This window comes from Streptomyces sp. NPDC006739 (assembly GCF_042869815.1).
In the GTDB taxonomy this organism is placed as follows: domain Bacteria; phylum Actinomycetota; class Actinomycetes; order Streptomycetales; family Streptomycetaceae; genus Streptomyces.
The window spans coordinates 110683-166940 of the sequence record NZ_JBIAGM010000014.1; the positions used below are offsets into that span (position 1 = coordinate 110683).

At 70.2% G+C, this 56258-nt stretch carries 49 protein-coding genes and 5 pseudogenes (2 of these 54 only partly in view); 28 read left to right on the top strand and 26 right to left on the bottom strand.

Annotation, left to right across the window (positions count from 1 at the left end; all coding sequences use genetic code 11):
• The 3 genes from ACFYMM_RS26685 to ACFYMM_RS26695 all read left to right on the top strand — a co-directional run.
• On the top strand, positions 1-223 hold the 3' portion of the coding sequence (locus ACFYMM_RS26685; RefSeq protein ID WP_388390997.1) for a hypothetical protein. The gene continues 101 nt to the left of window position 1, outside the view; the window shows 223 of its 324 coding nt (coding positions 102-324); its start codon lies off the left edge, out of view; the stop codon is at positions 221-223.
• A 245-nt stretch (positions 224-468) separates the two neighbouring features.
• Positions 469-663, top strand: a complete 195-nt coding sequence (locus ACFYMM_RS26690; protein ID WP_388390742.1) for a hypothetical protein — start codon at positions 469-471, stop codon at positions 661-663.
• A 327-nt stretch (positions 664-990) separates the two neighbouring features.
• On the top strand, positions 991-1119 hold the full coding sequence (locus ACFYMM_RS26695) for a hypothetical protein (RefSeq protein WP_388390744.1): 129 nt from the start codon (positions 991-993) through the stop codon (positions 1117-1119).
• A 185-nt stretch (positions 1120-1304) separates the two neighbouring features.
• Here ACFYMM_RS26695 and ACFYMM_RS26700 read toward each other — a convergent pair whose 3' ends face one another.
• Complete coding sequence (locus ACFYMM_RS26700) at positions 1305-2186, bottom strand: SDR family oxidoreductase (RefSeq protein WP_388390746.1); 882 nt, start codon at positions 2184-2186, stop codon at positions 1305-1307.
• 88 nt (positions 2187-2274) lie between these two features.
• Here ACFYMM_RS26700 and ACFYMM_RS26705 point away from each other — a divergent pair, with 88 nt between their 5' ends.
• The 4 genes from ACFYMM_RS26705 to ACFYMM_RS26720 all read left to right on the top strand — a co-directional run bounded on the left by ACFYMM_RS26705 (position 2275) and on the right by ACFYMM_RS26720 (position 8275).
• Complete coding sequence (locus tag ACFYMM_RS26705) at positions 2275-2853, top strand: TetR/AcrR family transcriptional regulator (RefSeq protein WP_388390999.1); 579 nt, start codon at positions 2275-2277, stop codon at positions 2851-2853.
• Between the two features lie 286 nt (positions 2854-3139).
• Positions 3140-4180, top strand: a complete 1041-nt coding sequence (locus ACFYMM_RS26710; RefSeq protein WP_388390748.1) for a LacI family DNA-binding transcriptional regulator — start codon at positions 3140-3142, stop codon at positions 4178-4180.
• A 236-nt stretch (positions 4181-4416) separates the two neighbouring features.
• Positions 4417-7230: a protein kinase gene (locus ACFYMM_RS26715; protein WP_388390750.1), complete on the top strand. Its 2814-nt coding sequence runs from the start codon at positions 4417-4419 to the stop codon at positions 7228-7230.
• Between the two features lie 292 nt (positions 7231-7522).
• On the top strand, positions 7523-8275 hold the full coding sequence (locus ACFYMM_RS26720) for a hypothetical protein (protein ID WP_388390752.1): 753 nt from the start codon (positions 7523-7525) through the stop codon (positions 8273-8275).
• Between the two features lie 31 nt (positions 8276-8306).
• Here the strand turns inward: ACFYMM_RS26720 and ACFYMM_RS26725 are convergent, their stop codons facing one another.
• Positions 8307-8864 (bottom strand): TetR/AcrR family transcriptional regulator, encoded by a 558-nt coding sequence (locus ACFYMM_RS26725; RefSeq protein WP_388390754.1) that lies wholly within the window; start codon positions 8862-8864, stop codon positions 8307-8309.
• Positions 8865-8936: 72 nt separating this feature from the next.
• Here ACFYMM_RS26725 and ACFYMM_RS26730 point away from each other — a divergent pair, with 72 nt between their 5' ends.
• Together ACFYMM_RS26730 and ACFYMM_RS26735 are read left to right on the top strand one after the other, a co-directional pair.
• On the top strand, positions 8937-10094 hold the full coding sequence (locus ACFYMM_RS26730) for an FAD-dependent monooxygenase (protein ID WP_388390756.1): 1158 nt from the start codon (positions 8937-8939) through the stop codon (positions 10092-10094).
• A gap of 471 nt (positions 10095-10565) precedes the next feature.
• On the top strand, positions 10566-11279 hold the full coding sequence (locus tag ACFYMM_RS26735; RefSeq protein WP_388390758.1) for a hypothetical protein: 714 nt from the start codon (positions 10566-10568) through the stop codon (positions 11277-11279).
• A 7-nt stretch (positions 11280-11286) separates the two neighbouring features.
• Here ACFYMM_RS26735 and ACFYMM_RS26740 read toward each other — a convergent pair whose 3' ends face one another.
• A complete protein-coding gene (locus tag ACFYMM_RS26740; protein ID WP_388390760.1) occupies positions 11287-11877 on the bottom strand; it encodes a TetR/AcrR family transcriptional regulator in 591 nt (196 codons plus the stop codon).
• Between the two features lie 130 nt (positions 11878-12007).
• Between ACFYMM_RS26740 and ACFYMM_RS26745 the strand changes: the two genes are divergently transcribed.
• Both ACFYMM_RS26745 and ACFYMM_RS26750 read left to right on the top strand, forming a co-directional pair.
• The gene (locus tag ACFYMM_RS26745; protein WP_388390762.1) at positions 12008-12853 is read left to right on the top strand and encodes an SDR family NAD(P)-dependent oxidoreductase; all 846 of its coding nucleotides are present in this window, start codon (positions 12008-12010) and stop codon (positions 12851-12853) included.
• A gap of 227 nt (positions 12854-13080) precedes the next feature.
• Positions 13081-14064, top strand: coding sequence for an aldo/keto reductase (locus tag ACFYMM_RS26750; protein WP_388390763.1), 984 nt, complete (start codon positions 13081-13083; stop codon positions 14062-14064).
• Between the two features lie 226 nt (positions 14065-14290).
• Here ACFYMM_RS26750 and ACFYMM_RS26755 read toward each other — a convergent pair whose 3' ends face one another.
• Entirely contained in the window at positions 14291-14983 is a 693-nt protein-coding gene (locus ACFYMM_RS26755; protein WP_388390765.1) for a TetR/AcrR family transcriptional regulator, read from the bottom strand.
• Between the two features lie 53 nt (positions 14984-15036).
• On the opposite strand from ACFYMM_RS26755, the gene ACFYMM_RS26760 reads away from it, so the two are divergent.
• Positions 15037-16152 (top strand): FAD-dependent oxidoreductase, encoded by a 1116-nt coding sequence (locus tag ACFYMM_RS26760; protein WP_388390767.1) that lies wholly within the window; start codon positions 15037-15039, stop codon positions 16150-16152.
• 40 nt (positions 16153-16192) lie between these two features.
• Here the strand turns inward: ACFYMM_RS26760 and ACFYMM_RS26765 are convergent, their stop codons facing one another.
• Complete coding sequence (locus tag ACFYMM_RS26765; protein ID WP_388390769.1) at positions 16193-16558, bottom strand: hypothetical protein; 366 nt, start codon at positions 16556-16558, stop codon at positions 16193-16195.
• A 149-nt stretch (positions 16559-16707) separates the two neighbouring features.
• Positions 16708-18870, bottom strand: coding sequence for a hypothetical protein (locus ACFYMM_RS26770; protein WP_388390771.1), 2163 nt, complete (start codon positions 18868-18870; stop codon positions 16708-16710).
• Positions 18871-19275: 405 nt separating this feature from the next.
• On the opposite strand from ACFYMM_RS26770, the gene ACFYMM_RS26775 reads away from it, so the two are divergent.
• Positions 19276-20451: a cytochrome P450 gene (locus tag ACFYMM_RS26775; protein WP_388390773.1), complete on the top strand. Its 1176-nt coding sequence runs from the start codon at positions 19276-19278 to the stop codon at positions 20449-20451.
• An 88-nt stretch (positions 20452-20539) separates the two neighbouring features.
• Here ACFYMM_RS26775 and ACFYMM_RS26780 read toward each other — a convergent pair whose 3' ends face one another.
• Positions 20540-21055, bottom strand: a complete 516-nt coding sequence (locus tag ACFYMM_RS26780; protein ID WP_388390775.1) for a tautomerase family protein — start codon at positions 21053-21055, stop codon at positions 20540-20542.
• A 49-nt stretch (positions 21056-21104) separates the two neighbouring features.
• On the opposite strand from ACFYMM_RS26780, the gene ACFYMM_RS26785 reads away from it, so the two are divergent.
• Positions 21105-22040, top strand: coding sequence for a LysR family transcriptional regulator (locus ACFYMM_RS26785; RefSeq protein WP_388390777.1), 936 nt, complete (start codon positions 21105-21107; stop codon positions 22038-22040).
• A 39-nt stretch (positions 22041-22079) separates the two neighbouring features.
• On the opposite strand, the gene ACFYMM_RS26790 is transcribed toward ACFYMM_RS26785, so the two are convergent.
• Positions 22080-23276, bottom strand: coding sequence for an SMI1/KNR4 family protein (locus ACFYMM_RS26790; RefSeq protein WP_388390779.1), 1197 nt, complete (start codon positions 23274-23276; stop codon positions 22080-22082).
• A 544-nt stretch (positions 23277-23820) separates the two neighbouring features.
• Here ACFYMM_RS26790 and ACFYMM_RS26795 point away from each other — a divergent pair.
• A complete protein-coding gene (locus ACFYMM_RS26795) occupies positions 23821-24504 on the top strand; it encodes a hypothetical protein (protein WP_388390781.1) in 684 nt (227 codons plus the stop codon).
• 111 nt (positions 24505-24615) lie between these two features.
• A pseudogene (locus tag ACFYMM_RS26800) lies at positions 24616-24720 on the top strand (transposase family protein); the annotation flags it as partial.
• 124 nt (positions 24721-24844) lie between these two features.
• On the opposite strand, the gene ACFYMM_RS26805 reads toward ACFYMM_RS26800, so the two are convergent.
• The 5 genes from ACFYMM_RS26805 to ACFYMM_RS26825 are packed head-to-tail and all read right to left on the bottom strand — an operon-like array spanning position 24845 to position 32143.
• On the bottom strand, positions 24845-27655 hold the full coding sequence (locus tag ACFYMM_RS26805) for an RICIN domain-containing protein (protein ID WP_388390783.1): 2811 nt from the start codon (positions 27653-27655) through the stop codon (positions 24845-24847).
• A gap of 51 nt (positions 27656-27706) precedes the next feature.
• Positions 27707-28411 carry a FadR/GntR family transcriptional regulator gene (locus ACFYMM_RS26810; protein ID WP_388390785.1) on the bottom strand — a complete coding sequence of 235 codons (705 nt, stop codon included), beginning with the start codon at positions 28409-28411 and terminating at the stop codon, positions 27707-27709.
• Between the two features lie 17 nt (positions 28412-28428).
• A complete protein-coding gene (locus tag ACFYMM_RS26815) occupies positions 28429-29472 on the bottom strand; it encodes an ABC transporter permease (RefSeq protein WP_388390787.1) in 1044 nt (347 codons plus the stop codon).
• Positions 29456-31045, bottom strand: a complete 1590-nt coding sequence (locus tag ACFYMM_RS26820; protein ID WP_388390789.1) for a sugar ABC transporter ATP-binding protein — start codon at positions 31043-31045, stop codon at positions 29456-29458. Before ACFYMM_RS26820 ends, ACFYMM_RS26815 begins: the two co-directional genes overlap by 17 nt.
• Before the next feature lie 48 nt (positions 31046-31093).
• A complete protein-coding gene (locus ACFYMM_RS26825; protein WP_388390791.1) occupies positions 31094-32143 on the bottom strand; it encodes a sugar ABC transporter substrate-binding protein in 1050 nt (349 codons plus the stop codon).
• A gap of 334 nt (positions 32144-32477) precedes the next feature.
• Between ACFYMM_RS26825 and ACFYMM_RS26830 the strand changes: the two genes are divergently transcribed.
• From ACFYMM_RS26830 to ACFYMM_RS26850, 5 genes and pseudogenes are all read left to right on the top strand, one after another.
• Positions 32478-33332: a fumarylacetoacetate hydrolase family protein gene (locus tag ACFYMM_RS26830; protein ID WP_388390793.1), complete on the top strand. Its 855-nt coding sequence runs from the start codon at positions 32478-32480 to the stop codon at positions 33330-33332.
• 26 nt (positions 33333-33358) lie between these two features.
• Positions 33359-34720, top strand: a complete 1362-nt coding sequence (locus ACFYMM_RS26835) for an L-fuconate dehydratase (protein WP_388390795.1) — start codon at positions 33359-33361, stop codon at positions 34718-34720.
• Positions 34717-35472 (top strand): SDR family NAD(P)-dependent oxidoreductase, encoded by a 756-nt coding sequence (locus ACFYMM_RS26840; protein ID WP_388390797.1) that lies wholly within the window; start codon positions 34717-34719, stop codon positions 35470-35472. Before ACFYMM_RS26835 ends, ACFYMM_RS26840 begins: the two co-directional genes overlap by 4 nt.
• 13 nt (positions 35473-35485) lie before the next feature.
• Complete coding sequence (locus tag ACFYMM_RS26845; protein ID WP_388390799.1) at positions 35486-36475, top strand: aldo/keto reductase; 990 nt, start codon at positions 35486-35488, stop codon at positions 36473-36475.
• A gap of 117 nt (positions 36476-36592) precedes the next feature.
• Positions 36593-36861 (top strand): annotated as a pseudogene (locus ACFYMM_RS26850) (lactate utilization protein C); the annotation flags it as partial.
• 73 nt (positions 36862-36934) lie between these two features.
• On the opposite strand, the gene ACFYMM_RS26855 reads toward ACFYMM_RS26850, so the two are convergent.
• Complete coding sequence (locus ACFYMM_RS26855) at positions 36935-37600, bottom strand: RICIN domain-containing protein (RefSeq protein WP_388390801.1); 666 nt, start codon at positions 37598-37600, stop codon at positions 36935-36937.
• 240 nt (positions 37601-37840) lie between these two features.
• Between ACFYMM_RS26855 and ACFYMM_RS26860 the strand changes: the two genes are divergently transcribed.
• Positions 37841-38170, top strand: a complete 330-nt coding sequence (locus tag ACFYMM_RS26860; protein WP_388391001.1) for a WhiB family transcriptional regulator — start codon at positions 37841-37843, stop codon at positions 38168-38170.
• 313 nt (positions 38171-38483) lie between these two features.
• Here ACFYMM_RS26860 and ACFYMM_RS26865 read toward each other — a convergent pair whose 3' ends face one another.
• The gene (locus ACFYMM_RS26865; RefSeq protein ID WP_388390803.1) at positions 38484-38855 is read right to left on the bottom strand and encodes a winged helix-turn-helix transcriptional regulator; all 372 of its coding nucleotides are present in this window, start codon (positions 38853-38855) and stop codon (positions 38484-38486) included.
• A gap of 73 nt (positions 38856-38928) precedes the next feature.
• Between ACFYMM_RS26865 and ACFYMM_RS26870 the strand changes: the two genes are divergently transcribed.
• Complete coding sequence (locus ACFYMM_RS26870) at positions 38929-39615, top strand: NADPH-dependent F420 reductase (RefSeq protein ID WP_388390805.1); 687 nt, start codon at positions 38929-38931, stop codon at positions 39613-39615.
• A 278-nt stretch (positions 39616-39893) separates the two neighbouring features.
• Positions 39894-40193: pseudogene (locus tag ACFYMM_RS26875) on the top strand (ADP-ribosylglycohydrolase family protein); the annotation flags it as partial.
• A 125-nt stretch (positions 40194-40318) separates the two neighbouring features.
• Here ACFYMM_RS26875 and rox read toward each other — a convergent pair.
• A complete protein-coding gene (gene rox, locus ACFYMM_RS26880) occupies positions 40319-41839 on the bottom strand; it encodes a rifampin monooxygenase (protein ID WP_388390809.1) in 1521 nt (506 codons plus the stop codon).
• Between the two features lie 577 nt (positions 41840-42416).
• Between rox and ACFYMM_RS26885 the strand changes: the two genes are divergently transcribed.
• The gene (locus tag ACFYMM_RS26885) at positions 42417-45146 is read left to right on the top strand and encodes a SpoIIE family protein phosphatase (protein WP_388390811.1); all 2730 of its coding nucleotides are present in this window, start codon (positions 42417-42419) and stop codon (positions 45144-45146) included.
• Here the strand turns inward: ACFYMM_RS26885 and ACFYMM_RS26890 are convergent.
• Positions 45061-46134 carry a helix-turn-helix domain-containing protein gene (locus tag ACFYMM_RS26890; RefSeq protein WP_388390813.1) on the bottom strand — a complete coding sequence of 358 codons (1074 nt, stop codon included), beginning with the start codon at positions 46132-46134 and terminating at the stop codon, positions 45061-45063. The two genes, ACFYMM_RS26885 and ACFYMM_RS26890, sit on opposite strands and share 86 nt — an antisense overlap.
• A gap of 103 nt (positions 46135-46237) precedes the next feature.
• Between ACFYMM_RS26890 and ACFYMM_RS26895 the strand changes: the two genes are divergently transcribed.
• Positions 46238-47269, top strand: coding sequence for a saccharopine dehydrogenase family protein (locus tag ACFYMM_RS26895; protein WP_388390815.1), 1032 nt, complete (start codon positions 46238-46240; stop codon positions 47267-47269).
• 30 nt (positions 47270-47299) lie between these two features.
• Here the strand turns inward: ACFYMM_RS26895 and ACFYMM_RS26900 are convergent, their stop codons facing one another.
• The 8 genes and pseudogenes from ACFYMM_RS26900 to ACFYMM_RS26935 all read right to left on the bottom strand — a co-directional run bounded on the left by ACFYMM_RS26900 (position 47300) and on the right by ACFYMM_RS26935 (position 53803).
• On the bottom strand, positions 47300-47974 hold the full coding sequence (locus tag ACFYMM_RS26900; RefSeq protein WP_388390817.1) for a hypothetical protein: 675 nt from the start codon (positions 47972-47974) through the stop codon (positions 47300-47302).
• Between the two features lie 141 nt (positions 47975-48115).
• A complete protein-coding gene (locus tag ACFYMM_RS26905; RefSeq protein ID WP_388390819.1) occupies positions 48116-49333 on the bottom strand; it encodes an arylsulfotransferase family protein in 1218 nt (405 codons plus the stop codon).
• 420 nt (positions 49334-49753) lie between these two features.
• Entirely contained in the window at positions 49754-50755 is a 1002-nt protein-coding gene (locus ACFYMM_RS26910; protein WP_388390821.1) for an NAD-dependent epimerase/dehydratase family protein, read from the bottom strand.
• 422 nt (positions 50756-51177) lie between these two features.
• Positions 51178-51777, bottom strand: coding sequence for a cytochrome P450 (locus ACFYMM_RS26915; RefSeq protein WP_388390823.1), 600 nt, complete (start codon positions 51775-51777; stop codon positions 51178-51180).
• Between the two features lie 25 nt (positions 51778-51802).
• Positions 51803-51943: pseudogene (locus tag ACFYMM_RS26920) on the bottom strand (AMP-binding protein); the annotation flags it as partial.
• Positions 51944-51993: 50 nt separating this feature from the next.
• A complete protein-coding gene (locus tag ACFYMM_RS26925; RefSeq protein ID WP_388390824.1) occupies positions 51994-52272 on the bottom strand; it encodes an acyl carrier protein in 279 nt (92 codons plus the stop codon).
• A 26-nt stretch (positions 52273-52298) separates the two neighbouring features.
• Complete coding sequence (locus ACFYMM_RS26930; protein WP_388390826.1) at positions 52299-52943, bottom strand: NADPH-dependent F420 reductase; 645 nt, start codon at positions 52941-52943, stop codon at positions 52299-52301.
• Between the two features lie 47 nt (positions 52944-52990).
• The gene (locus tag ACFYMM_RS26935; RefSeq protein WP_388390828.1) at positions 52991-53803 is read right to left on the bottom strand and encodes an inositol monophosphatase family protein; all 813 of its coding nucleotides are present in this window, start codon (positions 53801-53803) and stop codon (positions 52991-52993) included.
• Between the two features lie 116 nt (positions 53804-53919).
• Between ACFYMM_RS26935 and ACFYMM_RS26940 the strand changes: the two genes are divergently transcribed.
• Positions 53920-54846 (top strand): LysR substrate-binding domain-containing protein, encoded by a 927-nt coding sequence (locus ACFYMM_RS26940; protein ID WP_388390830.1) that lies wholly within the window; start codon positions 53920-53922, stop codon positions 54844-54846.
• 154 nt (positions 54847-55000) lie between these two features.
• Here the strand turns inward: ACFYMM_RS26940 and ACFYMM_RS26945 are convergent, their stop codons facing one another.
• Positions 55001-55675, bottom strand: a complete 675-nt coding sequence (locus ACFYMM_RS26945; RefSeq protein WP_388390832.1) for a hypothetical protein — start codon at positions 55673-55675, stop codon at positions 55001-55003.
• Positions 55676-56128: 453 nt separating this feature from the next.
• On the opposite strand from ACFYMM_RS26945, the pseudogene ACFYMM_RS26950 reads away from it, so the two are divergent.
• Positions 56129-56258 (top strand): annotated as a pseudogene (locus ACFYMM_RS26950) (TetR/AcrR family transcriptional regulator) (its annotated part continues 203 nt past the right edge of the window); the annotation flags it as partial.

Consider the following 56258-nt stretch of genomic DNA (forward strand, 5'->3'; position numbering starts at 1 on the left):
CGTGGCCGGTCTGCTGTCCCTTCCGTTGCCCCTGTGGATCGGTGGTCTCGTCGACCGGCTCGGGCCGAAGCCGATCGTGCTGGTGGCGCAGTTGCTCCAGGCGGCCGGCTTCCTCGGGTACCTCATGGTCCGCAGCAGCGGACGGAACGCGGCAGGGGTCCACCGCCGTCAGCAGGCGGGGTCCACGCCTCGGTTGTCGATGGCGGGCATGGCACGCCGGTAGCGGGTGTCGGTGAGCTGGGAGACGAGGAACGCGGCGATGTCGGCACGGCTCATGGCGGAGCCGACCTTGTCGTGGCCGAGGAAGCCGGAGCGGATGTGTCCGGTGGCGGCCCTCGGGCAGTACCTCGTGCTTCCAGTACGGCTTGTCGCGGGGGTCGGCCAGGGAGGGCGTGGCCAGGCGGATGAAGCGGGAGCAGCGGACACCTCCGTGAGGACTTCGTCCCGGAGGACCTCGTCATCCTGCAGATGGCCAACGCCGGCGTCATCGCCGCCGCCGGCGACTCCGCGCCGGACGCCTGGCGCCGCCTGGTCGGTCACATGATCCGCTCCTATGCCGCCCCCGGCGCACCGATCCCCGCGGTCCCCGAAGCCCCGGCGCCCACCGCCCTCTACCGCGCCATGGTCCGCCTCGCGCGGACAGGCCCGGACTCCGCCCAGTAGGCCCTGCGCAGGTTCCGGGCAGTCGTCCTCCTCGCCGCCGTCTCTTCGGCCTGCTGCTTCTTCCGGGCGCGCCGGCGTCGCTGCCAGCGGTGAGCGCGCCGAGTGCGGTCAGCAAGGCGCCGGGCGTCCCTGGTAAGGCAGCTCCGGGTCCTGTTCGCGCTTGAAGGCGGCGAACATGGCGAGGTCCTCCCGGCGAGCGCCTCCACGTCGCCGGGTCGGTCGTGCGGGCCTCCGACGGCTCCGGCATCGCGGCCTGCGGAACCGCTGCGGCCTCGCGGCCGCCCGCGAAGCCGGAGCAGCACGGGCCTACCACGGTCCGTTGGGCCGGTGTCGCTGCCCAAGAACACGACGCTGCCGGCCCTCGCGCAGATGCTGCACCGGCGTGACTCCAGCCACCAGGTCCCGGCCCGCCGCGCGGTCGAGCGCCACGAGGAAGCCGTCACCAGCTGCGGGTAGGAGACCTGGCCGCAAACGGAGAACACCGGCGGCGGCGCTCGGGGCCCGGCCGTGCTTCGAAGACGAAGCCGACTGCTCGATGACGCCACCCACCCGAACGCGCCCGCGCCAGTCGCGGAAACACATCCGTCATCCGGGTGCCGGGACGCTCCCGGCACCGCTGGACACGACGACCCGGTCGCTGGTCAGGGCTGGAGGTTTTCCAGGTCCTGCAGGAGGCGCGGGTGTTTCGGCTCCCAGCCGAGTGTCTGTCGGGTGTGGCTGCTGGAGGAGGGCTGGTCGGTCGTGAAGATCGGGCCGAGAGGGCCGTACGTCTCGGCCGGCATCGACTTGACCGGCAGGCCCAGGCGTCGGCCGATGACCGCGGCGATGTCGCGCACGCAGTCCCCCTCGTCGTCCACGGCGTGCCAGGAAGTGCCCGCTTCCGCCCGCTCCAGGGCGAGACGGAAGAGGACTGCCGCGTCCAACGCGTGGACGGCCGGCCAGCGTTGCGCCCCGTCGCCTGGATAGCCGGACACTCCGGTCTGGCGGGCGATGCGGGTCAGCAGGCCGGCGAAGCCGCCGTCGCCCTGGTGGTGAACCGTGCGCGGCAGGCGTACGGCCGTGCTCCGGACCCCGTGTGAGGCCAGGCCCAGGATCGCCGTGACCGCGCGGCCGCGACCAGCGACGGGCCCGTCGATCGGTAGCGGGTCGGCTTCGGTGGAGAGGCGGCCGGGCACCCAGGGCGTGCCCGAGACGGTGACGAAGGGGCGGTCCGTGCCGACGAGTTCCTCGCCGAGGGCCGCGAGGGCGGCACTCTCCTCGGCGACCGACTTCGCCAGGGCGTCGGGGCTGGTGAAGTCGTTGCCGAATGCCAGGTGGATCACCCCGTCGGCCTGCGCGACGCCGAGGCGGAGGGCGTCCAGGTCGGCCAGCGCTCCCCGGAGCGGCTCGGCGCCAGCCGCTTCGGCGGCGAGCACGGAGGCCTCGGAGCGGGCGAGCGCGAGGACGGTGTGGCCGTTGTCGAGCAGCTCGGCGACGACGGCGGAACCGATCAGGCCGGTGCCGCCGGTGACAAAGACGTGCATGGAAAACTCCCCCACAGGTGATGGGACTCTTGTCCCATCACTCTAGCGCAGTGATGGGACAAGAGTCCCATCACCTATGATGGTGACCATGGGAAGATGGGAACCAGGCGCACGCGAACGCCTCGTCGTGGCTGCCGTCGACCTGTTCACCGAGCAGGGGTACGACGCCACGACGGTCGCGCAGATCGCCGAGCGCGCCGGAGTCACCAAAAGCACCTTCTTCCGGCATTTCCCCGACAAGCGCGAGCTGTTGGTGGCCGGGCAGGAGACGCTGAGCCGACTGTTGAGCGAGGGGATCGCCGAGGCGCCCGATGACGCCAGCCCGCTCGAGGCGGTCGCCGCCGGTCTCGAGCGCGCCTCGAGCGCGATGGGTCCCCTGAATCGCGAGCTCGCTCCTCGCCTGAAGGCGGCCGTAGCCGCCAGCGCCGAACTCCAGGAACGTGACGCCTTCAAGAGCGTCAGCCTCGCAGCCGCGATGACGACCGCTCTGGTCGCTCGAGGCATACCCGATCCGACCGCGGCGCTAGCGGGCGAACTGGGCGTCCTCGCCTTCAAACGCGGGTTCGCCCGATGGTCCGAGGGTGACCGCGACGGCAAGGACGAGCTCGCCGGGTACGTCCTGACGGCCCTTGACGAACTGCGTACCGCGAGCGCCTCGCTCGGCTGAACCACCGCGACCGGACTTCGGGCGACTCCTTCGAGCCGAAGCCGCTGCTCGTGCGCCGGCCCACGGACCGCCGAGCGGTTTCCACCGGGCAATGGACGCCACGACATTGCGCGAGCGCGGTGACGAAAGTCCCCACGAGGACTCGGCGCACTGCCCGCCGGCCGCCGAGACGGACAGGAGGCGGGACCGGGCGGACCCGCGAGCCGCGTCCGCTACTGTGCGTCGAGGATGTCCCGACCGGGCCACGGCACTGGGCGGTGGGAGAACAGCGAGGTGGGAGACGCGTATGGCGGGCGACGGCGGGCCGGTGACACTGCGCGGGATCGCGGAACGGCTCGGGCTGCACGTCTCGACAGTCTCCCGCGTCCTCAACGGCCCGTCCGGCGAGCAGGGCCGTGCGGCCTCGGGCGAGACGGCGCGACGCATCCGCGAGCTGGCCGACGAACTCGGCTACCGGCCCAACCCGCACGCCACCAGCCTGCGCACCCGGCGCAGCAACCTTGTCGGGGTGCTCTTCCCCCGGCTGTCGGAGATCGTGGTCGCCACCATCTACGAGGGCGTGGAGGAGGAGGCGACCCGACGGGGGCTCTCCACCTTCGTCACCAACACCCACGACGACCCCGCCACCCAGCGCGAGCGGATCGGCATGGTCCTGGGCCGCCGGGTGGACGGCCTCGTCATCGGCGACGCACACCTGGACGGGGCCGCCCTGGACGACCCGGCCCTGAACAGCACGCCCTTCGTGCTCGTCAACCGCCGCACCGCCACCGGCCACCCGGCGGTGACCTGCGACGACCACCTCGGCGGGCGACTCGTGGCGGAGCACTTCCTGGCCCTGGGCCACCGTCGGGTGGCCGTCATCGCCGGTGAACCGTTCGCCAGCACCGGTACCGACCGCACCACCGGCTTCACCGACCGCTACCGCGAGGCAGGCCTGCCCGTGTCGGCCCACTGGGTGCGGCACTGCCGCTTCGACACGACCGGCGGACACCGGGCCGCCGTCGAGCTGCTGAGCAGGCCCGACCGGCCGACCGCGATCTTCGCCGTCAACGACCTCGCGGCGATCGGCACGATCGGCGCCGCCCGCGACCTCGGCCTGCGGCTGGGTGCGGACCTCGCCCTGGCCGGTTTCAACGACACCCCGCTCGCCGCCGAACTGCCCGTCCCGCTCACCAGCGTCCACTCCCCCATGGCCGAGCAGGGCCGACGCGCCGTGCGGCTGCTGCTCCGCCGTATCGCGGGCGAGCCCGTCACATCCGAGGCGCTCACGCCCGAGCTGGTGGTACGGGCTTCCACGGGGCCGCAGGTGGGGCCGAGTCTGCGGTGACCGGCGGGGCGGGCAGGCCCTGAGCCCGCCTGTCGACCTGTCAGTCGTCCCTCACCGGAGCCCGGTGGGCACTGATACCCAAACGATTGGCGCAAACGATTGGGTGGGGCATACTGATTGCTCGGCACGCGTCCGGCTACGGCAATGGGGGTGGCTTGGTGAGGTTGTTCGGCAGGCGGCGCGAGGCGACATCGGAGAATCGCGAGGAACTCGTCGCGACGCTGCGGGCGGGCAGCATGAGGGCTGAGCTGATCGCCCGGCAGTTCGGCGCGGCGGAGGCCGCCGCAAGCTACGCGGAACTCGTCGCGGAGGCGGAACGCGTCCTGGGACCGCAGGACACCGACACATTGTCGCTACGGCACCAACTGGCCCACTGGACCGGTGAGTCCGGCCGACCGGAAGCCGCGGTGCGCCTGTTCGTCGGTCTGTTGGCCGACCGGGAGCGGTTGCAGGGACCGCGCCATCCGGACACCGAACTGGCCCGGCATCAACTGGCCCACTGGCACGGCCGGTCGGGCCGTCCCGAGGAGGCCGTGCGCCGTTACGAGGCCATGCGTCGGTCCGCCGAGCGGGAGAACCGCACCGAGGAGGCGCTCACCCTGCTGTGCGAGGCGGGTTACTGGCAGCAGAAGAGCGGCGACAACGCTGCCGCGCTGCGGGCGTTCGCCCAGATGCTGCAGACCGCACAGCAGGAACTCGGCTCAGGCCACCGGCTCGTCAACATCGCCCGCCAGCGCTACGCCGAGGTCGCCGGCGGCCTGCCGTTCGGCAACGAGGGAGGCCACGACGGGCTGCAGGACCTCCTCGCGACGGCCGCCGCGGTCGAAGCCGCGGGAGACTTCCATCGCGCGGGCCGCATGTACGGGCAGATTGCCGTACGGTCCGAGCGGCTCTACGGGGCGGGCAGCTCCCAGACCCTCGCCGCGCGCGTCGCGCAGGCAAAGGCGGCGGTGGCGGCGGAGGACCACGCGACGGCTGCCGACACGTTCGGGAAGGTGCTCGCGTGCCTGGAGCTGCAGGGCCAGGGGCCGGGTTCGCCGGAGTACGACATCCTGCGCGGGCAGCGCGACGAGCTGGCCCGGATGGCCGGGCGCCCCGTGCTCCGTATCGCGGAACGGACCGCGACGGCGTTGGGCGAGGCGCTGCAGACCGCGCCGGAAACGGCATGCGCGGTACTGGCCCGCGAGGCCGGCACCCCGCACGCGACCTGGCTCGCGCTCGTCAACCCCGGTGCGGACGAGGGAACATGGGCCGAATGGACGCCGGAACACTGGGCCGCCGTGCTGCGGGACATGACGCGCGGGGGCTATGACGCGACGGCCCTCTGCTTCGCCCGCGACGACCTGCGGCCGACTCCCGAAGAGGCCTCCGTGTGCGAGCGGGTGGGTCTCCCGGGCCTCTACGTGTCCCGCCTGGGCGACGAAAACGTACGGATCCAGGCGTACGTCTTCGAGGGCCGCGAACCGGCGACGACCCGGGTCGTCGTGGTGAAGGAGGAGCAGGACGAGCAGAGCGAGCTGGGCGAGCGGCCCGCGCCGGGTGAACCGGACGCGGGGAAGCGGCCGCCCGCGGAGGTGGCGGGTGACGGCCGGGTCGCGGTGCACCCGCGGGCCGCGGCCATCGGGACCTGGCGCGAGATCGAGCGGGCGCGGCCCGCCGCCGGTGCGGACGGGGTCGACGGCGCGGACCGGTCACCGGTCTTCGGCGCGTACGAGGTGCTGGAGTGTGTCGGCGAGGGCGGGTTCGGGCGGGTCTATCTGTGCCAGGATCCCGACGGGCTGATGGTCGCGGTCAAGACGCTGCACCCGCACCTCGCGGCGGCTCCCCCGATCAAGCGGGGCTTCGCCCACGAGGTGCGGGCTGCGCGGCGGGTCGATGGGCGATTCACCGTACCGGTGATCGCCGCGGACACCGACGGCTCGACGCCGTGGATGGCGGTGCCCTACGTGGCCGCGCCCTCGTTGCAGGAGCTGGTCGAGCGCTGCGGACGGCTGGACGTCGGCCTGGTGCGCACGCTGGGGGCCGGCATCGCCGTCGCCCTGGGCGCCATCCATGCCGAGGGCATCGTGCACCTCGATCTCAAGCCCGCCAACGTGCTGCTGACCGAGGACGGCCCACGCGTCATCGACTTCGGTATCGCCCAGATCGAACGGCTCACCGAGCCACGGCGAGGCTTCACCGGCACCTACGCGTACGCCTCCCCCGAGCAACTGCGCGAACAGCCCACCTTCACCGCCGCGAGCGATGTGTTCTCCCTGGGCACCGTCCTGGCCCGGCTCGCTCTGGGGCGCAGCCCCTGGGGCAAGGACACGCCGTCCGTGGTCGCGGGCATCCGGGCCGGCACACCGGACCTCGCCGGGCTGCCCGAAGACTTCGCGGAGGTGGTCCGTTCATGCCTCCACATCGACCCGCGCCGACGGCCGACGGCCGGCGAAGTGGCCGAGGCCCTGGTGCCCGGAGCCGCCGGGGGCAGGATTGGTCCACCGCCGCTGTCCGACCAGGCACAGGCCCTCGTCATGGAACACGCCACCATGCCCGCCACACGCCATTACGAGACGCTTGCCTACACTCGAGCCCATGCTGCCGGGGACACCACGTGGGCTGTCCCGCGTCCGTCCCGCGCCGCCGACACCGCAGCCACGACTACGCCCCCGCGCGTGTCGGATCCGGACCCGCAGGGCGGTACCCCTCCCCTTCCGGGTGCGCTCGACGAGGCGGCCGAGGAACTGACGGCACGGGTCCTGCGCTGGGAGCGCGAACAGGAGGGCCAATCCATGGCCCGGACCCGTCTCGGTTGCGGCACCTTCCTCACGGAGGCGCAAGCGCGGCTGGGCGCCCGCCACCCACTGACCCTGCGCCTACGGGTCTCACACGCCATGCTCGGCTGCGACCGGCCCGGCGGCCTCCCCCTCGCCGAGCAGGTGCTGAACGACGCCGCCGTCCACCTCGGCGAGGGCCACCCCACGGTACGGGACGCCCGGACGCTGCTGGCGATGCTGAGGTCGGCGGGTGAACCGCCGCGGTCCGGGGCCGCCGGGTCGGGGGGATGACGGCCAGGCCGCCGTCGGTTGAGTGTCGGCGGCGGGTGTTATAGCGGACCGGCAAAGGCTTGCGCAGGCCGCGTTGTCCGCGCTGATGGCGGCCGCACGCCGCCAACTTCGGGGCGTCGGCGACCAGGCACCCTCCTCCCCTACAAGGACGCCGCCTACACCAGCGCCAAGGCAACTGCGCTGACCAGCACGGTACGGTGACGCACGGCCAGATGGCCGTTTCGGGTCGCAGAGTGACGCGGTCGAGGAAAGACATGGACATGCCCATCCAGGCCTTTTAGGCTCTCGATCCATGCTTGCCGCTGCCGACACACATTCGGATGCGTACCAGGCGGGACAGGTCCTCGCCCCGTTCATCCTGGCCGCCATCGCCCTTGTCATCCTCTGGACCGCGACCCGCAAGTGGCGTCGGCCGCAACCAGTGGAGAACCCCATGGCCGAGGACATCGACGCCGCGGCCAAGCTCGCGCGGGAGCGGACCCGTCGAGTCGTCATCGGCACCGTGGTCATCGTCGTCGCGGCCATGGCGGTGGCCGTGCCCAGGATCCGCCAGTCCGGCCAGTACGGCAGCGCCGCATCCAAGGGGCCCACCAATCTGACCATCACCCCGCCGGCCACCCTCGGCAGCTACCGGCTGATGACCGGCACCCAAGCAGACCGACTCAGCGCTCAAATAGCCGCCAAGCAGACTGAATTCCACACCGTCAGCTTCTACACCACCGCGAGTGAGCCCACCCGGCCCGTCGTAGAAGTCCTCAGCGCCACCAGCACCACCGATCCGAAGCTCGCACAGGAGCTCGCCCAGCACTCGGCCGACTACGAGAACACCAGTTTCATGGCAGGAGCGCACATGTCCGACGCCAAGATCTTCAACCCCGGCTCGGCCGGCGGCAGAATGCGGTGCGGAAGCAACAGCGCCCAACTGCTCTGCGCTTGGACCGACTCCTCGACCATCGGCGGACTGGTGAGCAACGCGACCAGTGGCCTCGACGTCCAGCAGATCGCTTCCCTGACCCAGCAATTCCGGGTCGCCGCCGAACACTGAACCTCGGCACCGGACGCAGAAGTCACCCCCGTCAGCGCAGGGCGGCGGCGACAAGTCCTTCGAGAGCCTCGCGCCGCACTTCGCCGCCGTTCACCAATCGGTCGAAGACCAGTCCGTCGAGGCAGGTCAGCAGAGTGTGAGTGCGGTTCTCGACGTCCGTGACGTCGTGCGTGGCGAGGAACAGCCGGACGGCCTCACGGCCGGCGTTCTCGCGGGGCACGAGGATCTCCCGCAGCTCTTCGTCGCGCACGCTCTCGACGGCGCAGGCGTGGCGGGCGAGCGAGCGGCGGCGGCCTTCGCCGGTGAGTCGCTGTCGGGTGAGCAGCACCATGCCGTCCACCAGTTCCTCCACGGTGCGCAGGGGTGGCAGCGCTTCGGCCGCCCTTTGCAGTTCCGCCTGGTCGAGTTGGACCAGGCGGGTGACGAGTCCGGTCAGCAGTGCGGCGCGGGTACGGAAGTAGGCCGAGGTGGTGCCGGGCGGCATGGCGGCTCTGCGGTCGACCGCGCGGTGGGTCAGGCCGCGCATTCCCTCGTCGGCGAGGACATCGAGAGCCGCGTCTGCGAGAAGGGTGCGCCGATCCGAAGCCATGGCCCCTTTCTACACCCGTAGAGACTCGGGATAGAGTCGGCTTCTACAGATGTAGAAGAAGGGGGCTCCGGCATGGGGAACACGGCAGTGGTGGTCGGAGGAGGCATAGGCGGGCTGGCCGCCGCCATCGGCCTGCACCGCATCGGGTGGGACGTGACGGTCCTCGAGCGCACGTCCACACTCGAGGACACCGGGGCCGGCATCTCATTGGCTGCCAACGGCTTGCGGGCACTGGACGAACTCGGCGTCGGCGGGGCGGTTCGGGATGCGTCACGAGGCCAGTACAGCGGCGGCACCCGCACGCCCCGGGGCGGCCGGCTGGCCCGGATGGAGGGCTCGGCACTGGAGAAGGCCGTGGGCACGCCGATCATGGGCATCCCCCGTTCCACCTTGCACCGCCTACTGCGCGAGGTGTTGCCCGCCGGGTCACTGGTGGTCGGCTCGGAGGCGGCCACGGTCGAGCAAGCCGGCCCGGGGACGGTTCACGTCGGTTACAGCACCACGGTCCTGGAGGCCGATCTGGTGGTGGCGGCCGACGGCATCGGCAGCACAGTCCGCAGCCGACTCTTCCCAGACCACCCCGGTCCGGTCTACAGCGGCTCGACGGTGCTGCGCGCGATCACGGAGCACGCGGTCGATCTGCGCGCCGACTTCGAGCTGACCTGGGGCCCGGGCGCGGAGTTCGGACACATCGCGTTCCTGGACAGGCGGGCCGAGTGGCACGCCGTCCTCGGCCTCCCCGCAGGAACGCGGTTCGCCGACCCGCTGGCAGAAGCACGCCGACGGTTTCGTACCTGGCACGACCCGATCCCCGCCCTGCTCGACGCGACTCGGACGCAGGCCGTGCTGCAGCACGACGTCTACGAACTCCGCACGCCGCTCCCCTCGTACACGGTCGGCCGGATCGTCCTCCTCGGCGACGCGGCCCACGCGATGACCCCCAACCTGGGACAGGGAGCCTGCCAGGCGCTGGAGGACGCGGTCACCCTGGCCGCCGCCCTCGGCGCCGAGTCCACCGTCGAGGCCGCGCTCGCCCGCTACGACGCGGAGCGTCGACCGCGCAGCCAAGCCGTCGCGCGGGCCGCCCGGCAGGCCGCGAGAATGGGCCAGCAACTGTCCCATCCACTGGCTGTCGCCCTGCGGAACACGGCAATGCGACTGACACCGTCCCGGGTCGCCACGCGTATGATCCTGCGGCACCACGCCTGGGTCCCGCCGTCGTTGAACTGATTGATCCGTACGCGGCGTCACCGCCGACAGCCGGATGACTGTTCATCAGGTGGCCGTCGGCAGGGCGGGGAAACGCGACGGCCGGCATGCTACTTCGTCGTGTGGCCCGCCGGACGAACCCCGTCCTTCCCTTCCAGGCGCACGGCATACGGCACACGGCACTCAAGGTAGCGGCCGGCGCTGGACGGGACTCGACAGATCAGCCTCGGCTCCCGGTGTCCCCGTCGCGGGAGTGCGGCCGACCAGGTGCGGGAGCACCCCTGAAGGCACATAATGGACTGTATCGAGTGCCCTGATATGGGAGTTCACGAGTGTCAACCGGACCGCGCCCAGGCGACGCGGAGCCTTCACTTTCGGTGAACAGGGACAGTAATACACCTCCGAACGATGGAGGGCAGTGCCATGAATCGTCCTCTGAGAAGGCACGCCGGCCCGCCCCAGTGGCCGAGCTACCGAGGAACCTCCCACTTCGTGGGAGCGAGCCCCAGCGGAGCGGTAACCGTCTACGTCGATCCGAGCCTTGGAGCGCAGGGCCTGCAGAACGCGACCGACCTCGTCGACGACGCCGACCGCGTCGTCGAGCTGAACAACACCATCTTCAACACCACCGGCGACCCCGTCAGCGTCATCGTCTTCGCGCTCGGCTCCGTGACCGACGGCTCAGGGGGTGCGGACCACATGGGCTGCACCTTCCAGAACGGCGGCGCCATCGAGGTGGACGCATCGTTCGGCAACTCGGCCCGCGTCTCCGGGCTGTTCGAAGCCGAACTGAGCGAGTGCGCGATGAACGGTCAGCTCTGCGGACTCAGTACCGGCGAGGCCCTCTCGCGCTGGTGCGCCGCCGTCGTGAGTGACAACGCCCTGGTCGACTTCGCCACGGCGCCGTTCTGGGCCGAGAAAGGAATGCGGAACTTCGTCGACAGAACCGACGGCACCGACACCAACCCGATCAGCAACGGCTGCGGGATGGCGTTCATCTCCTGGCTGGCCAGCCAGGGACACCAGCTGCCTCGGATCGCCCAGGCCATGGTCGCGCTCGGCGACGCGGGTACGCTGGCCGACCTCTACGCCGACCTGACCGGCCAGCCAAAGGACGAGGCATGGCCGGAGTTCGAGCTGGCCATCAAGGGACTGACGGATGGGGTTACCAGCGACGACCCGTTCGGGGCCTTCCCGGCAATGTGAGGCCGGGTCAGGGACTGGACGCCGACGCGTCCGCCCCGTACCGGAGGCCGTCGAGGAGGAGGTCGAGGAGGCGGCCGGCCCGTTCGCGCTGGTCGGGAGAGCTGGTGATCAGCGCGACGCCGGCCAGGCTGAAGCCGACGTCGAAGGGGTCGATGTCCGGGCGCAGGAGACCGGCACCGGCACCGGCGTGCAACAGGGTGCCGAGCGCGGCGCCGAGCTTGTCGAGGGTCTCGGCGAAGGGGTCCGCACCGGATGCGACCGCGGCCCGTAGCGCGTCCGCCATACCCTGCTTGGCCGCCAGGTAGTCGATGAAGGCGTCCATCCACAGGCGGAGCGCCCGGTCGGGCGGGTTCTCGGCGAGCAGCTTGGTGGCACTGTCGCAGACGCGGGCCAGCTCGTTGCGGTAGGCCGCCTCGATGAGCGCCTCGCGCGTGGGGAAGTGGCGGTAGAGCGTGGCCGAGCCGACGCCCGCGGCCTTGGCGATCGCGTCGATCGCGACGTCCGGGCCCTTCTCGGAAAAGGCGCGCACGGCCGCTTCGAGGATGCGCTCGCGGTTGCGGCGGGCATCGGCACGCAAAGCGCTCGGCTTGGTGGTCAAGGCTGCTCCCTTCATCGGGATCCAGTCTAGCTGGACAACCGGGGAGTTCCCCGCTTACCGTGGCGAGTAACTGGGGAACTCCCCGGTTACGGGTTCGGCCCGTTGTGCTCCCCACGCAAGGAAGACCCCCATGACCCTCCCGAAGACGGTTCTGATCACCGGTACGTCCTCCGGCATCGGCCTGGCCGCCGCCATCGGCGCCGCCCGGGCGGGCTGGGCGACCATCGCCACCATGCGCGACACCAGCAAGGCCGAGGCCCTGCTCAAGGCCGCCACCGAGGCGGATGTCGCGGACCGGATCCAGGTCAAGCGCCTGGACGTGACGGACTCCGCGGGCATCGCGGCCTGCCTGGACGAGGTCGTCGCCGAGCACGGCCGCCTGGACGCGCTGGTCAACAACGCCGGCGCCGCCCAGGTCGGCACCATCGAACAGGGCAGCGTCGAGGACGTCCGCGCGGCCATGGAGGTCAACTTCTTCGGGGTGGTGGCGGTGACCCGGGCCGCCCTGCCACACCTGCGGGCGTCGAAGGGCCGGGTGATCACCGTCAGCAGCGTCGGCGGCGTGGTCGGCCAGCCCTTCAACGAGGCGTACTGCGCGGCCAAGTTCGCCGTAGAGGGCTTCATGCAGTCCCTCGCACCGGTCGCCGCCACCGTCGGCGTCGACGTCACCGTGGTCGAACCCGGCGCGGTGGCGAGCGAGTTCGTCGCCAATCTCGGCCTCGACGTCCCGGCACTGCTCGCCGCCGCCGGACCTTACGGCCCGGCGCTGGAGGCCTACATCACCCGCACCCGGCAGTCGTTCGGCAACGCCCAGACCCCGGCCGAGGCAGCCGCCCCGATCATCGACGCCCTGACCGCCCCCCGCCCTCCCTTCCGCGTCCAGACCTCGCAGTGGGCACGCGACTTCGTCGCCACCACCCTCGCCGACCTCGACGGCTCCGCCGTCCAGACCCTCACCGGTACCTGGGTGCAGTGACCGCCCCGCCCCGCGTCACGCCGGGTGCGCCGCCGACGCCTGGCGCGACAGCCGCACAGCGTCCCCGGCCGCCGGCGCGGCACCACCTCCGCAGCCCGGCCGGCCGCGACCGGTGACGGCGCCCTCGCCCGGCCGCACCCGGCCCGAACCGCGGGCCGCGGCACACCCTACGTACAACCGACCAGTCACACACCGCGGGACGATCCGCGACAGCAAGGAAGATCATCATGGAACTCCGTACCCTCGGCAGCCAGGGCCTGACCGTCTCCGCCGAAGGACTCGGCTGCATGGGCATGAGCGCCTTCTACGGCAGCACCGACGAGGCCGAGTCCCTCGCCACCATCGACCGTGCGCTGGAACTGGGCGTGACCCTGCTGGACACCGCCGAGAGCTACGGCCCGTTCATCAACGAGCAACTCCTCGGCAAGGCCCTCGCCGGCCGCCGCGAGCAGGCCGTCGTCGCGACCAAGACCGGCGTCGAGTTCACCGACGACGGCACGCTCGTCGGCCACAACGGGCGATCCGACTACATCCGTCGTTCACTGGACCGCTCCCTGCGCCATCTGGGCACCGACCACGTCGACCTCTACTACCTGCACCGGGTCGACCCGCAGGTGCCGATCGAGGAGACGGTCGGCGCCATGAGCGACATGGTGGCCGCCGGCAAGGTCCGCTGCATCGGCCTGTCGGAGGTCGCTCCGCAGACCATCCGCCGCGCCCACGCCGTCCACCCGATCACGGCGGTCCAGACCGAGTACTCGCTCTTCGAGCGCGGCATCGAGGACAACGGCGTCCTGGCCACCCTGAACGAACTCGGCATCGGCCTGGTCGCCTACTCGCCGCTGGGCCGCGGGTTCCTGTCCGGTGCGATCACCAGCCCGGACGACTTCGCCGCCGACGACTTCCGCCGCACCGACCCGCGTTTCCAGGGCGAGAACTTCGCCCGCAACCTGGCCGTGGTCGACGAGGTCCGCCGCATCGCCGCCGCCAAGCGCGTCTCACCATCCCAGCTGGCTCTCGCCTGGGTGCTGCACCAGGGCGCGGTCGCCATCCCCGGCACCAAGCGCCGCCGCTACCTGGAGGAGAACGTCGCAGCCACCAGCGTGACGATCACCGATGAGGACTTGGCCGCCATCGAAGCCGTCGCCCCGCGAGGCATCGTCTCCGGCGACCGCTACGCCCCCGAACTCATGCGGAACCTCAACGGCTGACCCGCAGGGCGTGCCGGAAAGAGCAGCCGGCCGTCGCGACTCCGGTCGCCGGGAACGCCGTACTCCGCGATCAACTCGCGAACAGGCCGGCCTGGCGGTCTCTCACGATCGCGGGCAGCCGGCGCCAAAATGCCCAGGGCACCGTGCCCACGGCTGACGCTCAGGCGCCCCGCACGGCCCGTGGGCACCGAGTCCGACCTCGCTCGCCTTCAGCCGGAGCTGTGCGTCACGTCGGCGGACGGGTGAGTTTGGCGGCCACGCCGTCGAGGACCCAGTCCAGGCCGGTCGCGAAGGATTCCTCGGCGTCCACGTCAGTGCCGTCGTACACGGCCCTGGCCAGCGCCGGGAAGCGGCCCGTGGCCAGCATTCTCGTCACGTGCGGGCCCGAGGCGCGCTGCCAGTCGCGCTCGGACAGGCCCGAGGCGCGCTCCGCCCGCAGGTTCGCGATCTCGCGTCTGATCGCGCCGGTGAAGTAAGCGCTGACCGTCTCCACGGCGCGCATGACGGTGTCGATGTCGGCGAGGCCGTCGAGGGAGGCCAGCGTGGCCTCGGTCACGGCGAGGCCGTTCGGGCCCAGGGCCGGGCGGCCGCCGAGCAGGTCGGCCAGCCATTCGTGACGGAGAGCGGCCTGCCTGGTGCGGTGGGCGAGGCCGCGCAGCGCCTCCCGCCAGTCACCCGACTGTTCCTTAGGGAGTATTTCGGCCTGGACCTCGTCCACCATGAGGTCGAACAGCTCCTCCTTGGTGGAGATGTATCCGTACAGCCGCATCGGGCCGGCGTTCAGCCGGGCGGCGACCTTGCGCAACGACACCGCCTCCAGCCCGCCCTCGTCGGCCAGCGCGACGGCGGCGGCGACGATCCGCTCCCGGTCGAGTGGCACGGGGCGAGTCGGCGGCTCCGGCCGGTCCCACACAGTCATGGCCACATCGTACTGTTGCGAGGCACTGTAATGAATCAATACAGTGTATTGCCATGAGACATCGCATCGCAGTAGTCGGCGGTGGCCCCGGCGGCCTCACCTTCGCCCGCGTCCTCCACCGCCACGATCACCCGGTCACCGTCCTCGAACGCGATCCCGCCCCCGACGCCCGCCCCCCGGGCGGCACACTGGACCTGCACGAAGGACTGGGCCAGCTCGCGCTGGCCAAGGCGGGACTGCTGGCGCAATACCAGGCGCTGTCTCGTCCCGAGGGACAGGCCATGCGCATCCTGGACACGGCCGGGACCGTCCTTCGCGACTGGCGGCCCCGTCCGGATGACCGGGCCAATCCGGAGATAGACCGCGGGCAACTCCGTGACCTGCTGCTCGGCCCTCTCGACGTCCAGTGGGGGCGGGGCGTGACGCAGGTGGTGCCAGGGACCCGGGACGGCGTTCTGGTCCATTTCGCGGACGGACGACAGGAGACGTTCGACCTCGTGGTCGGCGCGGACGGCGCCTGGTCCCGGATCCGTCCGGCGCTCTCGCCGGTGACGCCGCACTACACCGGCGTCACCACGGTCGAGACCTCCCTGGACGACGTCGACACCCGCCACCCCGACCTCGCCCGGCTGGTCGGCGACGGTTCCATGGCTGTCTACGGCGTGAACCGAAAGCTCGTCGCCCAACGCAACAGCGGCGGCCACGTCAAGGTCTACGCCCAGTTCCGCGCGCCGCTGGACTGGCACACGAACCTGGATCTGGCCGACGCCGAGGCCGTGCGATCGAGTCTGCTGGCTCTGTTCGACGGCTGGGCTCCTCCCGTCCTCGACCTCCTCCGCCACGGCTCCGCTTTCGCCCACCGCCCCCTCTACGTCCTTCCCGTGTCCCACACGTGGACCCCCGTCCGCGGGGTGACGCTGCTGGGCGACGCCGCCCATCTGATGCCCCCCTTGGGGGCGGGCGCGAACCTCGCGATGCTGGAAGGCGCCGAACTCGCCGAGTCCATCGCCACCAGCCCCGGAGACCTGGACGACACCGTCCGCGCCTTCGAGGAACGGATGTGGGCACGGGCCGGCAAGTGGGCGAAGATCACGACGGCCGGACTGGAACGCCTCGTGAGCCCGGACCCCGCCGAAGCCCTCGCCCTCTTCGACCGAGTCCAGCAATAGAATCCGAGTCTGGGGCGCGGAGTCGACCTCGCCGAAGCTCTCACCAACGCCGCCAAACGTAGAAGGCAGCCAACTCCGGTCGCGCCGTCAGGGCTCCTTCCACGATGACCACCCGCACCGGTGGCACGGTGCGAGGGGCGCCGTGGCGCAGGCTGTTCGTCGCCGGGTCGTACGGTGCGTAGTGCGCCGGCCGGCCCTCGCTGAGCGGGACGAGGGCCTGATCGCGCAGCTGGCGCCAGGCGAAGAGGCGGCCGTAGCCCCCCTGGGGCCGCAGGCTCGCGGCGACGGCTGCCGCCAGAGTGGACTTCCCCGCACCGGCCCTTCCGTCCAAGGAGACCACCGTGCGTCCTGTGCCGGCCCGCCGCACGACGGCGGCGACGACCTGCCGCACCGAATCGTCCGACACGTCCGTGCCGCATCCCCACACGCGAACCGGGAGGCGCCGCGCGGGCGCCTCCCGGCCGAGGTCAACGGCGAGGAAAGCGAAGGAACTCGTTTCAGGAAGGAAGTGAGAAGGAAGCCCCTTCATGGCCTCGCCGAAGGCAACGCTAGCACTCAGCCCGGGATCAAGTCGCGCAGATTTTCCGGGGTGATGATCCGTGAGTCCGGATGCAGTCCCTCAGGACGTTCCAGGCCGATGTACATCACGGGCTCGTCCGGGACCGGCTCGCCGTCCCACAGGTCCACGGTCGTGGTGTTGCCTGACATCAGGTCGATCAGGTACCCCACCGTCAACTGCTCGCGTTCCACGATGGCGCGCACCACCTTCGACACGGATGCCTGGTTCTCCTCGACCCGGTTGGCCGCCGAGATGCCCTTCAGATACAGGTGCAGCCACTTCGCGCGCCACCGGCCGCCGTCCCCGCGCTGGAACACCAGCGGCAGCGCGACCCGGCCCACCCCACGCAGCTCCGACTTCATCCGCACCGTGCGCGGCTCGAACGGCCGGCCCTTCTGGTCGCCGTCGCGCAGCATGAAACCGAAGAACGACTCCTCGACCTCCTCGAAGCCTTCGCCGGCGAAGATGTTGACCTGCGGAACGATGAATGTGCTGCGCACTCGGTCCAGGGACAGGTTGATGAACTCCGAGGCTCCGTCGGGGGCTTCGGTGATGTCACCCGAATGCTCGCCGCCGACGGCCTTGAGGGACGTGTAGGAGAGCCAGGAATCGGTGCTGTAGTCGGCGTGCAGGAGCAGCGCCGACAGGTCGAAGTCGGTCCGGTCCTTGGTCTCCTTCCAGTACACGAAGAAGCGCAGCTGTTCGCCGTCGACCGTGGAGACCGAACCTCGCGGCAGTACGCCGAGCCCGGCGGCGGTCGCCCGGCCGCTGAGCGGAAGCGCCACGTCGAGGACATCCGGGTCGAGCAGCAGCCGGCCCGGCGCCGGGAGCCGACGGCGCATCTCGGTGTCGAGTGCGGCGATCAGACGATCGCGGTCGGCGGCCGGTACCGGCGCTCGGAAGTCGGGGGTCACCCAGGCGCGTCCCCGGCGGTTGACGAAGACCCGAAGATTGTCGCTCTCCTGTGCCCGGTTGTGGAAATGCTCGCGCACCGAGAGCACGACCCGTCCGGAGACGGCGGGAGCGACCTGGACCGCGGCGGCCACCACCGCGTCCCGTTCGTCCTGGTCGGCGGCGATGCGCAGCAGGAGGTCCAGGGAGCGGAACAGCTTGCCGGGAGCGGACTTCAGCAGTTCCACCGCACCGAGGACGTCGAACGCGTCGAGAAGCTCCTCGATCCGGCTGTCGAAGGACCGCGCCTCCTTCTCGCCCCGCGCGACCGCGAACACATCGGCGGCGTGCGGCCAGCGCGGGTACTCATGCGGATGGAGGCGCTCGCCGAGCCGCTTGCGGTGCGCGTGCACATCGGCGAGCTTCGCCGGGTTCGCCGCGACCACGGCGTCGAGACCCGCGAGCAGTCCCCGGCGCAGGGGTCGCGACAGCGCCCGGAACCGGGTCGGCTCCTGCAGCGTCACGTCGCCGCCCGACAGGGCGCAGGCCAGTCGCAGCACATCGGTGACGGTGTCGAGGAGGAGGTCCGCCCCGACGCCGAGCCGGGCCTCGTTGACGACCGCGCGGTTCTCCCGGACCGGGATCGCCTCCGGCTGGGGGCCGAGCACGCACCGCTCGGCGAGGGCCTTGAGATCGCGCAGGTCGTCCTCGCCCAGCGGGGTGGTGCTGCCGGCCAGGGCCAGGTACAGGTCGGTGAGTTCGTCGTCCAGGTCCCGGCCGAGATGCAGGACGGTGACCCGGTCGGCCGCCGAGGCGATCAGTTCGTCCTGCGCCGCGAGCATGTCCTCGTAGGTGTGCTGGTAACGGCCGTATGTGGGGAGGCTGAGCAGGTCCAGCACCCCGCTCCCCAGCTGCGTCAGCACGTTGTCGCGCGACGTCTCGTCGCCGAGCGCTGTCGCCACGCACTGCATCCAGAACTCTTCGGTGTCCGGGACGTTCGCCGGGAAGTCGATGAAGTACGAGTTGTGCCGGACGTGGTCGCCCACCATTTCGCTCACGGTGCGCAGCGTCCGCTTGGCGGTGTGGACGACGGCGGCCTCGGACAGCCCCGACAGCCGATCCAGCAGCTCCGCCGAGAGCTTGAAGCCCACGGACGTCAGCGCCGCGTCGAACTGCCTCGCGGCGACAGCCCCTTCCCCGGCGGAGCCCTTGGGGGAGGAAACGCGGTGGGTGTGCCGGATGACGAGCGATTCGAAACTGTGCTCCATTCGGAGATGATCGCAGAGGTGCGCGAGCCGGTGCACAGGAGTTTTTTCGCGCGCAAGAGGGGCGCCGCTCGGGGATCGACCGCCCGGCGACCCATTGAGTGCGGTCGGGGCCCGGCCGGGCCGCGCCCCTCCCCCTGATGGCCCACCCACCGATGACCTGCGCCCTCTCGCCCCGTGAACCGGGGAAGAGGTGGTCGGCCGCTTCGGTGACACGCGTCCGTACCTCCTGCCGGGCGGGGCCGCAGAGTCGAGCACCGACTTGAAATGCGCAGAACGACTCCGCATCACAGAATGCGCTATATGAAACCTATGCCCGATAACGAGGTCAGGCCGCCTGACGGTGGTGGGCATGAGCCCAGAGGGCCAGAGGGAGCAGCCGGCGGCGCGGAGCCGGACATCGGGACCATGCGCTGCCCCTTCGACTTCAGTGAGAGCCTGGCGTTCGACCCCCTGCTCGCCGAGCTCATGGCGAGGGGCCCGGTGACGCGCATCCGCCTTCCCCACGGGGACCACGATGCATGGCTGGTCACCAGCTACGACGGCGTCCGGCAGGTGACGACCGACCCCCGGTTCAGCCGGGCGGCCATCGTCGGCCGGGACTATCCACGACTGACACCGGAGCCCATCGTCTCACCCGAATCGATCAACGTCATCGACCCGCCCCACAGCCGCCGCCTGCGCCAGGCCGCGGCGCAGGCCTTCACCAAGCAGCGTGTGCGCCGCATGACGCCGGCCATCGAGCGCGTGGCGGGCACACTACTGGACGAGATGACCACGCACGGTCCACCCGCCGATCTCGTCCACCACCTCTCCAACCGGCTTCCGCACCACACCATCTGTGAGCTCCTGGGCGTGTCAGACGCCGACCGGCCCCTCCTGCTGCACCGTACCCAGCAATTGCTGAGCGTGACCTCCACCGCGCAACAGGTCGCGTCGCAGGCCAAGCAGTACCTGCGCCGCTACTTCACCCAACTCGTCCACGAGCGACGCCGACAACCTGGAGACGACCTCATCAGCGCCCTGGCCGCCGCCGAGGACCCGTTGAGCGACGACGAACTGGCAGTGCTGGCGATGACGTTGCTGCTGAGCGGAATCGACACGACCACCTGTCAGATCAGCGACATCACCTACAGCCTCCTCACCCGCCCCGACCACTGGGAAGCACTGGTACAACGCCCAGAACGCCTCACCGATACGCTCGACGAACTCCTGCGCCTCATTCCCTTCCGCAAGGGCGTCGGCATCCCGCGCATCGCGCTCGAGGACGTAGAGATGGAAGGAACACTCATCGGCGCGGGCGACTTCGTGCACGTGTCTTACCTGGCGGCCAACCGCGACGCCAGCGTGTTCCCCAACCCCCACACGCTCGACCCGAACCGGCCCACCCGCCCCCATATGACGTTCGGCTGGGGCGGACACCACTGCATCGCCGCGCCACTGGCCTTCGAGGAGCTGCGGGTGGCCCTGAGCACCCTGCTCGACCGCTTGCCCGGACTGCGTCTCGCTGTCCCCCCGGACGAGGTGCGGTGGGACAGCACCACCATCCGACGCTTCCCCCTCCAACTGCCCGTCAGGTGGTAGCACGCAGGTCTGATCGCCGATCTACCAGGAAGTGGGCTGGACCGCCGCTTGTCCAGACCTTCGACGCCGAGAGCCCTGCCGCATGGTCTCAGCTTGCGGCCTCGGCGTCGGTGAAGACGTCGTTCATGCGCGCGTCGTAGCCGGTGGCGGGATTGACGACGCGGCCGGCGGCCCACCAGTTCTCGCTGGCTGTTTCGTTGATCGTCATCAGGAGGTCCTCTTCGGGAACGTCGGCGAACAGCCGGAGGTTGTCGACGATCTCCTGGAACAGTTCGGCCTTCTGCTCGGCGGTGCGGTGGTTGATGGACAGTTGGACAAACATGGCACGCTCACTGCGGCGCAGGCCGAAAACGACCGGCTGCATCTTGAAGTTGTCGGGTGAGACCTCGTGGAAGACATGGAACTGGTCGTCCTGAGGGACCTTCAGCACGTCGACCATGGCCTTGTGGATACCCAAGGACACGTTCTGGCGGTGTTCGGGGGTGGTTCCCTGACGCAGGTAGATGTTGATCAGAGGCATGATCCGTTGCCTTTCTGTTCTTTCCGTGGCGGGCGCTTCGGACGAGCACGGTGGCCAGACGACGGCCGGGATCCGCGTGTCCACGCTAGGAACCCCGTGGGCATTCCACCAACGAATGTTTGGCATGATGGACATGCCGATTGCTCATGGGGGGCGCATGGAGATGACGCTGGTCGGGCTGCGGCTGCTGCGCGAGGTGGCGGAGCGGGGCACCTTCACGGCCGCAGCGGACGCGCTCGGGTACACGCAGTCGGCCGTATCCCGGCAGATGGCCGCGCTGGAACAGGCGACTGGCGCCCGGCTCTTCGACCGCTGTCCCGGCGGCGTCCGGCTGACCGGTTCAGGCCGTGCGCTGTTGCGACACGCCGTCGTCGCCCTGGACGCCCTTGAAGCCGCCGACCGGGAGTTGCGCGGAGCGGAGGAGGTCGAGAGGGGCCGAGTCCGGCTCGGCTTCTTCCCCACCGCGGGAGCCGTGATCGTGCCTCGTGCCCTGGCGACGCTGCGTCAGGAGCACCCGCACCTCGAGGTGACGACGCGTGAGGGGACCACTCCCTCGCTGGTGCGCGCGCTGCGCGCCGGAACCCTGGATCTCGCAATTCTCTCCTCCAGGCCACCGCATCGCTCACCCGACACGGACGATCCGCCCCTGAGCGTCGAGCCGTTGCTGGAAGGGCAGCTGGCCGTGGCTGTGCCCGCAGGAGGCCCGTTCGCCGAACGGGGCAGCGTCAGCGTCGAGGAGATCGCGGGCGCACCGTGGATCGCCAGTCCGGGCACCGCGGACGAACCACTGCTCGGCGTCTGGCCCGGTCTGCCCGGGCGGCCCAAGGTCCACCACACCGCCCGCGACTGGCTGACCAAGCTCCACCTGGTCGCGGCCGGCGCCGGCATCACCACGGCCACACCGACGCTGCTGCCGGCCCTCCCGTCCGGCGTACGCCTCGTGCCCGTCGAAGGCGTCGTGGAGGAGGTACGACGCGTCAGTCTGGTACGCGTGCCGGGCCCCCTTGGGGCGCCCACGCAGGCGCTGGCACGCGCCCTGCGCCAGCAGGCCGCCGACCTCGCCGACTGACCGTGCCGGACGGGCACCGGGTGATCGCCGGCTGGGGGCTCACCAGTAGGCGCGGTCGTCCCAGGACCGGAAGTCCGCGAACTCGACAGGGTCGTCGTCCTCGTCCAGGGTGGCGAACCCATGGGTGACCAGCCTGCCGCGCTGCCATTCGAGGAGGGTGTCGATCAGCCCGTCCTTCAGCGGCGGCCCCTGGTCCGCGTGGCGGGGCCAGACGATCAGCGGCCAGGTGTCGGGATCCTCGCCCTCTGTGAGCCAGCCGAGGTAGTCGCCATCGATGGAGTTGGCGAAGGGGAGGAAGCCGCCGGGTTCGGGCCAGATCACCAGCGGGTACCACTGCGCGTGCCCGTCCTTGAGCTGCCCGTAGGCGTCCGCGGTGTCCTCGACGTGCGTGAGGAATCGCCGCTCGCCGGTCCGGAGAGGGGTGTGGAAACGCAACCACCCGCTCCAGATGCCCGCGCCGTACTCGTCCATCAGCCGCACGTACTCCGTGGGCAGCCGTGTGCCCAGCTCGGCGAACAGCCCCTCCCAGGAGCCACCTCCGAGGTACGGCCGCTCGGGCGGCGGCGACAGCAGCCGCAGCGCGTCCAGCCCGGTGCCGGTCTCCAGCGCGGTCCGGCGCTCGGCCTCGGTGAGCCGGGACGGGCCCGGCGCGGGCGGGGTCCATGCCTGGGCGTCGGGAAGGAAGGCGGTCCGCGCGACGGTGCTCGGCAGCGGGCCCAGCAGCGGGCCGGGAGGAGAAGGGAGCTCCCAGGTGTCGCGGACCGTGTGCCGTAGGTAGCCCGTCATCGTCAGGTCGTACCGGTGCCATGGGGACAGGCCACTGCCCGGGACCGCCCTCGAGTGCCGCACCACCACGGTCCACTCGTCGGGGTCGGAGGCCGAGGTGTCCCAGAACAGTACGTCGCTGCCCCGCGTGCACCCCCAGGCCAACAGGCCGCCGGGCTCGGGGTGGAGCGCGGGCCGCTCGGCCTCGGGCAGCTCCCGCGCCGCGATCCGCGCCTCCCGGTGCTTCGCACTGAGCCACTCTCCGTAGTCGAAGCGGTTTCGCTGGACGCACGGCACGTGGATCCACACGTACTCACCGAAGTCCAGTGGTCCGTACCGGTCGGCGAGCCGCTTGTAGTCGGCCGGCAGCCGCAGTCCGAGCCAGTTCTCCACGGCCGTCCAGTCGATGGGGACGAGGGAGGGCGGCCGCTCCGTGGAGGGGGTGGTGAACGTGTTTATGTCGGATGTCAATTGAGGTCCTTCCAGCGTGCGTCAGGTGCTCGGCGGATTCTTCCGTCTCCGCGGTCTGGGTTGAAATCGCGCGGCGGCGGGGGTGCCGCGCGGGTCGCACTGGCACGCGTGGCGGAGTCCAGCCGTGGCTGGGGGTCCGGGCCACCGCCGCCGCCACAGGCGGATATCACCGAGACCGGCAGATCGGCGGCCCGTCGGGAAAGACCATCGTGCACGAACACGATGCCGGCGGGGCTGTGCGCGCCCCGGGCATCACCAGCGCATGCCTGCAAGCTCACCCTCACCGGTGGCCCTTCGCGAAACCCTGCCAGGGCCGTTGAATGGACCGACGTGCGGCCCCGGAGCGACAACGGAATTGCGCATTCCAGGGTCAGGAACAGGCCACCCGCGCACCGACGGCAACCGGTCCGGAGCTCAATGCGGGATAGACCTCGAAATCCGAAGCCCACTCCGAACACCCGGCCCCATTTTGCCCCTTGTTTCCCTACTCCCACACTGGGCGCAGCATCATACGATACCCCACCAAAAGCTGACTTTCTTTGCCTTGGACCCGACGAGCGAAACATGCGTGATTGATCGCCCGGATGGCGAGACCAGCCATGAAAACACGTCACAAATGAGCCGACCTCGTGGACTCATCGGTCAATTTTCGATGGTTACCGTTGCTTCTTGCGGTCAGAATGCACTGCGGCGCGGACCCAAGGCGGGGCCGCCTGAGTCCCGCGACGGGCCTCAACTGCTCGAAGCGGTGGGGACGCCCGTCGGAGCCATCCATCCTTCGAAAACGGGGGTTTTCATCATGCACAAAGGAAAGCTGATCACGGGCGGCCTTCTCGCCTTGGCCGTCGTCGGCGTAGCCGTGCACCTCGAACAGAGCCCATCCGCAACGAAGACAGCATCCGCCCAGGGCAACGACATCTTCGATCCGACGACGCCCAACATGCGGGCCGCACCGACATCAGAGGCCGACACATTCAAACTATGGGTTGCACAGGAAGGCACTCCACCCGAAAAAGCCGCCATAAGACATGTCACCCGGCTGAGGGCGCACACCGGCAACCACCGGGTCGACATACGCACCGACTGGGACAGCCGCTTCGCGAGCAGATACACCGCACAGGCCCAGCAGATCACCATCGCCTACCGAACCTGGCAGACCGGCACGGGGCAGTCCCAGGTGACCGTGTACGCCTCCGATGGACAGGTCATCCCCACCCAGCGCTCCTGAAGGCTGTCCCGCATCGGCGTGCCGCTCCGGACGTAGGTGGTGAAGTGCTCTGCGCGTTGGCGGGACTTCGAGGGAGTGCGTCGTGGGGCAGGAGACCGATGCCGTTCAGCGAGCCGGCCGTGGGGCCTACCGCTGGAGGATCGAGTCTTGTTGGTAGCGGCGTACTTGCGAAGCAATCTGACGCTGCGACAACTGGCGCCGCTGTTTGGCATCTCGTAGTCCGCGGTCGGCAGGATCATCGATCATGCCGCGGTGCAGAACCCTCTACGTCGACAACCTGGGCCCGCCCCGCCGGTCATTGGCGGGGCAGGCCCTCGGGCGGCTCGTCATTGCATGTGGTTCAGCTCGTCGTCCACCGCTGGTTGGCGGAGGCGGTGCAGTTCCACAGCTCCATCGGTGTGCCGTTGGCGGTCGCTCCGTTGGTCACGTCCAGGCACAGGTTCGACTGAACGCCGCGGATGGTGCCGTCCGGCTGGGGCGTCCACTGCTGGTTGGCGCTCCCCTTGCAGGTCCACAGGATGACCTTGGTGCCCGGTGTCGTTCCGCCGCTGTTGGCGTCCAGGCACAGGCCCTCAGCGGTCAGCGTCTTGCCCGAGGTGTAGGTCCACTTCTGGTTCGCCCCCGTGCCGCAGTCCCAGATGTCGACCTGGGTGCCGGCCGTGGTGCTGCCGGCCGGGTCGTCCAGACAGCGGTTGGAGGCCGCGCTGACGAGCCTGCTGGAGGCGGGGAGGCCGATCGACACCGATCCGAGCGTGCGCACCTGGGCCGCCGGGGTGCCGCTCACCGGGGCGACGGTACGAGCGCTGACGGGGTCGGACGGCTGCTGGATGAGGTAGGAGCGGCCACTGGTGACCGGGATCGCGATCTGCGCGGCGGAGGTCGCGGCGACCACCACAGTGCTCTCGTCACCGCCGTCGACGACCTGCACCTGCTGGCCTGGCCAGGGATTGCGGACGTTGATGGTGCCAGTGGATCCGGCGTTGATACCGACCGTGGTGATGGTGCCGCCGTGGACCTGGACGGAGACCCTGTGGCCGCCCTGGATGAACACCGTGCCGTCCGCGTCCCAGCCCGACGGCAGGGCGGGGGCGATGCGCAGCAGCCCGTCGTAGTCCTGGACCAGTGCCTCGCTGAGCGCGGCGGAGGCCACGCCCTGCTGCTCGGCGTAGGGCTCGTTGCCCGAGAAGGTGGCCAGGCCGGAGGGGAGCTTCTGGTACTTCTGGGTCAGACCGTTCAGGGTGCTCGCGACCTCGCTGCCCAGTCCGAGACGGGCGGCCTGGATCGGGTCGTTGCTCCAGTCGTTGACCATCTTCTGCGGGCGGTTGGTGAAGGTGCGCTTGGCGAGGTCGGACAGGCTGCCCGCGTCACCGATCAGGTTGTAGGGCCATACCGGCTCCAGGCCGATGTTCTCGCTGTTGTGCTTGGTGGCGGTCGGGTCGTAGGAGGGTGCGATGACGTCGTTGCCGGCCGCGTCGTCGGCGGGAGTGAGCAGCTGGGACTGCGTGGAGGCGTCGGTGCGGGCGAACGGGCGGATCTTGGGGATCGCGGCGTTCAGCTGCGTGACGAGGTCGGCGTCCTGGCCCAGCGTCCGGGCCGCTCGGACGGTGGCGGGGAACAGGGCCTGCATGGCCGCGATGTCGGTCGTGGGGTCGTGAACGTCCCACTGGGTCTCGTGGGCGTTGGACGGATAGGTGTGCAGGTTGCCGTCCGAGCCGGTGGTCGAGTAGGCGAGCAGGAACCGGGCGGCCTCGGCCATCAGCGGGTAGTTCGTGCTCAGGAAGGACTTGTCACCGGTCATCAGGTACTGCTGCCACACCCACAGGCCGACCTCGGCGCCGGTGCTGATGGTGCGGGCGTTCCACGACGCGCTCACCGAGGAGTCGCAGAGTTGGGGGTAGGGGGCGCTCTCCCAGGTCTCCCACTCGTGGCCGTCGCCGTTGAAGCGCATGGTCTCGGGGACGCAGATGCCGGCACGGTTGTTCATGTGGGCCTTGGTCCAGGCCTGTATGTTCGGTAGGTTGTCGTGGTAGAGGCGGAAGTAGGGGTCGTTGAGGTCGAAGGCGCCCGCGGACATGTTGGCCTGCACCTGCATCCGGATGTTCCAGTGCCACCAGGCGCCCGGGTCCCACTTGTGGGTGTCCTGGTAGGGGGAGAACAGGTCGGCCACGCCGGCCTGGGAGCCCGGGTAGGTGTCGCGGCTCTCGGCCGCCGCGTCGTACAGGTCGAGGGTGCGCAGGCTCTCCAGGTAGTCGGCGCTGCCGTCGGACGAGGAGAACCTGATCAGTCCGATGCGGTTCCAGAAGGAGTGCCACCACGAAAGGTGCGGCGACTGCAGGGAGGACGAACTGGCGCTCGGGTCCGAGCCAAGCAGGGAAGAGGCGGTGGACCGGGCGTCTCCGCCGGTCCAGTGGGGGGCGGCCGCGATGACCCGGAAGCTGCCGTCGGAGTTCGGCCTGAACGCCACCTGCACGGTCGTGGGGTCGACCACGGAGGCGGAGACCCCCGTACCGCCGGCGGTGATGGCGCCGAGCGAGCCGTAGGTGTTCCCGGTGCTGCCGGGCTCGGATCCGTCCGTCCAGGTCTCCGCGAGGGTGCCGATCGAGCCGGCGGCCTGTGCCTGCGGGGAGCGGCCTGACCACAGCGCCAGCTGCGCGCTCTGGTTGGAGCTGGGGTCGGCGCCGGTGACGTCGACGACCAGCTCGTCCTTGTCGGCGCGCACGTACATGGTCGCCGTCATGCCCGCGCCGGATTCGGTGAACGTCCCGTCATAGAGGTCCAGATGGGCCGTGTAGTCGGGAGCGCTCGTGAGCTTGGCGAGGCCCGGGATGGTCAGCTGTCCCGGCGACTTGCGGTCCGGGAAGGTGTCCGATCTGTTGAGCTGCGCGGTGAACCCGCCGGCGGCCCAGACCGCCGCGCCCAGGGTGCCGTTGCCGAGCGGCATGAACTGCGACTGTCCGGTGTTGGGCCGCCCCAGCACGACGTCGGAGCGGCGCACGAGGTTCGGGGTGTCGACGTCGAACCTGCCGGACTGCCAGGCGGTCGTGGTGGTGGCGGCTGCTGCGGTCTGCCCCGGCGGGGCGATGGTCAGGGCCGCGGCGATGGCCAGGGCACACGCGGCGCCCGTTGCCGTGCTTCTGCGAAGGACAGCCATTGCGTTCCCACTCCTTGTCGTGGACGGCAGCTGGACGGTCGGTGGGTCGGGTCAGCCGGTCGCGGGCTCGGCCTCGTCGCCCGTGCCCAGGCTCTGCGCGAGCCACTGCTCGACGCCGGCCACGTGCACCATGGCGGCGGAGGCGGCGAGTTGGGCGTCCCGGGAGGTGAGAGCGGCCAGGATGGCCTCGTGGTCCCGCAGGGCGTTCTCGATCGCCGGCCCGACACTGGCTCCCCGCAGGATGCGGACGCGTTGGGTCTGGGTGGAGACGACCTGCAGCAGCATGGAGAGCACCGGATTGCCCGACAGGCCCACGATGGCACTGTGGAACTCCGTGTCCAGCCGGACGAACTCCTCGGCGCTCTCGGCGGCCGCGCTCCGGTCCAGGATCGACCGCAGCTGACGAAGGTCCTCGTCGGTGATGCGGCCCACCGCCAGGGCGGTGGCCGGAGGTTCGAGGAGCCGGCGGACCTGGAGCAGTTGCAGGGCGGTCTGGCCGTGGGAGACGTCGGAGGCGAAGGAGAGGGTCTCCAGCAGAAGTTGCGGTTCCAGACTGGACACGAAGGTGCCGTCGCCCTGCTTGGGGATGAGGATCTTCATCGCCGTCAGCGCCCGGACGGCCTCCCGCAGCGAGTTGCGGGACAGCCCGAGCTGCTGGGCGAGGTCGTCCTCCTTGGGCAACCTGGTGCCCGGCAGCAGCTCCCCGGAGACGATCATCGCCTTGATCCGGTCTATCGCGTCGTCCGTTACGGCCATGGCGGCACCCCTCTTGGTCAGTCCTGCTTCTCGCCGGAGGCGAACCGCGAGATGATCAGGGCGACGATGATGATCGCGCCGTTGAGGAACTGGTTCCAGAGCGGGGGCACACCCGCCAGCGTCATCACGTTGACGACGAGCTGGAGGGTGAGGACGCCCGTCAGCGCGCCGAAGAGCGTGCCGCGCCCGCCGTTGAGGCTCACCCCGCCGATGACGGTGGCGGCGAACACCTGGAAGATCCAGCCGCTGCCCTGGTCTGCCGAGATGGAACCGTAGTGGCCGGTGTAGAGGATGCCGGCAAAGGCGGCCAGCAGTCCCCCGAGGATCAGCACCGTCCACATCACGCGGTCGACGCGGATGCCCGCGGTCCGCGCGGCCTCGCTGTTGCCGCCGATCGCGTAGAGCGCGCGGCCGTGCCGCAGCCAGGCCAGGGCGCTGCCGCCGATCGCGAACAGCACGACGCAGATCCACACCGGTGCCGGCACTCCGAGCCATGAGGAACTGCCCAGGTAGGTGAAGGAGCTGGGCAGTTCGACGATCGACTGGCCCTGGGAGATGGCGACCTGAAGTCCGCGCAGCATGGTGAGCGCTCCGAGCGTCACGATGAAGCCGTTCAGCCGCAGCTTGAGGATCAGGAAGCCGTTGATCGCGCCGATGAGGGCGCCGACCAGCAGGCAGACCGGAACGGCCGTCCAGGTCGGGAGCACGCCCAGGCCGTGGAATCGTCCTCCGTCGGTGGGCAGTACCAGCCACACGGCGATCACCGGGGCCACGCCGATGGTGGATTCCAGTGACAGGTCCATCCGGCCCGCGATGAGGATCATGGCCTCGGCGAGCACGAGCAGGCTCAGCTCGGTGGACTGCTGTGCGACGCCGAGCAGGTTGTCGGAGGTGAGGAAGGCCGGCGAGACGATGAAACCGATCAGTCCCAGGACGAGGAGCACCGGGATGAGGGAGAGGTCGCGGTAGCGCCGCAGATCGAGTCCGCGCCGGTGGCCGACGCCGCTCGGGTGCTCCTCCGTCGCCGTCTTCGCGGCGGACGTGTCAGTCGTGGCGGCCATGGCCGGTCAGTCCCTTCGTTTCGTTGGTGTCAGCCGTCGCGGCCATGCCCTCCACGGCCGCGACCAGTTGCTCGTCGGTCCATCCCGCCGGGAACTCGGCCGCCACCCGGCCGTGGAACATCGCCACCACCCGGTCGCAGCCGCGCAGGTCGTCGAGTTCGTCCGAGACGATGAGGGCCGCCTTGCCGTCGTCCGCGACCCGGCGGATGCGGCCCAGCAGGGACTCCTTGGACTTGATGTCGACACCGTTGGTGGGCCGGATGGCGACCAGCAGGTCGGGCCGTGTCGCGAGGGCGCGGGCGACGACGACCTTCTGCTGGTTGCCGCCGGAGAGGTCGGCGACGTCGGTCGCCGCCCCGGGTGTCTTGATGTCGAGGTCGTCGATCATGCGCTGGGCGAACGCCCTGGCGCGGGAGGGCAGTACGGTGCCGCAGGGACCGAGCTGGTCGCTCACGGTCAAGGTGGCGTTCTCCGTCACGCTCCGCCCGGTCACCAACCCCTGCAGGTGCCGGTCCTCGGGCACGAACCCGACACCGGCTGCCAGCGCCTTCGGCACGTCGCCGGTGCTCACCGGGCGGCCTGCGACCCGGATGCTGCCCGCACGGGTGCGGTGCAGACCGGCCAGGGTTTCGCCGAGCTGTACGTTGCCGCTGGCGGCGGCGCCGGCCAGGCCTACCACCTCGCCGGCGCGGACGGTCAGCGAAACATCCTGGTAGCTGCCGGGCAGGGTCAGCTCCGTCACCTCCAGGACGGGCCGCCCACCGTTGTCCGCCGCACGGCTCCCCGGCCCCGACGGCACCGGCCGGCCCGCGCTCTCCCCGGTCATCGCCTCCACCAGTGCGTCGTGGCCGAGTTCGGCGACGAACGCGGTCAGGACGTGGCGCGCGTCCCGGTAGACGGTGACCCGGGTGCAGAGGTCGTAGACCTCCTGGAGGTGGTGGGAGATGAAGAGGAAGGCGACGCCCTGTTCCTGCAGCTCCCGCAGTTTGGTGAAGAGCCGGTCGATGCCGCGCGCGTCGAGCTTCGCGGTGGGCTCGTCCAGGATGATGAAGCGGGCACCGAAGGAGAGCGCCCTGGCGATCTCCACGAACTGCCGCTGCTCCACCGAGAGGTCCCGGATCCTGGCCGAGGGTGAGACATCGACGCCGTACTCCGCCAGGAGCGCCCCGGCGCGATGGCGCAGTTCCTTCCAGCGGATCGGTCGCAGCGCGCTTCCGCTCTGCCGGTCGAGGAAGAGGTTCTCCGCGACCGTCAGTTCGGGGATGACGGTGGACCGCTGGTAGACGCAGGCGACCTTGGAGCGCCAGGCGTCGGTGTCACCGAACGCCGGCGCCGGTTCGCCGGAGATTCGCAGTGAGCCGGCGTCCGGCTGCTGTATGCCCGTCAAAACGGAGACCAGCGTCGACTTGCCTGCGCCGTTGCGCCCGACCAGGGCGTGGGATTCCCCGGGCGCGACGGAGATGCGGGCCTCGCGCAGGGCCACCGTGGCCCCGAACCGCTTGGTGATCCCCGTGGCCTCCACCACCGGTGCCGTGGTGGCCCCGGTGGTGGAGGCGGTCGGCGTGTCCGCCATGCTGAGTGCCTTCCTTTCTCGCGGGTGCGGCGGGCTGCGGACCGCCTGTCAGTTGGCGACGTTGTTGCCCCACAGGGACTTGTCGTCCACGTTGGCCTTGGTCACCAGCGGCGCGGGCAGCTGGTCCTCCAGCCCGTTGGGCAGCTGGACGATGGTCGAGCCGTGGTCCGTGGGCCCGGGCTTGAAGGTCTTGCCCGAGGCCGCGGCCTGGGCGTAGTACAGGGCGTACTTGGCGTAGAGGTCCGCGGGCTGGGAGACGGTGGCGTCGATCTGGCCCCGGCGGATCGCGTCGAACTCCTGCGGGATGCCGTCGTTCGAAATGATCGAGATGTGTCCCGCCGCGCCCGCGGGCTCGAGCAGGCCCTTCTGCTTGAGCAGGGACAGGGTCGGCTGCAGGAAGACGCCGCCGGCCTGCATGTAGATGCCGTTGATGTCCTTGTGCTGGGCCAGCAGTGTCTGCAGCTTGCTGGAGGCGACCGAACCGTCCCAGTTGGTGGCCAGCGGGTAGACGGTGATGCCCGGGTACTCCTTCTTCATGCAGGCGGCGAAGGCCTCCGAACGGTCCCGCCCGTTGATGGAGTCCAGCGCGCCCTCCAGCTCGGCGACCTTGCCCTTGCCGCCGAGCTGCTTGCCGAGGAACTCGCACGCCTTGGTGCCGTACGCCTTGTTGTCGGCCCGCACCACCATGTAGACCTTGCCGCTGTCGGGACGGGTGTCCACACTCACCACCGGAATGTGCTTGTTCGCCAGCTGCCCGAGGGTCGAGGCGATGGCACCGGTGTCCTGCGGTGCCATGACGACGGCCTTGGCGCCCGTGTTCTCGAAGACCTGGACGTTGGCCACCAGCTTGGTGACGTCGTTCTGCGAGTTGCTGATCGGGAGGGCGTGGATGCCCTGGGACGAGATGAACCGCCTGGTGTACTGCGCGTAGGAGTTCCAGAAGTCGGAGTCGGCACGCGGCAGATCGATACCGATCGCGGGGCCGCTCGCCTTGCCGGAGACGGCGCTGGAGCTGCCGCGATTGCACGCCGTGGCGGCTCCGGCGAGCAGCAGGACTCCGGTCACGGCGGCAGTGACACGCAGGTGGGAGTGGGTCATGTCCGGGCTCTTCTCATCGAGGGGGCCTGTCATCGGAGGTCTCGAGACGTGGCGTGGACGTTACGACCCGGTTGCCGCGACTGACAATACCCGTCCGATGAATTATTGAATTCGTGACCTGTCACTGTGCGGTTCGGCCACAGTGCACTCATCTTTCCCGCCTCGATACGCGGATAAATGCGACACACGACCTTCGTCGCCGCCAGAATCATCGGAGGACTGCTTGCGTGGGTGCGAGCCCGGTCGTATGGTCATGCCTCGCCCCACCATTCATCCGAGGAATATGTTCACGCTGGTCAGGCGGCTGGCGCGGGCCCGCAAGGAGCTGCAACCGATGAAACTGATGCGTCTGGGAGCCCCGCAGGAGGAAACCCCCGCGGTCCTCACCGACGACGGCAGGCTGCTGGACCTGACCACGCTCACCTCGGACATCGACGGCACGTTTCTGGCCGGTGGCGGCATACGAAGGATCCGGGCCGCGTTGGAGACCGGCGAACTCCCGGAAGTCGCCCAGGGGGACGGCCTGCGGATCGGTCCACCCGTCGCCCGGCCCGGGAAGATCGTGTGCGTCGGGCTCAACTACCGCGACCACGCCGCCGAGACCGGTGCGGCCGTCCCGAAGCGCCCCGTGGTGTTCATGAAGGACCCCAGCACCGTGGTCGGCCCCTACGACGAGGTGCTCGTCCCCCGTGGTTCCACCCGGACCGACTGGGAGGTGGAACTGGCCGTCGTCATCGGCGCCACCGCACGCTACCTGGAGACCCCCCGGGCCGCCCGGGAGTGCATCGCCGGATACGCCGTCAGCCACGACGTCTCCGAGCGGGAGTTCCAGCTGGATTTCTCCTCCCAGTGGGACCTCGGCAAGTCCTGCGAGACCTTCAACCCGCTGGGCCCCTGGCTGGTCAACGCCGACGCCGTCCCCGACCCGCAGGCGCTCGGGCTGCGGCTGTCGGTCAACGGCGAGCCGCGCCAGGACGGCCACACCAAGGACATGATCTTCGATGTGGCGTACCTGGTCTGGTACTTGAGCCAGTACATGGTGCTGCGTCCCGGTGACGTGATCAACACCGGCACCCCCGCCGGCGTGGCACTCGGCCTGCCCGGCAGCCCCTACCTGCGCCCCGGCGACACGGTCGAGCTGTCGATCGACGGCCTCGGCAGCCAGCGTCAGACCTTCGCCCAAGCCTGACCCCGTCACCACTGAAAGGCCCTTCCGTGCCCACAAGCGCCCCGCGGATCACCGCCCTCGACACCTATGACATCCGGTTTCCCACATCCCTGGAACTGGACGGGTCGGACGCGATGAATCCCGACCCCGACTACTCGGCCGCCTACCTCGTGCTGCGCACCGACGCGCGCGAAGGGCTCGAAGGCCACGGCTTCACCTTCACCATCGGCAGGGGCAACGACATCCAGGTGGCGGCGATCGACGCCCTACGGCCCCACGTGATGGGCCGGTCCGTCGACGAGTTGTGCGCGGATCCCGGCTCTCTGTACCGCGACCTGATCGGCGACAGCCAGTTGCGCTGGCTCGGCCCGGAGAAGGGCGTGATGCACATGGCCATCGGCGCGGTGATCAACGCGGTGTGGGACCTGGCCGCCAAGCGCGAGGGCAAACCGCTGTGGCAACTGCTGGCCGACGCCGAGCCCGAGTGGCTGGCCGGCCAGGTCGACTACCGCTACATCGAGGACGCCCTCACCCGCGACGAGGCGGTGGCGATACTGCGACGCGGCAGGCAGGGCAGGACCGCCCGGGAGCTGGACCTGCACGCCCGCGGCTACCCCGCCTACACCACCTCACCCGGCTGGCTCGGCTACAGCGACGAAAAGCTGACCCGCCTGGCGCACCGGGCCGTGGCCGACGGATTCACCCAGATCAAGCTGAAGGTCGGTGCAGACCTCGACGACGACATCCGCCGCCTGCGTGCTGCACGCACCGCCGTCGGCCCGGACATCCGGATCGCCATCGACGCCAACCAGCGCTGGAACGTGGACGAGGCCGTCACCTGGATCACGGCCCTGGCCGAGTTCGACCCGTACTGGATCGAGGAACCGACCAGCCCCGACGACATACTCGGCCACGCCGCCATCCGGACCCGGGTCGCGCCCGTGAAGGTCGCCACGGGCGAGCACGTGCACAACCGGATCATCTTCAAGCAACTGCTCCAGGCCGGCGCCGTCGACGTGCTGCAACTGGACGCCGCACGGGTCGCCGGAGTCAACGAGAACCTGGCGATCCTGCTGCTCGCCGCGAAGTTCGGGATACCGGTCTGTCCGCACGCCGGCGGTGTCGGGCTGTGCGAACTGGTCCAGCACCTCTCGATGTTCGACTACCTCTCGGTCTCCGGCACCACCGAGAACCGGATGATCGAGTTCGTCGACCATCTGCACCAGCACTTCACCGACCCGGTGGTGATCCGGGACGGCCACTATGCCGCGCCCAGGACGCCCGGCTTCTCGGCCCGGATGTTGCCCGAGTCGATCGCCCGGTTCAGCTATCCGGACGGTGAGTTCTGGGCCGCCGGCCTGGCCGGTGCCGGCACCGCGGACACCGTCGGCCGGGAGGCGGCGGCATGAGCGAGTTCAGGGACCTGCGGGCCGTCGTGACCGGCGGCGCCTCGGGGATCGGGCGCGCCACCGCGGACCTGCTGGCGGAGCGGGGAGCGAAGGTCGCCGTTCTCGACCTCGACCCGTCCGGGGTCCGGGAGCCGCTCATACCGGTCCGGGCCGACGTGGCCGACGACGGCCAGGTGCGCGCCGCCGTCGCGGAGGCCGCCGGGCGACTGGGCGGCATCGACATCCTGGTCAACAACGCGGGGATCGGCGCGGTCGGCACCATCGAGGACCATACGGACGAGCAGTGGCACCAGGTCCTCGACATCAACGTCCTCGGCATCGTCCGCACCACACGGGCCGCACTGCCCTACCTGCGGGAATCCGCGCACGCCGCCATCGTGAACACGTGCTCCATCGCCGCCACCGCCGGCCTGCCGCAGCGGGCCCTGTACTCGGCCAGCAAGGGCGCGGTGCACTCACTCACCCTGGCCATGGCCGCCGACCATGTCCGCGAGGGCATCCGGGTCAACTGCGTCAATCCGGGTACGGCCGACACACCGTGGGTGGCCCGGCTGCTGGCGTCGGCCGACGACCCGGAGGCGGAGCGGGCGGCGCTGAACGCCCGCCAGCCCTTGGGCCGGCTGGTCTCCGCCGAGGAGGTCGCCGCGGCCATCGTCTACCTGGCCGGCCCCTCGGCCGCGTCGGTCACCGGGACCACCCTGGCGGTCGACGGCGGCATGGCGGGGCTCAGACTCCGCCCGCCGGGGAAGTGAGAGGCAAACCTCCATGCGATACAAGGAACTGGGACACAGCGGTGTCGCGGTCACCGACCTGGCCTTCGGTGCGGCCGCTCTCGGCAACCTCTTCACGCCCGTCGGCGACGACGAGGCCGCCGCGGCGGTGGACGCCGCCTGGAACGTCGGCATCCGCTACTTCGACACCGCTCCCCACTACGGCCTCGGCCTCTCGGAACGGCGGCTGGGTGCGGCGCTCGCCCGGCGGCCGCGAGGCGAGTACACCGTCTCCACCAAGGTAGGACGTCTCCTGGAGCCACTGGCAGAAGCCACCGGAGACGACCTCGCACAGGGCTTCGCCGTCCCCGCGACCCACCGCCGGGTGTGGGACTTCAGCGCCGACGGAGTACTGCGCAGTGTCGAGGCCAGCCTCGAACGGCTCGGCCTGGACGCCGTGGACATCGTGTACCTGCACGACCCGGACGACCATCTCGACCAGGCCCTGCGCGAGGCCTACCCGGCGCTGGAGCGGCTGCGCTCCGAAGGGGTGGTGGGCGCCATCGGCGCGGGCATGAACCAGGCCGAAGCGTTGACGCGCTTCGTCCGCGACACGGACGTCGACGCCGTCCTGCTGGCCGGCCGGTACACACTGCTCGACCAGAAGGCCCTCACCGACCTGCTGCCCGCCGCCGCCGAGCGGGGCGTGAGCGTCGTCATCGGAGGGGTCTTCAACTCCGGCCTGCTCGCCGATCCCCGACCGGGCGCCACCTTCGACTACGCCGAGGCGCCGGCGGATCTGCTGGAACGGGCCCTGGAGCTGAAGGCGGCCACGGAACGGCATGGCGTACCGCTGCGGGCGGCGGCCCTGCGCTTCCCCTTCGGCCACCCGGCCGTGGCGAGCGTGCTGGTCGGTGCCCGCTCCGCCGCACACATACGCGACGCCGCGGCCATGCTCGACCACCCCGTCCCCGGACCCTTGTGGCGCGAGCTGCTCACCACCGGCCGGATGCCCGCCGGGACACCGACACCTCACGGAGACTGACGGTGCGCATCGCCCTGTTCATCACCTGCTTCAACGACACCCTCCATCCCCGGGACACGCCCGCGCCGGCCCGGGGAACTCGGCGGCGCGCTCGGTGAAGAGCCCGACGGACGTCCGGCCCCCGCCGTCACCGGGACCGTGGCCCTCGACCACGGTCCCGGTCAGGGACGCAGAGTGCTGACCCTGCTGCCGGACCAGCACATCTGCCTGGTCCGGGGGGGGACCAGATCGTCTCCGACGTACCCGAGGCGCTGAGCCGGCTGGACCCGTACCGGCCGCTTACGCTCGTCTCCGGCCCCTCGGCCACCAGCGACATCGAAGTCGACCGGGTGGAAGGCGTACATGGGCCGCGCATCCTGGACATCATCGTGATCACGAACGGGTAGCGGCCGGGCGGGACGACCATACGTGAGGTCGGTTCCACCCGCGGCACGGCTCCATGAGCTGCCGGTCAGAGGGTCACGAGTTGCCAGTCCTGGTTGGCGCCACCGGCGACGGGCCACTGGATGACATTGGCGCCGTCGGCGGTCGACCCACTGATACGTCGGCGCACCATCCGGTGTGGACGTTGACGAGGCGGTAGTAGCCGCTGGTGGTCGAGGGGACCAGCTTCCACCACTGGGTGTCGTCGCCGCTGTCGGTGCCCTGGGTCAGGGTGGCGCCCTGGGTGGAGTTCGGGCTCTGCAGGAGCTTGCCGCTCTTGCCGTTGACCAGCCGGAAGGATCCGTCGGTGTTCGGCAGGAGGGTCCACTGCTGGTTGGTGCCGCCGCCATAGGGCCACTGGATGAGGGTGGCGCCGTCGGCGGTCGAGGCGCCGTTGACGTCCAGCGCCTTGCCGCTGTTGCGGTTGATCACCTTGTAGGTGCCCAGGTCGGCGCTGAAGGGCCGGTCGTGGACCTCCAGGTTGCGGATGGACGCCCACGCGCCGGCCGGCAGCCCGGTGACGGTGACCCGGACGTACCGTGCCTGGGCCTGGAACACCACCGTCTGGACCTGGCTCGTGCCGGCGGTGGCGGTGCTGTCGGCGAGCATGGTCCAGGTGCTGTTGTCGGTGGAACCCTCGATCTGGCACAGCAGCGCGGTCGGCCGACGTGAGCCGTGCGTAGCCTCGCGTCCGTGCTGCACGTGCGTACGCCAGGCATGCGGGCGGAGGCGGTCGGACGGCGGTCACTTTCCGAATAAGAAGGCAGCCTTTTCGTAATCTCCACCACCACCGCACACGGCATATACCGTGAGGCATTTCTGGGCGCTCTAGCGAGAATCAGTCATTTCTGTTTAAGATTTTCCAAACCTCTGCCGGGACTGCGGCGCCACAGTGCGCCGTAGCAATCAACCGTGCCTGGAATGACCCTCAAGAGGTGCACCATGCCCTGCTCACCCAGCGGACGCCAACCGTCGACTTCCGACTGGCGCGATAGAGCTGCATGCATTGGAGAGGATCCCGATCTTTTCTTCCCTCTCTCAGATCTCGCAGTGCCTGGCTCAGAGACTTCCCGGGCGCAAGCGGTATGCCGTCGCTGCGACGTACTCATCGCCTGTCGCACCTGGGCAATCGAGCACGGCGAGGACGACGGTATCTGGGGTGCCACCACCGCCACCCAACGCCGGGCCATTCGACGAGCGACGACAAATCCAGCGCCTGCGGCCCGGCGTCGCGGTGACGATGCCCGTGAAGATCACGGACTGAGTCACTGACTTGCCGCTCACCGAGGAGAGGTGGGCGTCCTTGCGGCCGTGGATGAGCTGGCTGATGAACCGGGCCCGCCGCCCCGCCCACCAGCGCTGGACCGCGTCAGCGGCTCATCAGACGCCTGTCAGCGCCAACTGCCAAAGTTGTTCACGTGAACGGCACCCACCACGGCCGCCGGACACGAGGAGAGGTGCCCGGAGTGGCTGATCGGGGACCAGAGCACAGCTCATGGCCGGGCCCTTCGGGGCCCACGCAGGTTCGAATCCTGCCCTCTCCGCCCATACACACCGTGCCCTCGACGCCGACCGCCGTCGTTCGTCAACGAGGGGACCGCGGGTCGGAAGTGCATGCTGCTTCCTGGGCGGCCATCACCTCGTCGCCGTACTCGAAGGCCCACGCGCCGAAGGCGTCGATGGGCGCCAGCAAGGTCCGGCCCAGAGCGGTGAGCCGGTAGTCGACCCGCGATGGCGCGTCGGGGTCAGCCCGCCGGTCGACCAGTCCGTTGAACTGCAGCCGCCGCAGCGTCTCGGTGAGGACCTTGGAGCTGATGCCTCCGATCCGCTCGCGTAGTTCGACCGGGCGCCTGGGGCCGTCGCGCAGTGCCCAGAGCACCACGGCGTTCCAGGTGTTGGAAAGCAGGTCGAAGGCGAGGCGGGCGCGGCAGTCGGCGAGGAAGGCGTCGGTCGTCACGTACCACATGGTGCCCGAACGGCCTTCTAGCTTCGGGGTGAACGGTCGAAGCAGGCACGGAGAGGACTACGTGATGAGAATCGGTGTACTGGGCACGGGCAACATGGCCGACGCGCTCGCCACCCACTGGGTGCGGGCCGGGCACGAGGTGATCATCGGGGGACGGGACGCGCGCAAGGCGGAGCTGCTGGCGGCGCGCATCGGAGGCAGCGCGAAGCCTGCCAGTCTGCGCGCGGCGGCGGAGTCCGGTCAGGTGGTGTTGGCCGCGCTGCCCTTCGGGGCGGGAGCAGACGCGGTGCGGGACCTGCACGCGGCCCTGGAGGGCAAGGTGCTGATCGACTGCTCGAATCCGATCGGGCCGGGCTTCCGGCTGCTGACGGAACAGGGCCCCTCGGCCGCGCAGCGACTTGCCGCGGCGGCACCGGGAGCCCACGTGGTCAAGGCTTTCAACCTCTGCCACGAGGACGTGTGGCGCATGCGGCCGCCTGTCTTCGGTGGGCGGCCACTGGCCGTTCCGGTCTGCGGGGACGACGAGACGGCCCTCGTGCGTGTACGCGGGTTGGTGCGGGACGTGGGCTGCGAACCGGTGGCCGGCGGAGGTCTCGAACGTGCCGGACTCCTGGAGGCGACCGCCGCGCTGTTCATCGCCCTGTGGGTCGGCGAGGGAGCGGATGCGCAGGCAATCGCACCACCGCTGGCATACGCGGCCGGACCGCGCGGGCAGGAAACGGAAGGCGGTGCGGCGGCCGTACCGCGATGATGCTCGCCCTCTTCGGCCAACCCCTCCACCGGATCGTCCAGCTCCGACGAGGCCGGCGCCAGCTGTGCTGGACACCCTGCGTGAGGCGGGGCTGAATGCGACGCGCCATCGGCCCTACGGGGCCGTCGGCACTCCGGACCGGAAGTGGACCTGGGCCGGGACACCGGGCCCGCCAAGAACGCTGCCCACCAACGCACAACCCGAGTAGAACGGCTTCCGCGCCCCACTCGCCGCGCGACTGCGCGGCGGGGCGCGGATAACCTGCGTGGATGGAGCGGGACTGGCATCCCGATCAGGCAACCGAGTTCAACGGTGCCGTCTGGCCCTGTCTGGGCTCAGCCGTCTGGGCCGTGCGCACCACCACCAGCTTCGAAGAAGCGATACGCGCGGCGATCGACCTCGGCGGCGACACGGACACCGTCGCCGCGGTGACCGGAGGCCTCGCGGGGGCGTACTACGGGCTGGACGCAATCCCCGCCCACTGGACCTGCCCGCTCCATGTCCCCCTCCCAGGATTCGACGGACGGGTACTGCACCTGGCAGATCTGCTCCACCTCGCACACCGCCTCGGAGGCTGACCCGCCTCGCAGGACGGCCCTGGCGCCGGAGCACCAGGGCCGATGCTGCCTCCAGCCGTCCGCCGGTCAGTCGTTACCGGACGTTCCGATCCTCCTCGCCGGGCCTCTCCGCTGCTCGGACCACATCAGTCAGCGGTGCCGAACCAGCGGGAGAGGTGGTCGTCCAGGTCATGCTGATCGTCGCCGATCCAGGCGACGTGGCCATCAGGGCGCAGCAGCACGCACGGAACATCCAGTGCCGCGGTGGGGTCGGCGAGGTAGTCGACCCGGTCTGACCAGCCGCCGACGGTCAGGCGTTCGGTACGGTCCAGCAGCAGGCCGCGGCCGCCGTGCAGCAGGCCGTAGAGGTGGCCCTGTTTCACGTCGATGTCGGGCAGGCGGCGGCCGAGCAGGTCGGGGCCTTCACCGAAGTCGTAGCGAACGCCGATCGCGGTGATCTTCTCGATGAGACAACGGTTCACCTCGTCGAAGTCCATCAGTTCGGTGAGCAGCCTGCGTACGGCCTGCGGGCCCGGTTCGGTGGACTGCAGTTCCATCTGGGCGCGGGTGTTGTCCAGAACGTCCTCGGCGACCGGATGGCGTTCGGTCTGGTAGGTGTCCAGCAGCGTCTTCGGCGCCCAGCCCCGGATATGTGCGGCCAGTTTCCAGCCGAGGTTGAACGCGTCCTGGATGCCCAGGTTGAGGCCCTGTCCGCCGGTGGGTGGATGGATGTGTGCCGCATCGCCGGCCAGCAGCACACGCCCCACCCGATAGCGTTCGGCCAGCCGGGTGGCATCCCCGAAGCGGGACAACCAGCGCGGGGAGTGCACGCCGAAATCGGTTCCGGCGACGGTGCGCAGCTGTTGTTTGAAATCCTCGAGGGCGGGCGGTTCCGCGCGATCGCTGACTCCCGCGGCGGGGACTACGACGCTGTACACCCCTGCGCCGAGGGGCCGGAGCCAGAACCGCTTCTGGGTCTCGCCGATTTCGGCCACCTTGGCTGTGATCTCCTCCTGCGGTACGCCCACTTCCATCTCGCCCATCAGTGTCTCGGTCCTTGAGGGCTCACCGGGGAAGCCGACGCCGAGCAGTTTGCGCACTGTGCTGCGGCCGCCGTCACAGCCGACGAGATAGCGCGCACGCAGCTGTTTCCCGTCGGCCAGCTCGACGGTCACCCCCTCGTCGTCCTGCTCGAAACCGGCCACCGCACCATCGCGCCGGACCTGCGCTCCCAGTTCGATCGCATGTTCCTCAAGAAGGTGAACGACGACCGGCTGCGGGATGCCCAGCAGATAGGCGTACGCGGAATCCAGGCCTTGGGGCGCGGGTTTGGGGATGGCGGCGAAGAAACCGCCGGCCGGTCGCTTCCTTCCGTGCTGGAGAATGCGCTCCAGCAGTCCGCGCATGGCCATCAGCTCGAGACTGCGAATGTGCAGGCCGACGATGCGGGCGAACGACACGGGCTCGGTTTCCTTCTCCAGAACGAGTACCCGCACACCGTGCAGCCGAAGTTCGGCGGCCAGCATCGCGCCGGTCGGCCCGCACCCGGCAATGATCACGTCGAACAGGGGCTCGCGGTCTGCGCCAGGGGTCGAAGACCGGAGTCCGGGGATGTCGCCCACCGTATTGTTCGCCGACGGCTCGGCGGTGAACTGTGGAGAGTCCATAGGTGTTGCCCTTCAGGAGTGCCTGTTGTGGAGGCGCTCCCGGCGACACCTACGTCAGTCGCCGGCCGTGGCGGAAAGGGGGAGCACCCACGTCGATACTTCGTTCATGGGTCTCACCTCCTCGGGCGGTGTCACGGTCCAGCTGCAAGCTACAAGCCCGGGCGTCGCCCCGTCCAACCCTTTTCCAGAGGTCTTCCCAACCCTTCCGGCGCCGCTCCGCGTGCCACGGCTTTCTCGTCACGGCCGTCATTCGGCGACCGCGATTGGCACCGCGAGCCCGGCGAAATATCGTGGTGACGGAGGGGCCCGTCTCCACGCTCACTCGACGGCCCCTCCCACTTGCAGGGAGGCGTCATGTCCCAGCCGCCGTCGGCATGCGCTCCGGTGTACCGGAGCTCGCGGTGACCGTCACGGGCAGCGACTGCCGGCTGGTGGGTGTTGCGGGACGCCGGTCTCGGTGCGGTGCGCCCAACGGACACGGAAGACCGCCCAGGCAATCGTCTGGTTCGCCACCCAAAGACGAAGATGACGTATCACACCGTGCGATTCACACCGTGCGATGAAGGGTCGTAGCAGCGTGCTCGAGCGATCCCAGCGCCGACGGGGTCCGCACCTTCCGCACGGCCGCAGGCGCAGGCTGTCGCAACGGATCCTCCTCGCCCAGCTGGCCATCCTCACGGTGACCAGCGTGATCGGCTTCGCGCTGTTCGCCTTCACTCAGCGCGGGCAGCTGGACGACTACTTCGAGCAGCGTGCCGTGTCCATCGCGCAGACGGCGGCTCGCGATCCCCAGATCCGCGGCGCGCTGGCTGCGGGCACGCCGCCCGGTCCGCAGGGTGTCGTGCAGGCGGTGGCGCAACGCATTGCCGGTGACGCCGGCGCGTCCTTCGTGGTCGTCATCGACCTGCACGGCATCCGCCATTCCCATCCCCTGCCCGCACTGATCGGCCGGCCGGTGTCCGAGCCGATCGTGGCGCGGGACGGCAGGTCGCACGTGCGGATCGACATGGGTGCCACCGGCAGGTCGGCCAACGGCATCGTGCCGGTCTACGCGCCGGGGCCGAGCCACCGACTCGTCGGCGAGGTCTCCGCGGGCATCCCCGAGACCCGGGCGGCCACCCAGTTCGGACAGGAGCTGAAGGCGTTCGGCGTCTACGTCGGAATCGCCCTCGGCGTGGGAGTCCTCGCCGCGTTCCTGCTCGCCCGCAGGCTCAAGCGGAGCACCTTCGGTCTGGAGCTGGAGGAGATCGCGGGCCTGCTGCAGGACCGGGAGGCCACGCTGTACGGCATCCGGGAGGGCGTGGTCGGTTGCGACGCGCAGGGCCGCATCACCGTGATCAACAGCGAGGCGCGCCGGCTTCTCGGCCTGTCTGCGGACCGGCTCGAGGGACGGCACCTCGGCGAGATCGGGCTCGATCCGGCGGTGAGTCTCCTCCTGGCCCCGGGGCAGACGGTCCGGGACGAGGTCCTGATGGTGGACGACCGGCTGCTGGTGATCAACAGCTGGCCGACCGGGCGCGACGGCGGGCCGCCCGGCAGCGTCGCCACGCTGCGGGACTCCACCGAACTGCGACTGCTCTCGCAGAAGGCGGAAGCCGTGCGCCGGCGCCTCAAACTGCTCTACGATGCCGGCGGAGCCGTGGGCACCACGCTCGACCTCACCCGGACCGTCGAGGAACTCGCGCATGTCGGGGTACCGCAGTTCGCCGACTTCGCCGCCGTGGATCTGGTGGAGGCGGTGCTGCGGGGCGAGGAACCGCAACGACCGGGTGATGTCCGGCTGCGCCGCACGGCCGTGCACGGCTTGGGTGAGACGCATCCCTTCATCCCGCTGGGCGACCGGTTCGGACTCGACCCGGCCACTCCCCAGGCCCAGGCATTCGACCAGGGCCAAGCCGTACTCGAACCCGATCTGACCGCCACCCGGGAATGGCGGGCGCAGGCACCGGAGCGGGCCGACGCGATCATCGACGCGGGCATCCGCTCACGCATCGTGGTCCCGCTGCGCGCCCGCGGCGTCCTGCTGGGCGTCGTCTACTTCTGGCGTTCCCGCGAGCGGGCGCCGTTCGACGAGGACGACCTGTCCCTCGCCGCGGAGCTGGTCGCCCGTGCCGCGCTCACCATAGACAACGCACGCCGCTACACCCGCGAGCACGCCACGGCCGTCACCCTGCAGCGCAGCCTCCTGCCGAGAGCCATGCCGGAACAGAGCGCCGTCGAACTGGCCTACCGCTACCTGCCGGCGCAGTCGGTCGGCGGCGACTGGTTCGACGTCATCCCGCTCTCGGGCGCCCGCGTCGCCCTGGCCGTGGGCGATGTCGTCGGACACGGTCTGCACGCGGCGGCGACCATGAGCCGGCTGCGCACGACGATACGCAACTTCTCCGCCCTCGATCTGGCGCCCGACGAACTGCTGGCGCACCTGGACGACCTGGTCGCCCGCATCGACCACGAGGAGACCGGCGGCGACGGCTCGGCGGCGATCACGGGCGCCACCTGCCTCTACTCGGTCTACGACCCGACCACCGAGGTCTGGACCGTGGCCCGCGCGGGCCATCCCCCGCCCGCCCTCGTCCTGCCCGACGGCACCGTGCGCTTCCCCGACGTACCGGTCGGACCGCCGCTGGGCCTGGCAGCGCTCCCCTTCGAGACCGTCGACCTGCACGTGCCCGAGGGCAGTCGGCTGGTGCTGTACACCGACGGCCTCGTCGAGGACCGCGGCCGCGACATCGACGAAGGGCTGGAGCTGCTGCGTGCCGCCCTGGCAGACGGCGACCGGACGTGCGAGCAGACCTGTGCGACGGTGCTGGACGCTCTGCTCCCCACGCATCCCACCGACGACATCGCCCTCCTCGTCGCCCGCACCCGCACGCTCGCGGACGACCGGATGGCCACCTGGGAGGTCCCCTCCGATCCCGCCGCGGTGGCCGGCACACGGGAACGGATCGGCCGGCAGCTGGCGCAGTGGGGCCTGACGGACGTCGCGTTCGCCACGGAACTGATCCTCAGCGAACTGGTCACCAACGCCATCCGTCATGCCGCCGGCCCGATCCGCGTCCGCCTCCTGCGCGATCGGAGCCTGATCTGCGAGGTCTGGGACTCCAGCAGCACCTCGCCGCATCTGCGCTACGCCACCGACACCGACGAGGGTGGCCGAGGACTGTTCCTGGTCGCGCAGCTCGCCGACCGCTGGGGCACCCGCTACCTGCCAGCCGGGAAGGTCATCTGGGCCGAGCAGATGGTCCCGGAGGGGCAGGAGCCGCTCCCGTCCCCGCACCGGACGGCGAGGCCGTCGGCACAGCGGTGAAGTGCCGTTCGACCGCGTCGCGGAACCGCGGGCAGGTCTCGGCCCAGTGGGTTCGTGAGCGGAAGGTGCGGCGGTATGTGTCCGGGGGGACGCCGAGGGTGCGGTTGAAGTGCCGGCGCAGTGTCGTGGCGGTGCCCATGCCGGTGGCTGCCGCGATGGTGTCGATGCTGTCGTCGGTTTTCTCCAGCAGTTCCTGGGCGTGGCGGATCCGCTGGTCCAGCAGCCATTGAAGGGGAGTGGTGCCGGTTGCGGCGCGGAAGTGGCGGCCCAGGTGGCGTGAGCTCATCCGGGCCTGGCGGGCCAGGTCCTCCACGGTCAGCGGCTGGTCGAGTCGTTCGATGATCCAGGGGAACAGGGCGGTGAGCGGGTGATCGCTCTGGGCGGGCACGGGGGCGGTGACGAACTGGGCCTGCCCGCCGGACCGGTGCGGTGGGACGACCAAGCGGCGGGCCACGGCGTTGGCGATCGATGAGCCGTAGTCGACCCGGACCAGGTGCAGGCACAGGTCCAGCGCGGCGGCCTTGCCGGCGGAGGTGAGCACGCTCCCGTTGTCCACATAGAGCACGTCCGGGTCGACCTCCGCGTCGGGGTAGCGCGCGGCCAGGACGCCCGTGTGCTGCCAGTGGGTGGTGGCGCGCCTCCCGTCCAGCAGGCCGGCTGCGGCCAGGACGAACGCGCCGGTGCACAGGGAGGCCACGCGGGCGCCCGCGTCATGGGCCGCGCGCACCGCGTCGACCAGTTCGGCGGGCGGGCGCACGTCGACGTCGGCCCAGCCGGGGACGATCACGGTGTCGGCGCTCTGGAGGTGGCCCAGGCCGTGGTCGGGCTCCAGGTGGAACCGGCCGAAGGGCACGATGCCCGGCCCGCAGACCGTGAGGTCGTACCAGGGAACGGTGACCCCGGCCGGGGCGGAGCCGAAGACCTCGTGGGCAACGGAGAGTTCGAAGTGCAGCATCCCTTCGGTGACGGCCAGCGCGACAGTTCTCATGTCCGAAACTGTACGGCACATGTCGTTCCAGACACTCACTGTTGACGATTCAACCAAGCCAGGATGGCCGCAGTTGGTCATTTCCGAGCACAGGAGAGAAGTCATGGCAGCGGGGCAGACGGTGACGGTGTACGGCGCATACGGGCACACCGGCCGGTTCGTCGTGGCACACCTCGAGGAGCGGGGATTCGTTCCGGTCCTGGCCGGGCGCGACGTCCACAAGCTGAGGGCGCTGGCGGACGAGCACCCCGGACTCGAAGTCCGTCCCGCGTCGGTCGACGCCCCGGCCTCGCTCGACCGGGCGCTGGACGGCGTGGCAGCCGTCATCAACTGTGCGGGTCCCTTCGCCACCACGGCCGCACCCGTGATCGAAGCAGCGTTGCGTGCCGGGATCCCCTACGTCGATGTGGCGGCCGAGATCGAGGCAAACGCCGACACGTTCGCGCGCTTCGCCGACCGCGCCCGCGAAGCGGGCACGGTCGTCGTTCCCGCGATGGCCTTCTACGGCGGCCTCGGCGACCTGCTGACCACCGCCGCGATGGGCGAGTGGACGCAGGCCGACGAGGCGCACATCGCGTACGGCCTCAGCAGCTGGGAACCCACGGAGGGCACGCGCGCCGCGGGCAAGGTCTCCGTCGAGCGGCGTGGTGGCCGCCGCGTCCGGTTCAGGAACGGGCGACTGGAGTACCACGACGACGAACTGCCCACCCTGAAGTGGCCCTTCCCCCACCCGTTGGGCACGAGGGCGGTCATCGGCGAGTTCACGATGGCCGACGTAGTGACCATCCCGAGCCACCTTCCGATCCCGGAGGTGCGCACCTACATGACCACCGAAGCGGCCGGCGGCGTCGTGGCACCCCACGCGCCGGCCCCCACCGCGGTCGACGAACACGGGCGCTCCGCTCAGACCTTCCTCGTGGACGTCGTTGTACGCTCCGGCGACGCCGAACGGCGCGCGGTAGCCCGGGGCCAGGACATCTACGCCGTCACCGCGCCGCTCGCGGTGGAAGCGGTCCACCGCGTCCTCACCGGCCGGACCAGGACAGTCGGTGTGGCCTCCGCCGGCGAGGTCTTCGACGCGCCCGACTTCCTGGCCGCGCTGTCCCCGCACATCACCCTGGAACTGCGCCCGTAAGGGGCAGCCCGTCGGCGTGTTGCGCCATGCTCAGCCAACCGGCCTCTCCCCCTTGCCGACGGTGAAGGCGATGCCGCCCAGGCGCGAGGTGAGGTAGCGACGCAAGGCCGCTGAGGTGCTGCCTGCCTGGCTGGTCACCAGTTGGATGCCGGAACTGTCCGTGGCCGGACCGATCTGGTAGACGGGAAACCCCGCGATGGTCGTGCCGTTGTGCGCCATGAGCCCGCGGACGGCCGTCTGCAGTGTCCCCTCGGAGTAGCGGCAGGGAAGGATGTCGAGCCGGCTGAGGTCGACGGCCGGGTGCGCGCGCTTGGCCGCCTTCGCGAGCAATCTGCCGCGCGCCACGTCCGTGACGCACAGCGCCACCCGTCCCCGGGTGTAGCCGTCGATGACCGTGCCGAAGATGTCCGCGTACGCAGCGTTGAACTCCTCATCACCGACTGCCTGGGTGAGTGCCTGTGCCTGCGCGGTGTCGTCGGGACTGCCTTTGCCCGCAGCGGGTGAGGGCGCGCCGTGGGCCTGGACGCCATCCGGGCATGAGGTGGCCGCCCTGGCGCTCGGGCTGCTGCTGCCTGCCGACGGCGCGGTCGCGGCACCGGCCGACGGCCTCTTCGGCGCCGCCGAGTCCCCCGGCGGGGACCCGGCGCACGCCGCGGTGGCGGCCAGCATCCCCGAGCACAGCGTCAGAGCAACAGCACGCCGCATGGTCTTCCTTCTTCCGCCCGTGGATCCTGCCAAGCGCAGTGCTCCCACCAACTCCGAAACGCCGCGACAGGATGGCGGGCAGTGTAGCGAGTGTCGGTGAGGGCCCTGGGGTTGCTTGGTTGGATGCGGCGGAGTCGCCGGCTACTTCCAGGGGAAGCGGTAGGCGCGATAGCTGTTCACGCCCGTGGGGAACCGGGCCTTGAACACGGCCTCACCCGAGGAGTTGAACTCGGAGAAGTACGGCAGCGACCCCCATCCGACGAACTTCCCTCCACCGCTGAGCGGTTGTGCGTTGCCCTGCGAGGACGCGCTGAGGTAGTCCGGCTGGTCAACGGACTTCACCAGCGTCGCCGTACGCGCCTTCTCGTTCACGCGGACGGTGACGACACGGCTGAACGGAAGCTCCTCCACCGCCCCGGCACCGGTGTTCGCGGCCCCCGCGGACTCGTTGTCGAACCAGCTGTACAGGCCGCCGCCGAGCGGTTCGGGATCGTGCTGCCACGAGAAGATCGTCCCGGCCGTGTTCAGGTACTGGCCGGGCGCGGCCTGTTCCCTGAACGTGCCGGCCTTGCCACCGAGCTGCCACAGCACGGTGCCGTCGTGGCGGTCGACCTTGTACGTCGTCCATGTGTTGCGGGCATCGACGAGCAGGTCGCCATCGGTGTCGGGCTTCACCGCGTTGATGTGGAACCAGTCCCACGGCTTGTCCGGCGACGACGGCAGCGGCTGCTCGCTCTGCGCGTACGGCACGTGATCGGCCGCCCTCCACTGGAACAGGACCCGGCCCGTGCGGATGTCCACCTCCTGCACCACCCCGTCGATGACCGCCTGGTGCGCGGAGCCGCCGATGCCCGTCAGATCGGCGGTCTCCTGCTTGTACGCCAGGATCAGTGCCGTGCCACGACCGGTGATCAGGAACTCGTGCCCGTCGGCGGTGTACCCGTTCCCGGCACGGACCTCGGCGACCTTCTGATACCGGTCGTCGTAGACGTAGTCCACCCCACTCGCGAGGGAACCGAGCCCGGTGCCCTGCCACCAGGTCAGAACCGGCCTGCCCCGGTAGGTCTGGGCACGGAAGTCCGCCGCCTGCTGCCCGGCCGGCGTCTTGTGGGACCACACGACACGCCTGCCGTCGCCGCTCAGGATCTCCACTCCGCTGGAGTAGGCAGTGTTCGCCGAGTTCGGCGAGACGAAGATGTCCCCGCGGCTCGCCGTGCCCTTGTCGGCAAGAACCGTCACCGGCGGCAGCGGCTTGCCGTCCGGGGTCGCGGACGCGGTGCCGGCCAGGGGCAGCAGGCCTGTGACGGCAGTGGTGGCCGCAGCGATGAGTACCCGCGCGGGTATGGAGTCGTGACGCATCGGATGTCCGTTTCTGGCATGCCCGTCACCGAACCGGGCGGCTCGGTCACGGGCATGCGAAGTAGGCACACACGCGCACACCCGACCGGGCGTGCGCAGTGGGAGACGGCAACTACGGGAAGGAGCTACCGCGCAACCCGTGGGGGGTCAGGCGCGGTTGGATGCCACTGGAGGCGGAACGGCTCTCAACAGGGACGACACGCGGCAGAACACACCCGCATGTGGTCGATGTGACCGCGCGTCGTGAGGATCTTCCGCCGCTGCATACGGCAGAACGTAGCCGCGCACGGACCGAAGCGTCAATCAACGTCCACGCAGCGAACAGCACGACCGGCCGGGACTCGGATCGGGTGACGCCGTGACGTCACCCGGCGCGGCCGTTCCGGAGCAGTGCCAGGAGCGCAGAGGTCGTGCCGGTGCCTACTTCCGCGCCGCTCCAGCCCACGTTTCCAGTAGTTCGCGCTCACGCCGGCTGCTCAGGCCTGCCCGGCGGGGCCGGTTGAGACCTTGTTCCCGCTCCCAGCTCAGGGTCTGCGCCACAAGCTCCGCCCGAGGCCGGTGCCGCAGGCCGGCCGCGGTCGCCGCCGCGCCAGTGCGCGCGCTGAAGCCGGCCCAGTCCGGGTCGGCCACCCACAGCGCGAGCGACTCCGGGCCCATGGCCTGGACCACCTTCTGCCCGAGCAACCAGTCGTCGTCCGCCTCCACCACCGGCCCCACATGCCCGCCGATCTCCCGCGACAGCGCCACCCACTCCCCCAAGGGCACGATCGGACCGACCGCGTCGTACGTTCCGGTCGTCCCGTTCTCCGCACAGTCGAGCAGCCACGCGGCGAGGTCTCGCGCGTCGACCACCTGCGTCGCAAGGCCGGGGCAGGCCGGCACCAGCAGCGGGGCCAGCGGCTCGCGGGCGGCTCGGGCGACCCAGTACCCGGAGCGGCCGCTGTGGTCTCCGGGGCCGCCGATCAGTCCCGCCCGCGCGATGAGGAGCCGGTCGCCCACTGCGGTCGCCAAGGCCTCCTCGCAGGCCACCTTGGCCTGCCCGAACTCGGTGTGGTCGGCCTCGTCCCGCTCGGCCGCGGGAAGAAGTCCCGCCGACTCGTCCGCGTCCGGCCGCGCGTGCGAGGCATAGGCGCTGACCGACGACACGTACGACCAGTGGCCCGTGCTCTCACCGAGCGCCGCCAGGGCACCGCGCACGAAGCCCGGCTGCCACGACACCTCGACCACGGCGTCCCACTCCTGACCCGGCAGGCCTTCGTACGCTGACGGGTCACGTCTGTCGGCAGAGATCAGTTCGGCGCCCTCGGCGACCTCGCCGCTCTCCCCGCGGGCCAGGCAGGTCACCCGATGCCCACGTTCCAATGCCTGCCGCGAGACCTCGCGGCCCACCCACGCCGTTCCCCCCAGCACCAAGATCTTCATCGGGTCACTCAAGCACGGGCTGCCAGCATGCGGTCCCTGCTTCGCCGAGAGCAGAGTCGGTGCAGCCCTTGTGGTCGCCGCCGTAGAAGGTGGCGGGGTCAGGGGTGTTGGCACGTTGATGTGGTCGTCCTGTGCCACGAGGAGGGATCACCGTGCCGTTTCACCGTCACGGACGTTTCGGACCTGCACGCCGGGTTCACCGACACGTTCACCAGCCACACCGGCAGGAGGGTGGCGACGGCGGACCGGCCGTGGGCGCCCACGACGATTGACGTCGATGGACGCCGAGCAGTTCGGTTACCACTCGACGACCAGCCTCGACACACCGCGCGTCGCGAGGCCCGCCCGCCACACCAGGGCCCCCTCCGCTGGTGCGAGTCGCAGACCGGGGAAGCGCTGCCACAAGCGGGTCAGGGCGATCTTCATCTGCAGGCCAGCGGCGCGCCCACGCACCGGTGGGCACCGTGTCCGAATGTGAGGTGCGTAGGTCGACGGGCGTTGGTCCTCACACCCGACGTGCAAAATACTTCGGCGTCATGGTTGCAGTGCAGCAACGAGACGATGACGGCTTCTCCTTGGCACACCGTCGTCCCGCCCAGGACGAGGTCCTCGGTGGCCACTCGAGGGAAACTGACGGGTGTGGACGGCGTCTTGCGGAGCAATTCCTCGACCAGCGCCTCCACAGATTTCCCGTCGGCCGTGTCACCGGTGAGCAGTTCGAGGATGGCAAGGCTCAGTTGATGGGCGGTGGTCTCGTAACCAGCCATGAGAAGTGCCAGTCCGAGATTGATCAACTCGGTGCGGGAGATCTCACCCGACTGCTCGACCTGCACCAGAGCGCTCAGGAGATCCTGCCCCGGCACTTCTCTCTTTCTTTCGATCAGTGAGGACATGTACTGGATGAGAGTCAGGACGTGGCGGCCTCTTCTGCGGACTCCTTGGGGCGTCATGTCGAACAGGCCGGTGACGGCGGCGTCGAAAGCGGGCCGGTCCGCCACCGGCGCGCCGAGCAGTGAGCTCAACGCGACAGGCGCGCGCGAAGTCCACCGACGTCGGCAGGACGAGGGCGACCCGTTCGCCGGGTCGCACCCCGCGTGACAGCAGCCCCGCGGCCACCCTCCCGGCCTCGGCGAAGAGGTCGCCGTAGGACAGGGCGTCGCCGTCCTTGCCCCGGCGCAGCACGTGCATGCCCCGCCCGGACCCTTGTGCGGCGACGCGGCCGAGCGCCGCGAACAGGGTCACGAAAGCGGCTCCGCACCGGTCTCCGCGATCACCTTGGCGATCGCGGCCGCGAACTCCCGCACGGTGCTCGTCTCGAAGACGATGCGGTCCTCCACCTCGATGTCGTAGTGCTGCTCGATCTCCAGCACGATCTGCAGCGCGTGGAGCGAGTCGAAGCGCGCGGTGTCCGGTCCTGGGCGGGCTCCCTGCTGGAGGAGGCGATCGCGGAATAGGCGTGGCCGGGGTGAGAGGGCCGGCCCGCCGGTGCACGACGATCTCGTGCGCCGCACCTTCACCGCGGCCGGACCGAACCGGATGTGGTTCAGCGGGTGAGGGAGACGGCGAAGGGCTTGAAACCGTGTCGGCGCAGGACGTGGGGAACCATGAGGATCATGGCCTCGGTGGCGCGGGCTGTGGTGATGCCGCCGAGGTCCTCGATCCACGCGGGCTGCCAGCCCAGGTCGCCGAGTAGGCCGGTGACGGTCTTCTTCGCGTTCTGGTCATCGCCCGAGAGGTAGGCGGTCGGTGGGGTGGCCAGGGTTTCGGGAGCGGTCATGACCATGAACAGCATGGTGTTGAGGGTCTTGACCACATGGGTCTCGGGGAGTGCGGTCTGGAGCTGCTCGGCGAGGCTGCTGCCGGGGTAGCACAGGTCGCGGGGCAGGCCGTCATCGGCGTCGCGGGTGGCGTTGGAGACGTCTACGAGAAGTTTCCCGGAGAGCTCGGTGCGCAGGGCCGCCAGGCGGTCAAGGGCCGTGTCGCCGGGCGTCGCGTTGATCACGATGTCCGCGGTGCGGGCGGTGGTGCGCTGGTCGGCCAGGGCAAACTGCGGGGCGATGCCGGCGGCGAGGGCCGCGGTCCCTTCCGGGTTCCGGACACCGAGGGTGACGCGGTGTCCGGCTGCGGAAAGTTTGCCGGCGAGGTTGGCGCCGACGCGGCCGGCGCCCAGGATGCCGATGCTGGTCACGAGGTGATGCTCCTTGCGGTGTGAGGTGGGTGGAGCGAGGTGTCCGGTCAGGCGATCGGCGACAGGACCTTGAGGGCGGCGGCGTGGATGCCGGGGGTGGCGGCCAGGAAGTCGCGGCTGCCCGTGTTCCAGGGCCTGCCCGCGAGGTCGGTGACGGAGCCTCCGGCCTCGGAGACCAGCAGCGCACCGGCGACCAGACCGGAGCGGACGTCGGAGAACTGCCAGAAGGCATCCGTGCGTCCGGCCGCGACGTGGATGAGCTGCATCGTGGCGGGAACGGACACGCGTACGACCAGGCCGTTGACGAGCATGGCGGTGACCGAGTCACCGATCCGCCGGAAGGTGCGCTCGTCCTCGCCGGGCCTGGCCTGGCCGGTGCCGACGAGCGCGGCACCCAGATCCGTCTTGGCGGACACCTTCAGGGGCCGGTCGTTGAGGCGGGCACCGCCGTCGGCGACGGCGGTGTAGGTGTCGCCAGTCAGCGGCAGGTGGACGACGGTGAGCACCGGCTGGTTGTCGCGGACCAGGGTGGCGGTCACTGCCCAGTCCTCCATGCCGTGAACGTGGTTGATGTTGCCTTCGGCGGGGTCGACGACCCACCACTCCCCCGACGGGAGCGCACCGCCGGCCAGCTCGTCCTCGGCCCACTGCGATCCCGGCCTGGCCCGCAGCAGCGGCTCCCGCAGCACGTCCAGCACCGCGTCGTCGTTGGCGTGGATCTCGGCGACGACCTCCTCAAGACTCACTCCCCGGGCGTGCGGGGTGTGGCGGTCGCGCAGGGTGAGGCCTGCGGTCTTCACCGCGGCGGTCACCTCGGAGAGGAGCGTCGTGCCGGCGGCGAAGGGCATGGCTGTGCTCATGAGGGGCTCCCTGGGTTCGATGTGTGCGGGCGGCTCGTCCCCGCGCCCGCACTTCGAAGGTATGCCTCCCGCTCATTAACAACAAGTGCATGCTATTCAGTTGTAGATTTACTGCCATGCAACTGGATTTGAACCTGCTCACGGCCCTGGACGCACTGCTGGAAGAGGGCAGCGTCGCCGGCGCCGCAGCACGCCTCCATGTCACCGCGCCGGCCATGAGCCGATCCCTGGGCCGCATCCGCAAGGCCACCGGTGACCAGATCCTGGTCCGCACCGGTCGCAGCATGGTTCCCACCACCCGCGCACTGGCCATGCGCGCCCAGGTCCACGCCCTCGTACAGCAGGCTCACCAGCTTCTGTCCGCGCAGCGGGAACTCGACCTGGCAGCTCTGGACCGGGTGTTCACCGTGCGCTGGCACGACGCCCTGACCGCCGCCTGCGGCACCGCCCTGATCACCACCGTCCACCGCCGGGCCCCCGGCGTCCGGCTGCGCCTGTCCGCCGAACCCGGGACGGACGACGCCGAACTGCGCCGGGGTGAGGTCGAACTCGAATCGAGCTCCAGCGCTCCGACGCTCCCCGACATCCGCCACCGCCTCGTCGGCAGCGACCGACTGGTCGTCGCCGTCCGACCGGGCCACCCACTCACCGAAGGCCCGCTGAGCATCGAGCGCTACGCAGCCGCCGAACACCTCACCGTTTCGCGACGTGGAAGCCTGCGCGACCCGATCGACGACGCCCTGACCACCCGCGGCCTCGAACGACGCGTCGTCGCCGCCGGGCCCACCGCCGCCTTCGCACTGCAACTCGCCCTCGACACCGACCTGGTCGTCACCCTCCCCGCCGCGGTCACCCGCGCGGCCCGGGAACAACTCGGTCTTGTCACACTGCCGCCGCCACTACCGCTGCCGGACGTCCCCCTGTACCTGCTGTGGCACCAGCGCTACGACGACGACCGCGCCCACACCTGGCTGCGAGAGACGGCCACCGCAACCGTCCAGGCACTTTTTCCACCACCAGTTACGAGCGAACACATCCGCTGACGCTGCGGTCGGCGGACGTCCCGTGGTGATACGACCGGCCCTGCGAGGGTTCCGGTGCTGCCGGGTCAGCCCCAACACACCAGCGTGTGCACCACCCGGGTGACCAGCCTGCCGCCGGCCAGCCTCATATCTCACCGTCGCTGTATCCGGTCGGTCACAGGAGGAAGGGCAGGTTCACGATCAGGGCGATGTACGCGATGCCGCCGAGCACGATGAGCAGGGTGAACAGGACGCTGTGGACGTGACGCCACGGCGTGGGTATGCCGGGAAAGCGCTTCTTCAGCAGAGGCCACTTGAGGAAACCGTGGTCCTGGAAAGGAAGGCGCAGGTGCTGCCACAACTCCCGGAGCCCTTCCGCGTCCCACAGCCGGGCGTCGATGAGCACAGGCCGGTGGCCTCTGGAGGTGATGACGATCCGGCTGCCGTGCGGACCGTCCACGGGCACCCTGACCGTGTGCAACCCCGTCAGGGATGACACCGGGGTGTGCAGGACCTTGCGGTTCCATCGGTCACGCACCGTCAGGACGCCGTCTTCCAGGCGGATACCGGCGTTGGCCCAGCGCAGACCGATCAGCGCGCCGACCCAGAGCAGCGGGAACACGACTGCCAGGATCCCGATCACCAGACCCGTCATCCCTGACCCCGCTGACGTACCGCGGCCCCTGGCCATCATCAGACCCAAACGCAGCGTCCCGATGGCGATGAGGGGCGACCCCTTGATGAGCAGGGCCTTGCTGGTCCCGCTGTCGGGTCTGACGAAAACCCAGGGGAGGTCCACCTCGTCCGCCGAGTCGCTGAGCGGGGCATCGCCCGATGGCCGCGTAGTCATGCGCATGTCCTCCTTCTGCGTCACGCCACGCTCCGCCGTGTGGGCCGACCGGAAACTGTGGGCACGTACGCACGGCCACCCTCCCGGAACTTCCGGATCGCCGGCATCGGGGAAACTACGTAAACGCACACGTGACCGGCGGTACTCAGGCTCTCCCCTGGTCGCATTCGATGCGCGGCCCCGCGTCGGAAGGCGCTCGCCGTGCGGCTGCCTGACGAAGGCGAGAAGGGGGTGGGTCGGCTGTCGCGCTCAATCCGTTGCAGTCCGGGACGGCTCGGCTTTGATCAGGAGCGCGACGAACACGATGGGAGCGGCGGTCTGGTAACCGGTCCAGACTTCGCCCCCCGGCACTGCTGCCCTGCCATGCCATCAGGACGCCGACGAGTGCTGCCAGCACACAGCCGCCGTCGTAGGCGACCACAAGCCGGGTATAGGTGCGCATCGACCGGCTGCGCGTATACCCGACCTCGATGCCACCGCCGATCAACAGGGTTACGCCTCCAGGTCGTCTCCCGGGACGGATACCGGGCCAGGCTCGACGAGATCGCCGACCGCGCCGGCCTGACCACCGGCGCCGTCTACT

Excerpts from the sequence above, each read along its gene's own strand:
- ACFYMM_RS26910 (WP_388390821.1), bottom strand. The coding sequence starts at position 50,755 with ATGAAGATCTTGGTGCTGGGGGGAACGGCGTGGGTGGGCCGCGAGGTC.
- ACFYMM_RS26940 (WP_388390830.1), top strand. The coding sequence starts at position 53,920 with ATGCAACTGGATTTGAACCTGCTCACGGCCCTGGACGCACTGCTGGAA.
- ACFYMM_RS26840 (WP_388390797.1), top strand. The coding sequence starts at position 34,717 with ATGAGCGAGTTCAGGGACCTGCGGGCCGTCGTGACCGGCGGCGCCTCG.
- ACFYMM_RS26720 (WP_388390752.1), top strand. The coding sequence starts at position 7,523 with ATGCTTGCCGCTGCCGACACACATTCGGATGCGTACCAGGCGGGACAG.
- ACFYMM_RS26900 (WP_388390817.1), bottom strand. The coding sequence starts at position 47,974 with ATGCGGCGTGCTGTTGCTCTGACGCTGTGCTCGGGGATGCTGGCCGCC.
- ACFYMM_RS26770 (WP_388390771.1), bottom strand. The coding sequence starts at position 18,870 with ATGGAGCACAGTTTCGAATCGCTCGTCATCCGGCACACCCACCGCGTT.
- ACFYMM_RS26730 (WP_388390756.1), top strand. The coding sequence starts at position 8,937 with ATGGGGAACACGGCAGTGGTGGTCGGAGGAGGCATAGGCGGGCTGGCC.
- ACFYMM_RS26895 (WP_388390815.1), top strand. The coding sequence starts at position 46,238 with ATGGCAGCGGGGCAGACGGTGACGGTGTACGGCGCATACGGGCACACC.
- ACFYMM_RS26805 (WP_388390783.1), bottom strand. The coding sequence starts at position 27,655 with ATGGCTGTCCTTCGCAGAAGCACGGCAACGGGCGCCGCGTGTGCCCTG.
- ACFYMM_RS26700 (WP_388390746.1), bottom strand. The coding sequence starts at position 2,186 with ATGCACGTCTTTGTCACCGGCGGCACCGGCCTGATCGGTTCCGCCGTC.
- ACFYMM_RS26760 (WP_388390767.1), top strand. The coding sequence starts at position 15,037 with ATGAGACATCGCATCGCAGTAGTCGGCGGTGGCCCCGGCGGCCTCACC.
- ACFYMM_RS26935 (WP_388390828.1), bottom strand. The coding sequence starts at position 53,803 with ATGAGCACAGCCATGCCCTTCGCCGCCGGCACGACGCTCCTCTCCGAG.
- ACFYMM_RS26890 (WP_388390813.1), bottom strand. The coding sequence starts at position 46,134 with ATGAGAACTGTCGCGCTGGCCGTCACCGAAGGGATGCTGCACTTCGAA.
- ACFYMM_RS26715 (WP_388390750.1), top strand. The coding sequence starts at position 4,417 with ATGAGGGCTGAGCTGATCGCCCGGCAGTTCGGCGCGGCGGAGGCCGCC.
- ACFYMM_RS26690 (WP_388390742.1), top strand. The coding sequence starts at position 469 with ATGGCCAACGCCGGCGTCATCGCCGCCGCCGGCGACTCCGCGCCGGAC.
- rox (WP_388390809.1), bottom strand. The coding sequence starts at position 41,839 with ATGGACTCTCCACAGTTCACCGCCGAGCCGTCGGCGAACAATACGGTG.
- ACFYMM_RS26830 (WP_388390793.1), top strand. The coding sequence starts at position 32,478 with ATGAAACTGATGCGTCTGGGAGCCCCGCAGGAGGAAACCCCCGCGGTC.
- ACFYMM_RS26905 (WP_388390819.1), bottom strand. The coding sequence starts at position 49,333 with ATGCGTCACGACTCCATACCCGCGCGGGTACTCATCGCTGCGGCCACC.
- ACFYMM_RS26705 (WP_388390999.1), top strand. The coding sequence starts at position 2,275 with ATGGGAAGATGGGAACCAGGCGCACGCGAACGCCTCGTCGTGGCTGCC.
- ACFYMM_RS26750 (WP_388390763.1), top strand. The coding sequence starts at position 13,081 with ATGGAACTCCGTACCCTCGGCAGCCAGGGCCTGACCGTCTCCGCCGAA.
- ACFYMM_RS26810 (WP_388390785.1), bottom strand. The coding sequence starts at position 28,411 with ATGGCCGTAACGGACGACGCGATAGACCGGATCAAGGCGATGATCGTC.
- ACFYMM_RS26820 (WP_388390789.1), bottom strand. The coding sequence starts at position 31,045 with ATGGCGGACACGCCGACCGCCTCCACCACCGGGGCCACCACGGCACCG.
- ACFYMM_RS26710 (WP_388390748.1), top strand. The coding sequence starts at position 3,140 with ATGGCGGGCGACGGCGGGCCGGTGACACTGCGCGGGATCGCGGAACGG.
- ACFYMM_RS26945 (WP_388390832.1), bottom strand. The coding sequence starts at position 55,675 with ATGACTACGCGGCCATCGGGCGATGCCCCGCTCAGCGACTCGGCGGAC.
- ACFYMM_RS26870 (WP_388390805.1), top strand. The coding sequence starts at position 38,929 with ATGAGAATCGGTGTACTGGGCACGGGCAACATGGCCGACGCGCTCGCC.
- ACFYMM_RS26785 (WP_388390777.1), top strand. The coding sequence starts at position 21,105 with ATGCCGATTGCTCATGGGGGGCGCATGGAGATGACGCTGGTCGGGCTG.
- ACFYMM_RS26745 (WP_388390762.1), top strand. The coding sequence starts at position 12,008 with ATGACCCTCCCGAAGACGGTTCTGATCACCGGTACGTCCTCCGGCATC.
- ACFYMM_RS26860 (WP_388391001.1), top strand. The coding sequence starts at position 37,841 with ATGCCCTGCTCACCCAGCGGACGCCAACCGTCGACTTCCGACTGGCGC.
- ACFYMM_RS26825 (WP_388390791.1), bottom strand. The coding sequence starts at position 32,143 with ATGACCCACTCCCACCTGCGTGTCACTGCCGCCGTGACCGGAGTCCTG.
- ACFYMM_RS26725 (WP_388390754.1), bottom strand. The coding sequence starts at position 8,864 with ATGGCTTCGGATCGGCGCACCCTTCTCGCAGACGCGGCTCTCGATGTC.
- ACFYMM_RS26755 (WP_388390765.1), bottom strand. The coding sequence starts at position 14,983 with ATGACTGTGTGGGACCGGCCGGAGCCGCCGACTCGCCCCGTGCCACTC.
- ACFYMM_RS26845 (WP_388390799.1), top strand. The coding sequence starts at position 35,486 with ATGCGATACAAGGAACTGGGACACAGCGGTGTCGCGGTCACCGACCTG.
- ACFYMM_RS26815 (WP_388390787.1), bottom strand. The coding sequence starts at position 29,472 with ATGGCCGCCACGACTGACACGTCCGCCGCGAAGACGGCGACGGAGGAG.
- ACFYMM_RS26775 (WP_388390773.1), top strand. The coding sequence starts at position 19,276 with ATGCGCTGCCCCTTCGACTTCAGTGAGAGCCTGGCGTTCGACCCCCTG.